Source organism: Paenibacillus sp. SZ31 (assembly GCF_012912005.1).
In the GTDB taxonomy this organism is placed as follows: Bacteria; Bacillota; Bacilli; order Paenibacillales; family Paenibacillaceae; genus Paenibacillus.
The window spans coordinates 115,344-173,014 of record NZ_JABBEA010000013.1 but is presented as its reverse complement, the minus strand read 5'-3'; the positions used below and the strand labels follow the sequence as shown (position 1 = coordinate 173,014).

At 43.9% G+C, this 57,671-nt stretch carries 50 protein-coding genes and 1 riboswitch (1 of these 51 only partly in view); of the genes, 3 read left to right on the top strand and 47 right to left on the bottom strand.

Annotation, left to right across the window (positions count from 1 at the left end; genetic code table 11):
* Positions 1–109: 109 nt before the first annotated feature.
* From HF638_RS22010 to HF638_RS21870, 29 genes are all read right to left on the bottom strand, one after another.
* Positions 110–676: a sigma-70 family RNA polymerase sigma factor gene (locus tag HF638_RS22010; RefSeq protein WP_169482073.1), complete on the bottom strand. Its 567-nt coding sequence runs from the start codon at positions 674–676 to the stop codon at positions 110–112.
* Positions 677–1,271: 595 nt separating this feature from the next.
* On the bottom strand, positions 1,272–1,688 hold the full coding sequence (locus HF638_RS22005; RefSeq protein WP_169482072.1) for a Na-translocating system protein MpsC family protein: 417 nt from the start codon (positions 1,686–1,688) through the stop codon (positions 1,272–1,274).
* A 239-nt stretch (positions 1,689–1,927) separates the two neighbouring features.
* Positions 1,928–2,125, bottom strand: a complete 198-nt coding sequence (locus HF638_RS22000) for a hypothetical protein (RefSeq protein ID WP_169482071.1) — start codon at positions 2,123–2,125, stop codon at positions 1,928–1,930.
* Positions 2,094–2,417 carry a hypothetical protein gene (locus HF638_RS21995; RefSeq protein WP_169482070.1) on the bottom strand — a complete coding sequence of 108 codons (324 nt, stop codon included), beginning with the start codon at positions 2,415–2,417 and terminating at the stop codon, positions 2,094–2,096. The genes HF638_RS22000 and HF638_RS21995 overlap by 32 nt, the downstream gene beginning before the upstream one ends.
* A gap of 172 nt (positions 2,418–2,589) precedes the next feature.
* Positions 2,590–3,387: a hypothetical protein gene (locus tag HF638_RS21990; protein WP_169482069.1), complete on the bottom strand. Its 798-nt coding sequence runs from the start codon at positions 3,385–3,387 to the stop codon at positions 2,590–2,592.
* A gap of 12 nt (positions 3,388–3,399) precedes the next feature.
* Complete coding sequence (locus tag HF638_RS21985; protein ID WP_169482068.1) at positions 3,400–3,801, bottom strand: hypothetical protein; 402 nt, start codon at positions 3,799–3,801, stop codon at positions 3,400–3,402.
* Positions 3,798–4,634 (bottom strand): hypothetical protein, encoded by an 837-nt coding sequence (locus HF638_RS21980; RefSeq protein ID WP_169482067.1) that lies wholly within the window; start codon positions 4,632–4,634, stop codon positions 3,798–3,800. The genes HF638_RS21985 and HF638_RS21980 overlap by 4 nt, the downstream gene beginning before the upstream one ends.
* Positions 4,635–4,646: 12 nt before the next feature.
* Entirely contained in the window at positions 4,647–5,438 is a 792-nt protein-coding gene (locus HF638_RS21975; RefSeq protein ID WP_169482066.1) for a hypothetical protein, read from the bottom strand.
* A gap of 15 nt (positions 5,439–5,453) precedes the next feature.
* Positions 5,454–6,395 (bottom strand): hypothetical protein, encoded by a 942-nt coding sequence (locus HF638_RS21970; RefSeq protein ID WP_169482065.1) that lies wholly within the window; start codon positions 6,393–6,395, stop codon positions 5,454–5,456.
* Positions 6,395–7,453 (bottom strand): hypothetical protein, encoded by a 1,059-nt coding sequence (locus tag HF638_RS21965; RefSeq protein WP_169482064.1) that lies wholly within the window; start codon positions 7,451–7,453, stop codon positions 6,395–6,397. The genes HF638_RS21970 and HF638_RS21965 overlap by 1 nt, the downstream gene beginning before the upstream one ends.
* A 12-nt stretch (positions 7,454–7,465) precedes the next feature.
* Complete coding sequence (locus HF638_RS21960; protein ID WP_169482063.1) at positions 7,466–7,795, bottom strand: hypothetical protein; 330 nt, start codon at positions 7,793–7,795, stop codon at positions 7,466–7,468.
* 22 nt (positions 7,796–7,817) lie between these two features.
* Positions 7,818–9,590 carry a hypothetical protein gene (locus tag HF638_RS21955; RefSeq protein ID WP_169482062.1) on the bottom strand — a complete coding sequence of 591 codons (1,773 nt, stop codon included), beginning with the start codon at positions 9,588–9,590 and terminating at the stop codon, positions 7,818–7,820.
* Between the two features lie 62 nt (positions 9,591–9,652).
* Complete coding sequence (locus HF638_RS21950; protein WP_169482061.1) at positions 9,653–10,798, bottom strand: DUF1349 domain-containing protein; 1,146 nt, start codon at positions 10,796–10,798, stop codon at positions 9,653–9,655.
* A gap of 16 nt (positions 10,799–10,814) precedes the next feature.
* Complete coding sequence (locus tag HF638_RS21945) at positions 10,815–15,449, bottom strand: hypothetical protein (protein ID WP_169482060.1); 4,635 nt, start codon at positions 15,447–15,449, stop codon at positions 10,815–10,817.
* A gap of 45 nt (positions 15,450–15,494) precedes the next feature.
* On the bottom strand, positions 15,495–21,080 hold the full coding sequence (locus tag HF638_RS21940; protein WP_169482059.1) for a hypothetical protein: 5,586 nt from the start codon (positions 21,078–21,080) through the stop codon (positions 15,495–15,497).
* 78 nt (positions 21,081–21,158) lie between these two features.
* Positions 21,159–22,304 carry a hypothetical protein gene (locus tag HF638_RS21935; protein WP_169482058.1) on the bottom strand — a complete coding sequence of 382 codons (1,146 nt, stop codon included), beginning with the start codon at positions 22,302–22,304 and terminating at the stop codon, positions 21,159–21,161.
* Between the two features lie 16 nt (positions 22,305–22,320).
* On the bottom strand, positions 22,321–24,204 hold the full coding sequence (locus HF638_RS21930; RefSeq protein ID WP_169482057.1) for a hypothetical protein: 1,884 nt from the start codon (positions 24,202–24,204) through the stop codon (positions 22,321–22,323).
* A gap of 11 nt (positions 24,205–24,215) precedes the next feature.
* Entirely contained in the window at positions 24,216–24,626 is a 411-nt protein-coding gene (locus HF638_RS21925; RefSeq protein WP_169482056.1) for a hypothetical protein, read from the bottom strand.
* A gap of 18 nt (positions 24,627–24,644) precedes the next feature.
* A complete protein-coding gene (locus HF638_RS21920; protein WP_169482055.1) occupies positions 24,645–25,061 on the bottom strand; it encodes a hypothetical protein in 417 nt (138 codons plus the stop codon).
* On the bottom strand, positions 25,061–28,201 hold the full coding sequence (locus HF638_RS21915; RefSeq protein ID WP_169482054.1) for a M23 family metallopeptidase: 3,141 nt from the start codon (positions 28,199–28,201) through the stop codon (positions 25,061–25,063). Before HF638_RS21915 ends, HF638_RS21920 begins: the two co-directional genes overlap by 1 nt.
* A gap of 15 nt (positions 28,202–28,216) precedes the next feature.
* Entirely contained in the window at positions 28,217–29,554 is a 1,338-nt protein-coding gene (locus HF638_RS21910; RefSeq protein ID WP_169482053.1) for a hypothetical protein, read from the bottom strand.
* A gap of 115 nt (positions 29,555–29,669) precedes the next feature.
* Entirely contained in the window at positions 29,670–30,320 is a 651-nt protein-coding gene (locus HF638_RS21905) for an S-layer homology domain-containing protein (RefSeq protein WP_169482052.1), read from the bottom strand.
* 23 nt (positions 30,321–30,343) lie between these two features.
* The gene (locus HF638_RS21900; protein WP_169482051.1) at positions 30,344–34,195 is read right to left on the bottom strand and encodes a coiled-coil domain-containing protein; all 3,852 of its coding nucleotides are present in this window, start codon (positions 34,193–34,195) and stop codon (positions 30,344–30,346) included.
* Positions 34,196–34,262: 67 nt separating this feature from the next.
* Positions 34,263–34,595 (bottom strand): hypothetical protein, encoded by a 333-nt coding sequence (locus HF638_RS21895; RefSeq protein ID WP_211175732.1) that lies wholly within the window; start codon positions 34,593–34,595, stop codon positions 34,263–34,265.
* A 20-nt stretch (positions 34,596–34,615) separates the two neighbouring features.
* Positions 34,616–35,095: a hypothetical protein gene (locus HF638_RS21890; RefSeq protein WP_076331342.1), complete on the bottom strand. Its 480-nt coding sequence runs from the start codon at positions 35,093–35,095 to the stop codon at positions 34,616–34,618.
* A gap of 128 nt (positions 35,096–35,223) precedes the next feature.
* Positions 35,224–36,045, bottom strand: coding sequence for a hypothetical protein (locus tag HF638_RS21885; protein ID WP_169482050.1), 822 nt, complete (start codon positions 36,043–36,045; stop codon positions 35,224–35,226).
* A gap of 249 nt (positions 36,046–36,294) precedes the next feature.
* Positions 36,295–36,933, bottom strand: a complete 639-nt coding sequence (locus tag HF638_RS21880) for a hypothetical protein (RefSeq protein ID WP_169482049.1) — start codon at positions 36,931–36,933, stop codon at positions 36,295–36,297.
* Positions 36,917–38,008: a glycosyltransferase gene (locus HF638_RS21875; protein ID WP_169482048.1), complete on the bottom strand. Its 1,092-nt coding sequence runs from the start codon at positions 38,006–38,008 to the stop codon at positions 36,917–36,919. Before HF638_RS21875 ends, HF638_RS21880 begins: the two co-directional genes overlap by 17 nt.
* A complete protein-coding gene (locus HF638_RS21870) occupies positions 37,986–38,645 on the bottom strand; it encodes a glycosyltransferase family 2 protein (RefSeq protein WP_169482047.1) in 660 nt (219 codons plus the stop codon). The genes HF638_RS21875 and HF638_RS21870 overlap by 23 nt, the downstream gene beginning before the upstream one ends.
* Positions 38,646–38,835: 190 nt before the next feature.
* Here HF638_RS21870 and HF638_RS21865 point away from each other — a divergent pair, with 190 nt between their 5' ends.
* From HF638_RS21865 to HF638_RS21855, 3 genes are all read left to right on the top strand, one after another.
* Complete coding sequence (locus HF638_RS21865) at positions 38,836–39,576, top strand: GT-D fold domain-containing protein (RefSeq protein WP_169482046.1); 741 nt, start codon at positions 38,836–38,838, stop codon at positions 39,574–39,576.
* Between the two features lie 183 nt (positions 39,577–39,759).
* Entirely contained in the window at positions 39,760–40,029 is a 270-nt protein-coding gene (locus HF638_RS21860) for a hypothetical protein (protein ID WP_036607821.1), read from the top strand.
* Between the two features lie 587 nt (positions 40,030–40,616).
* Positions 40,617–40,805 carry a hypothetical protein gene (locus HF638_RS21855; RefSeq protein WP_169482045.1) on the top strand — a complete coding sequence of 63 codons (189 nt, stop codon included), beginning with the start codon at positions 40,617–40,619 and terminating at the stop codon, positions 40,803–40,805.
* A gap of 19 nt (positions 40,806–40,824) precedes the next feature.
* Here HF638_RS21855 and HF638_RS21850 read toward each other — a convergent pair whose 3' ends face one another.
* The 18 genes from HF638_RS21850 to spoIIAB all read right to left on the bottom strand — a co-directional run.
* Positions 40,825–41,598 (bottom strand): peptidoglycan recognition protein family protein, encoded by a 774-nt coding sequence (locus HF638_RS21850; RefSeq protein ID WP_169482044.1) that lies wholly within the window; start codon positions 41,596–41,598, stop codon positions 40,825–40,827.
* Complete coding sequence (locus HF638_RS21845) at positions 41,595–42,020, bottom strand: phage holin family protein (protein ID WP_169482043.1); 426 nt, start codon at positions 42,018–42,020, stop codon at positions 41,595–41,597. Before HF638_RS21845 ends, HF638_RS21850 begins: the two co-directional genes overlap by 4 nt.
* A 162-nt stretch (positions 42,021–42,182) precedes the next feature.
* Positions 42,183–42,668 (bottom strand): GerW family sporulation protein, encoded by a 486-nt coding sequence (ytfJ, locus tag HF638_RS21840; RefSeq protein ID WP_169482042.1) that lies wholly within the window; start codon positions 42,666–42,668, stop codon positions 42,183–42,185.
* Positions 42,669–42,816: 148 nt separating this feature from the next.
* The gene (locus HF638_RS28920) at positions 42,817–43,560 is read right to left on the bottom strand and encodes a DUF2953 domain-containing protein (RefSeq protein WP_169482041.1); all 744 of its coding nucleotides are present in this window, start codon (positions 43,558–43,560) and stop codon (positions 42,817–42,819) included.
* Between the two features lie 372 nt (positions 43,561–43,932).
* Entirely contained in the window at positions 43,933–44,589 is a 657-nt protein-coding gene (gene scpB / locus HF638_RS21830; protein WP_169482040.1) for an SMC-Scp complex subunit ScpB, read from the bottom strand.
* On the bottom strand, positions 44,558–45,358 hold the full coding sequence (locus HF638_RS21825; protein ID WP_017687652.1) for a segregation and condensation protein A: 801 nt from the start codon (positions 45,356–45,358) through the stop codon (positions 44,558–44,560). The genes scpB and HF638_RS21825 overlap by 32 nt, the downstream gene beginning before the upstream one ends.
* A gap of 104 nt (positions 45,359–45,462) precedes the next feature.
* Positions 45,463–45,930, bottom strand: coding sequence for a 6,7-dimethyl-8-ribityllumazine synthase (gene ribH, locus HF638_RS21820; protein ID WP_017687651.1), 468 nt, complete (start codon positions 45,928–45,930; stop codon positions 45,463–45,465).
* 103 nt (positions 45,931–46,033) lie between these two features.
* Complete coding sequence (locus HF638_RS21815; RefSeq protein WP_169482039.1) at positions 46,034–47,266, bottom strand: bifunctional 3,4-dihydroxy-2-butanone-4-phosphate synthase/GTP cyclohydrolase II; 1,233 nt, start codon at positions 47,264–47,266, stop codon at positions 46,034–46,036.
* A gap of 37 nt (positions 47,267–47,303) precedes the next feature.
* Positions 47,304–47,972 carry a riboflavin synthase gene (gene ribE / locus HF638_RS21810; RefSeq protein WP_076331330.1) on the bottom strand — a complete coding sequence of 223 codons (669 nt, stop codon included), beginning with the start codon at positions 47,970–47,972 and terminating at the stop codon, positions 47,304–47,306.
* A 60-nt stretch (positions 47,973–48,032) separates the two neighbouring features.
* The gene (gene ribD, locus HF638_RS21805) at positions 48,033–49,136 is read right to left on the bottom strand and encodes a bifunctional diaminohydroxyphosphoribosylaminopyrimidine deaminase/5-amino-6-(5-phosphoribosylamino)uracil reductase RibD (RefSeq protein WP_169482038.1); all 1,104 of its coding nucleotides are present in this window, start codon (positions 49,134–49,136) and stop codon (positions 48,033–48,035) included.
* Positions 49,137–49,463: 327 nt separating this feature from the next.
* Positions 49,464–49,630, bottom strand: a riboswitch (FMN riboswitch).
* Positions 49,631–49,800: 170 nt separating this feature from the next.
* Positions 49,801–51,114: a hypothetical protein gene (locus tag HF638_RS21800; protein ID WP_169482037.1), complete on the bottom strand. Its 1,314-nt coding sequence runs from the start codon at positions 51,112–51,114 to the stop codon at positions 49,801–49,803.
* A gap of 112 nt (positions 51,115–51,226) precedes the next feature.
* Positions 51,227–51,658 carry a peptidylprolyl isomerase gene (locus tag HF638_RS21795; RefSeq protein ID WP_017687646.1) on the bottom strand — a complete coding sequence of 144 codons (432 nt, stop codon included), beginning with the start codon at positions 51,656–51,658 and terminating at the stop codon, positions 51,227–51,229.
* A 248-nt stretch (positions 51,659–51,906) separates the two neighbouring features.
* The gene (lysA, locus tag HF638_RS21790) at positions 51,907–53,238 is read right to left on the bottom strand and encodes a diaminopimelate decarboxylase (RefSeq protein WP_145148860.1); all 1,332 of its coding nucleotides are present in this window, start codon (positions 53,236–53,238) and stop codon (positions 51,907–51,909) included.
* A 103-nt stretch (positions 53,239–53,341) separates the two neighbouring features.
* The gene (locus HF638_RS21785) at positions 53,342–55,009 is read right to left on the bottom strand and encodes a spore germination protein (protein WP_169482036.1); all 1,668 of its coding nucleotides are present in this window, start codon (positions 55,007–55,009) and stop codon (positions 53,342–53,344) included.
* 24 nt (positions 55,010–55,033) lie between these two features.
* Positions 55,034–55,462 (bottom strand): stage V sporulation protein AB, encoded by a 429-nt coding sequence (locus HF638_RS21780; RefSeq protein ID WP_169482035.1) that lies wholly within the window; start codon positions 55,460–55,462, stop codon positions 55,034–55,036.
* Complete coding sequence (locus HF638_RS21775; protein WP_169482034.1) at positions 55,443–56,099, bottom strand: stage V sporulation protein AA; 657 nt, start codon at positions 56,097–56,099, stop codon at positions 55,443–55,445. Before HF638_RS21775 ends, HF638_RS21780 begins: the two co-directional genes overlap by 20 nt.
* A gap of 691 nt (positions 56,100–56,790) precedes the next feature.
* The gene (gene sigF / locus HF638_RS21770) at positions 56,791–57,546 is read right to left on the bottom strand and encodes an RNA polymerase sporulation sigma factor SigF (RefSeq protein WP_036607856.1); all 756 of its coding nucleotides are present in this window, start codon (positions 57,544–57,546) and stop codon (positions 56,791–56,793) included.
* Positions 57,547–57,560: 14 nt separating this feature from the next.
* On the bottom strand, positions 57,561–57,671 hold the final stretch of the coding sequence (spoIIAB, locus tag HF638_RS21765; RefSeq protein ID WP_036672324.1) for an anti-sigma F factor. 345 nt of this gene lie beyond the right edge of the window; 111 of the gene's 456 nt are visible here — the last part of the coding sequence; its start codon lies beyond the right edge, outside the window; the stop codon is at positions 57,561–57,563.

Genomic DNA, 57,671 nt, shown 5'->3' with positions numbered 1-57,671 from the left:
ATCTCTCTATACGACATAAAAAAGCACCCAGTTAAGGGTGCGCTCTCTGTTCTATGTAGGTTACTGAATCTATCTTCATCAAACTTAGGCTATTAATTGCCATTTATGACTACAATGCTTCGTATTTCTCACGAATCGCTTTCCATAACTGGGATATACGTGCCTTGGATACACCTAACATTCCTGCAATCTCTACAAACTCATACCCCGAAGTTCGAAGTTTAAAGATTTGCTTCTCTCGTTCATTCAACTTCATATTCTCCATAATATCTGTTACAAACTCAAAATTCTCATACGCAAACCCAGCATGACCAAGCGCTAATGCGATATCTGAGCCTTCCGATTCATCGCCGCCTCCCTGATCCGTGCACATGATCTGTACAGCGTTAACCACACTGAGATTTTTCTCAGACATGCACTTGCGGTACATATCCTTGATTTTATTTTCGATAAGATGATCAACAAACGTCGACATTTTCGCTTTTTCTGCATCATACTTGTCCAGAGAGTTAACCAATTTGATCATAATCTCCTGGGTCACATCTTCTTTTTCCATCCCGGCAAACGTTTTACCCCTAAGCTTGTAACGACACTTCTCCTGAGCTTTATTCAGGAACATGTCTATATCCCCAATCTCAAATAAATCATCAAAACCCATAGCAGTTGTAGCAGACATTATACATTTCCCCCATTAACGATTTAATATCAGTAGTTCGTATACTTTCTTCACAATCTAGTAGCTATCCAGCATGATCTTACTCTACATTCTCGCTATTGCTCACAAATCTCATATTCCATATGTAGTCTTGTCACACAGAATTGAAGCTAAATAAGCCTTTTAGATACAACCGATCAGGAAACCTCGCCTTTGATCCGCCTCCTCATTCCCATCCTATTACATTCAGAATAACAAATGAGAACTAATGTTCGCAACATTTATTTATTTTGTTCGCTTATATGCCTTTTACTGACTATATACGAAGTATACGGTGAAAGGTAAAGAAGCATTTTTTACAAACAAAAAGACCAACACAGAGCACACCACTGGAAAATACCAAAATGGTGGAATGTGTCGGTCTTGGTCTGACATCTATTTCGTCCCAATTACCGAAGATATGGCCTTCAAGTTCTTTAATAAGTTATAGGCTTCGTCAAGATTATTAATCTATTCAATCGCCATAAGGGTAGTATAAGGAAATATGTAGGATATTGTCAACAACAAAATTAGTTCCTAAGAACCTGTCCAGTATTCAAACGTTATTTCATAGGTCTTAAGGCATGTTTATCTCATCATTTTTCAGCAGCACTTCAACATCCTTGTTCATCTTGAAGACTGTAATCTGTTCCGCAAAATCATGGCCGAAAAACGTTGTTTCGATGTCTTCAATCTTCAGACCCATGTTGATATAGGAGAAAACGGGATTGAAATCTTCTCTCATCATAAGTGCAAGCTTCAACTTGTATTCGGCGAAAATTTGACTTGAGTGTGATTGCATATGTTCCAGCATGAATGCTTCAGGCTTCGTAAATTTTGCTGTAAATTTTAAGATGATAAAATGATTCATGATGGAGACTCTGGTATCTACTGGCCCGCGTTCAGTAAAATCTTTTCTTATTCTGGATGCCAGCTTTGCGAGCTCTCTTTCCAAGTCCTTTATCTCAATGTCCCATCCCTCCTTGCCAATCATCCTGACCCTTTCTACTGCCCTTGAATATATGAATTCAACCTAGTTTAATCAAAACTGCTTATACAAGACAAGTTTCAATGCATGCATTGAATCAAGTCACTATCATCTTTTCATGAAAAAGGAATAGACCCCAGAACTAGGCTTGGGGTATATCACTTTATTAACTATAGTTTACAATTATTAAAATAAATTCGCACTTGGTGTCGAAAAGCTAACACAAGTTAGCGTAAACGCTTTATTTAATTTATCGTTTCATTGTTAAGTTCTATTTTGAGCAGGCTAAATGCAACCAGGTTCAATGCGACATTGGCACCGTAATCCCTTTCGATCAAATCGAACGCTTCTTCCGTTGCTCCAACCAGATCCTCCTTATCCGAGGTCATCTCGGTAGTGACAATTTCCTCATCATTCAGTGCAAAGGTCAGCCTGTACAGCATCTGTATTCCCCTCCTTAGAGGTCAATTCAATATTTCGCACATCAGTAAGATCAATGATATGAACCACATCATCTGTATCTTCCAGCGTAATCGATTTCCCTTCGTTCTTGTGTTTGGTGAAAAGTCGGCGATATTCTTGCTTAACCTCATCAGCAGTTAATGGGATTTCGCGTACGACCTTATCCGAATCTTTCTCTTTCTGTTGCAATCTAGGATTATCTTCCATCCAGTTTACCGTTTTCTTCTTCCCACTTCCCTTGAAATAGAAATGAGCAGTAAGTTCAATATTCATCGTTTAATACCTCCCGGAATAATTACGTTCTCATACTACTTTCTCTATACGTTTTGATCATCAAATTGTTAATGTTAATCTTCATATGTAGATACGCGATTCACAAACTATTTCGTTGTTAAAAGAAAAATGGGCTGTCCCTAGCCATTATGACTTATGGAACAGCCCCTTCCTATTCATATTTCTTAACCGCTATGCGATTACCGAATGAGTCATATATATATTGGAAATTGGTTTGAACAGGTGTTGTTCCCAACCTGGTGATGGACTTGGCCACCAATCTTCCCTCTTCATCATACTGATAGATGACATCAACCAAAGTAGGAAGCTGCACGAAGTCCAGACCGTCATATCGATATATCTCACCAATCGAAATGACCAAGAAGGAATCATCCTGTGCATAACCTTCTGGAGAAGCCGGCATGGTAAGTACAGGTTCTCTAACCAGCTGCTCAGTGTAGTTGTCTGTAACCACTTGTCGAATAACTCTTCCTTGCATGTCAAAAGCAAAATATGTAACCACATCTGTATAATCCACCAAGTCGCTGATCGATTCCCACGGATCAATGACATTCAGGCGTTTTCGTTCACCCCAAGTCATGCTCACATGTGTTTCTCCATCACTGATCATATCGGCACTGTGGGTGTCAGGATGCTCGTACACCATGACTTCCAATCCGTTAATTGTAAGGATGCCATTAGATTTATAGCTAACATTAGATCCTATAATACGCGTATATTCTTCACCATACATATATAATGTTGGCAGACTTTGATTACTTTCATCCGCAAGTACAGCATAAATAGCTTCCGGTATCCCCTGTGGGGGAAGGTCTTTTTTTGCATTTACTGTTGTAATCGTACCTAATGCAATCTTGTCCAATCGAGCATCTAGAGTCCCGCTATCTTCCCTGGCTTCCTTGATCTCGTTTGAAAGCTTGACCACTTTACCATAAGTAATGATATCCATGATCGTTGTCTCCTATCTGACCGTCAAACCCGTTACTTCAATGGTAAAACCTGAAGGCACGGAACCTGGATTAATGATTTCAAAATGGAAATGGGATGTACCATCCTTATCGTCATACGGTAAATCCACATTGTCATATATCCCGTCTATGAAGTTGCCTGTACTGAATTCTGCTGTATTAAAGTATAAAATTTGGGCTTTCAATTTGTCAGCACTATCAAGTATGTGAAGCTCTACATTCGTTTCTTCGGTTGGGATAACACGTACAGTCTTAATCAGAAAACGCGGGCTTTCCATGGGGAGCGAAACGATTAATGTTTCTCCCCCACCGTTTAGTGCTTCAACTACATGAGACAATTCTACCTGTTTATACACATCTTTCAGCTCCTGCATAATTCGCCATGTTTTGTTCATTTCTCACTCCTCCTGCGATTTGGAATATAGGTAGCAGGGTACCTTCGTGGCAATATCGTTGTTGGTACAGTTGGATCTATATTGCCTCCTTGACCAGAAAGATAGCCTTGAAACATGTTCATTTCATTTCCATGAAGGTGTCTTACAATATATTGGATGGTTGTACCATCTGATGAGGCCAAAGTTCTTTTACCTGCAATGAGTGATCGAGTAACTCCCTTATATGAAGCACTTGAAGGTAATACTCTTTTGGTGACATACATCCAGCCACCATTCGCTTGCTTAATCAAAGAACCATGAAGACCTTTGATGGCGATTCTTCCCATGAACCTGGTTTCTGGCGTGTTGTGTAATGGAAGAGATCCCGTATTACCATACACATTTAACTCTTTGCTGTGGCTTATTATTACACCTTGCGTGTCAGTCAACATGAAACGGCCTGTATAATACTGCGGCAGATTCTCCTGATCATACCCCCAAATGGAATACACATTTTGCTCCGATGGGTTGTGTGAAGCAAGATGGTGGAGCTCTCCAATTTGGAATTGGTACTGGACTCCCTCCAGCTTTAACTGACCCACTTTCCCAGAGCTTTTGCTCGTATAAAGTGATAAAGCTTGCGTCGTTCTGGAACGATATGGACCCTGAGCGTACGTGTAAAGTACGCCTAAATTATGTTGTTGGCCTGCCCTCTCAGGTTCATAGTACGAGCTCGCTTTGGTTCTATTGGAATAATAAGTACTGCTTAGATATGTATAAAGTACTCCTGAATTACGCTTTATCACTGCTCGTGAAGGCGTGTAAATGGATTTCTCAGTTCCTGCTACAGCCATATTCTACCTCCTCTACTGCATCAATACAGCTACGGTGTTACCCGGTAGGAAGCTTGAACCTCCTGTGGTCAGAGAATATACTTTGTATGTCTTATTGGCCACTGTAATCTCATCTCCGTGGCTTACACCTGCTGCAGGTGCAAAATAAATATCATGCAGTTCTCCTCGCGGACCTTCTGCATTATTGGCCATAATACACGGTGAGAGATGATAGAGTGCGCCCCAACCCGGGTTGGTTGGAACCATTGCTGAATATGACTTGTACACATTATTGGTCTGAATGTTATCCAGATCCTTGACTGTACGTATACCGTTGAACCCTTGGTAGCTCACTCCGATCCCTTGAGCACCCGAGTGATTTTCTTGGGAATAGCGATACATCAGACCGAAATACCCCAAATTGGATATCCCTGTTACCGAGTTCACATCCCCCGCCAACCACATAATTACACGATCTGCTGTAACCGATACTTGGTAGTCTGTTAAGAGGTTGGAATCTACAACAGATGTATGGCAGTAGAAATTCCTTGTGCTAAACATCTTCCCTTCAGGGATGCTACCGTCTGCCAGAGTGATATCCTCTGCCACAGTGACCGTAATGTAGTTGCCATTTGTATCTTTGCTATTGCCCTTTTCGAATTTAATAAATAGTTTATCTTTGCCGGTTGAACCTGCGGATTTAATGACGAAGGCATCCGAGGTCTCAAAATAAATAGACCAGGGCGAGGATGCAACTCCTTTGAAGCCATTAATTAATGCTTGAAACAACAAATTCATTTTGACTTTACCACTGAAAAATGACATGTATAGGTAACCTCCTTATATTTTAAATAGAATGACTCGTTGCCCACCCATAACGTTGTTGCTACCGAAGAAGCATGGAACGCAGTAGCGTAAGTTGTTTAAAGAGGTGTACCAATAATTGTAATTTCCATTATAGGGCATGGGTTGGTCTACCACATGAAAAACATAGTACTTGTTTTCTCCAAGATCCAAAATAGACCCGTCTGGATGCTGTAATGCATCTTTAAAACATGCAGTATACACATCTGCAAACTGTCCTCTTACTCCTTCGGATGGGTTAAACACCATAAATGGATTCACATAATATCTTCCACCAACCCCCGGGGATGTAAGTTGAGCATCAGTTGTAAAATTATAATATTCATATTTGGTACCATTGCGAGATTTTCTGACAATGCCTCGACCCACGTTGTAATCTCCATAAATGGCAGAGTTATTGTTACTGATATTTGAAGGCATATGTGTGAATATCCCTACAAAATCGTTAGCAATAGCTGGATCCTCTGGCTCTAAAGGGCTTAATCTACCCATATACATTCTTACAGGATAAGCATATGTATTATTATTTTGATACTCACCATGAATAAAGATCCCTTTCATCGTTGTAAATAATGTCCACTTATATGTAGTATTCGTTGTGTTACCACCCGACGTAAATGGAGTATCCGTCATTTGCTTATCAGGAGAATCCAAGTGGACATCCACCCTTGGCGATGAATTACTATTGATACCCCATCGAATGCTAGCCCCATTACTAGTTTGAATAGCCATCGTGAATTCGAGGCTTCGATCACTCAAATTCGCAAAAACTGCATTTCCATAATTACCTCCACCATTTACTGCAGCAGCGGCATATTTTTTTACTTCCCACCAAGAGTCTCCTGCCATCTGTAACTCGGCGTTGTTTGAAAACTCGGATATCGTACTCACCCAAGAGTATCGTTTAGGTACTGCCATTATTTGGACACCTCCGTTTGTAATTCGAATAAAATTGCTCTCTGTCCATCCCCAAGTAACGTGTTGCTGTCAAAGAAGTAAGGTTGAATATGTCGGGTCTGACCAGAAACATCTATCCAGTATTTATAGTTTGATGGTTGTTGCTGATCGTTGACATGAAATACATGATATCTCTTACCTTCCAGATCAATCATTGCTCCATCTGGATACTGGTTAGCGTCTTTGAATACGATAGACCTCATCTGTTGAAACTCTCCCCGAACCCCTTCTTTGGGCTGAAATACATACCAGGGGGAAATAAAATACCTATTCCCTGAACCAGGCGATGTCGCTTGGGCACTTGTGCAGAAATTATACAGTTCATACTTTTTGTTATTTCTAGAGGTTCTGACTACACCTCTACCAACATTGTATAAATTGTTATTGGCCCATTCGCTGTTACTTTCAATAGGCGCATGGGAAAAGATACCCACAAATCCTCCTTCAACAGCAGGATCTTCCTTCTCGTAGGAAGACAATTTCCCTAAGTAAAGTCTGAAAGGATATGCATATCCTATATTATTTAAAGCTTCTCCAAAAATAAAAATTGCTTCTTTCATCGGAAATATAGTCCATTTATAAATGATATTTAATGTAACTCCTGTAGCAGTTTTCGTAGAGGTATGAAAAGGAATATTAGTTTCCTCTCCTACATTTAGAGCGATGTCCGGATAAGGTTCTATCCCACTAGCTGGTTTATTCATTCCACATCTCAACTGGTATCCTTGTGCATAACTAGTGCTACCATACTGATAGGGGTAGTTCAAACACAAAGTGAAAAATAACGAAGATTCATTCAAATTCTCAAGTGTTAGCGAACCTTGCGGGCCAGAACTTGTTTGAGCCTGGTTGTTATACGCTTTAGACTGGGAGTAGGGATCCTTAGGATAGTAAGTTACCTTCCAGTTAACATCCTCATATGGATAGGTACTCATTTCTGTTGCCAAAGTACTCAGAAAATTGGTCACATTGCTCGTAAACTCGTACCTCCTAAATCCCTGTACCACTGTAGCTGCCATGCACTCACCTCCTTAAATGCCATATCGAACTTTCAATTCCTGAAGCATCGACTCTTTCATTGCTGTCAGAAATACGGTGCGGATCTGCATCTGTCTATCTTGCTCTTGACGTTGTGTATCCTGATCCACTAGCTCCTGACTAATTTCGTCTGTTGACTCAAGAGGGACTGCCTGTTCCAAAGCCTCCAGCATCGGAAGGTACTGCTGCCCTGTCCCATCGAAGATAATATCGCTCCGCAACATAAACATCAGAAGTTCCACCTCTTCCTCTGTAATTGGCGTAAGGTTAGTACCTACCATTTTGTCGAACAAAGGACGAAATCCGGTTTTAATTTTGGTCATTGAGAAATGTGATTCCACTCTATCAGCCTACCTTTCTTTTTTGGACGCCAAGGATATTCCCATCCGAATCGTACTTATATTTTTTCACTATTTTCGAACCATTATAGTCGACCATCTCGGTATCCACACTACCATCAGAGTTATAATTGTATTCAATAATCTTTATAACTAATGGTTTTATATCGTTGTTATATGTAATCTCTTTGATAATCAGGCCGCTTTGATGATCATACTCAAAATAGACGTCCTGTTCTTCCATATCTTCAAGCACAGACACACGTTGCTTAATAGGGCGGTCATCATAGGCTGAACTACCCTGTAAGTAAAAGTACATTGCCCCATTGTTCAACTTGCGTCTAATTCTTCCTTCTTCCCGTTCATAGGTTATCGTCTTAACTTGCCCATCACTCTCCGTAATGAGTTCCGCTATAAGATTCCCCTCAAGATCGTACTCATAATCAATAACGCGGTTAATACCTCCAGTAATAATCTCACGCTTCATTCTGCCTTTGGGGTCATACTCATACTCTGATGTTGAAGACGTATTGATGATCGACCCTCGACTAAGTAGTGTCACACGTGAATCTACCGGAATATCATAGAGAAAACGAATTTCCGTATCCGTATATTCGATATAATCTTCCCCAGGAGTTACCCTAATGCCATCCAGAAGTACCTCTACACTGTCAGAACCAATACTATACTTTGGACAATAGAAGCTCTTTAGTTCTGAAAGCCTTATATCAGGTGGGTACTCAATACGAAAAATCGATTGATTTTCCATCGTCCCCCTGGATGCAGCAAGCTCAAGCTTGGATTGCATATGGTTTAAACGATCCGGCAGCATATCAAATTCAAAGCCATCTTTGTCTACTCTAGCGTTTGACACTTCAGCCTTAATTTCACCAAAACCTTCAACTTGTTTGGACAAATCTTCGGTATGATCAATCCACCTGACCACTTCTTCGTCCAATTCATTGATTTGGGATTGAGCATCTGTGATTCTTTCCTGGAGATCTTGAAAATCACCTGTAGACACCGTTTTGGTCAGATAATAGCGTTGGTCTTTAAGATATACCGCATCAGAGGTGGCACCTGTTGTGACAGATCCCAAAATCATGCCGTTATCGGGTTCATCGGGAACCACCTGATGTACGAAGGTTCCATCATTCTTTAGAAATATATAATATCTTGTATCTTGCTCAGCAATAAAGGAATAGAGGGACTCCTCTTTTTGAACAAGTGTACTGTTAATGCTTGCATAGCCACCGTTGATCTGAAGCTTAAGCAGACCATTAAAATCGATAGCTGCCGCTCTTATTGCTAAATCAGACAAAGGGATCGTTTTTAGTTCATCAATGGAATGCTCTATATCCGATATAACATCTGCAAGTGATTCACGACTCCCCCGAGTATCTCCTAATTCATTTTCCAAACTCTCCAACCGTTCATTTTGTTCATGAACATCCATGCTCATATCCGTTACGTTTTTCTCAACTTCACCCAACTTGGACTTCTGGTCTTCCAACAATATTCCCTGATTCAATACCCGAGGTTCCAGATCAGCAATACGCAACTCATGACCAGTTATCTCTGTTTCATTCTGTTTGCCTACAAGTTCCATCTGATCCAGACGCTCAGGGAGGCTGACATAAACGCTTCTGGCTTCCTCCATCTCTGAAAGATGCTCATCAATTTCTTGGTGGGATCGAGTCCCTTTGTTTAACAAACCATTGTGGTCAAGCAACTTGCCATTGTTCGTTCCTGAACTTGTCCCGCTAAAGCGGACAGACATATTCTCACCTCCAACTCAACCCTTACTGAATCTATACGTGGTCGAGCACTAAAAGTTTAGAGCTATATATACGTTGAAGAAATTCTGATCCCGAACGTGACCTGGGCTTCATAATTGGTGCTGGTATCCAGCCTCTCTACTCTCACCCAGAATTGATAAGGGCTTTCTGGAGTTATCTCGGTTGCGTTCACTTGCATACTCCAGGCTCCTGGTTCTCCCTCAACATCGGGCGCTACCCGAACTACGTTTTGGTACTGATCTCCCCGATAAGAGGCAAGCTCGAAGTTAACATTTTGAAAAACACCTTGGTTCAATGAATTTTTGGCAATAAACAATACATTCTCCGTTACGGATTGACCAGAGGACATATAACCGAGGAAACGTTCCTGGTTGTCTTGTAACCGCATGTCAAGGAATTCTCCATTGTCGCTATACTCACGGTAGTAAAGATCCACTCTAGGTTCAAAGTAATATGTATCGCCACCGTATATACTTAATATGTCTGAAGACTCAAATCTATTGCCGTCAGGCAAAGTCACAGCAAAGCTGCCTGTAAACGGATAACCATATCGTTGAAAGTCAAACATGATGGAGGTATTCTCATATTTACATATTTTCTTTTCAAGAGTTTTTCCTGCCTGATCCCGGAGTTCAACCTGATAACCTTGTTTCAGATTATCTACCTTCACTCTGGCACTTCTTTGAATTCGAATATGATTAATGAGTAGTGGTTCACCTTGTGTTCCTGATTCTAAGAAAAGCCCGATCTTAGGTACAGAAGAGATGACTTCCTGATTACCAATAAACCGCCATATCTTCCCGTCCTCTGACCAGTATGCGGAATATACATTAAAACTTCGTACCAAACGGATCCAAGGATAACTTCTCGCTATCCCTTTTTCCGCATCAAAATACTCTTCCAGTTTCACCACATTCTCATCGTCTGCATATACAATAAGTCCCCCGGAGTCTCCCTCAACAGTTGGATTATACTCATTCTTGACATCCAACACGAACTCTTCAATTCCCGTTAACTCCGTGAAAAACATATATATTGGAGACTCTCCATGTCTTAGTTCAAGTACCCCATAATCAGCATTGTACCTTCCAGGATCGTCAGTCAATACTTCCCACCCAGAGTCAAGTTCGGATTTATTGAATTCATCAAAATAGATTAGCCCTTTTTCCTGACGTTTCACAATTCCCATCCAGATCCTCCTTTCTTTACGTGAATAACCAGATGCGTTTACCGATTACACACATCTTAGGCCTTGCTTTCCAAACTTCCAGCAAACATTTAATAAGCGCTTCAACACACTTATCTCCACCACCACCTTCGCAGTAAGGAATGACATAGACGTCATCACAGATCCAGTTGGTCAGTTCCATCCAGTCCAGATTAGCATATTCGTAACTGCGCGTACCCACTTCCTGAAGCGAGGTGAACACCCATTTGAATTCATGTTTGCCTTTGGGCACTGGATGTGAAAATGTATAGTATCCACCCTCTTGGGTGAATGTTTTGATCAGCTCATCGTCAATGAAGAAATTCAGTTGACAATCGAACGGCTTAGGTATCCACACCCATCTTTCGTAGGCTTTGAAGTCATGCAGCCGGAATGTGGTCAGATATCGTTTTCCTGTCCAATCGCTGATTTGCCCCTTCTGATCTGTTGTAATCTCCACCTTATACTTGCTATATGGCTTGGGAGCCAGATCATTCAGTTCGAAGCCACGATACCCATCCCCGTAATACTTTTCATCCCATAACACTTTTCCGTCCTCACGTGTAATTTTTACGCGCATATTACTGTTATCGCAGCCGCCCATCCATATTGGTTTGTTATCCCATACTTCGAAGTGAGTCACCTCAGCCCAGGATGGATCCACCTTAATAATGTCATCAATATTAAGTTTCCCTCCCCAGATCATGGCGCCATCTCCCGGGCAGTCCTGCTCGAATCGAACTTGAACTTCATACTTACGCTTCTCATCTGAGGTATTTTCCACTTCAATTGTAACCAATGTGTCTTCTTGATTCGTCACATCTCGGGAGTGAAGCAATTGCCCTTCTTCGAAGGTATCAATAACGATTTTCGTCCCTGAACACGCTCTGCTGTTATTCTGGTATAGACGAATAACATCTAGCCAAGCATGACTTCCACCATCTGGTGTTGTGGTGTCTGGTGGATTCGATGGCTCTTGGCCTGGGTGAGGAGAATTGCCTTCAGGGAACATGTTTCCACTTGCATCAATACAGTAGTTAGGCCACCTCTCGGAAAAACTACCTTCACTTAATGTAAATCCACCTGCATCAAGACCTGTCGCGTTGGTTGAGGTTTTATCTTTAATAAGTGTGTAAACCACTTTATATTTGTGCCCGGGTATTAATGAGTAAGGGCTGTTAATGTAATCGCTAACTTTTTGACCATTTTCAACGGATACTTTAATCGGATTAAATTTGTTTTTTACGTCTGTTAAATCAAACCACTGCACATCCACATAAGTTGTTCGATCCACTAAGACTGGATTTAGCAGTTTATTTTGATTCACACCATCAGGATCGTCAGTACGAACCACAAGATCTTTGATGGCTGCGTAATAGTAATTACCTTCTTTTCCTCTTTCACGCCCGTTATAAGTATCAGTAAGACCTATAATTAATGTATATATTCCAGGTTTCTCTACAGTAATCGGAACAGAAAATTTTTCTGCATTTTTCCACTTTGTTCCATCAATACTTTTGCTATTATAACCTTTTTTATCTCCATAATTATCGTTACAATCAAGAATCGTTACCGCTTGACTTGCTTTGTCTTTAGGATAATAAGCAACCCTAAGTCGCCCGGCTTGAATTGAGTCTTGCAACAGGTAACACATATATTTGAAATTAATATCAAATGATTCAACACAATAGAATTCAAAAGTTATCTTCTTGGTATCTGAACCAAATAAACTATATTCAGGACTTTGAGGGTTGTTACCAGAAACATCCAATGAGTAATAATCCACTGTACCATTTGATTTGTAAATAGTTTCAGCACGATCATATTTAGCACTTTTATTATTTAGTGCTCTCTTTACAAAGACTCTTTTTTTGGTTACTGGATAGACTGTCAATAATTCAGAGTAATTGAAATTTCCAATCTTAGGGGCAGTAAACGTACGAACGATTGTTGAGTTTTGCTTAGTAACACCCAATGCGTACGCTTGACCAGAGGATGAGTAAACTTCACCGCTATTGATTGCATCAAACTTAGCAGCACGTGGCGAATGCCCTCCATATGATTTTTGAGCGTATTGGATTTTATCCTCTTTTGAATCTCCTGTATAACACTTCACTCCATATGGATCTTTCTTTGCACCACCCTGCTGATCAGTTCCCGTACCTGTTCCAGTGGAACTTTCCGAACCACCTTCTCCGTTACCTGGCGTATATTTTTTACCGTCACGGTATCTCCATCGGAATTGATGATTCCCCGAAGGTAGAGGATACATACAATTGGTCCCTTCTCTGTCATTCGACTGACTTCCTGTCCATACAGAGATACCATCAATTTGTAGTTCCAATTTTTCTCCCGGATCAAACTGCCCTCCATATTGCCAACAGATGTAACCAGAATTATCTAAATGAGCTTCAAAATCACATATAAAATCCTGATCATGCCCCTGTGCCCACATGACCCCATCACCGTTCACGATTTTTTTCCACACCCAATTTCCAGAGAACCTCAATGCTTCATGGTACTTGCCTTCCTCATTAAACAATTCTTCGAAAACGTTAAAATCTCTTGTAACTCCAGTTTCTGGATTGTATGACGAATCCATAGCTGGATAGATACGCATATGCTCTTGAATGCTAAACTTAGCTCCAGGATTTAGCTCTGCATTATATCTAATGGTATCACCATTTTTTTCAGTTCTAGCACCTGCATCTGTTACATCCCATCCACGTGTCACATCAACGTACGAACCTAAATCAGTTACAGTTCGATATGTATTGCCAGTATTGTTCCCGTACGTGAATAATTTTTCTATGTTATCGATGAAAGGCTGCTCAGTGTAATAATCTCGAATATAGAATTGGATAATATTTAAACCTTCCTCTAGCAGAATTCGTATCTGCTCCCCCCGGCTATGCATCGTTGAATAGTATTCAAGCATGCCATTTACAGTCACCTCGAACGATTCCGTAGCTCGTAATTGATGAGAATAACTAAACAAAAACCAACCCTCATCTTGCAAGTTCACTTCGGTTTGAGCAATCATATCCCCTTCTATAGGTTCATCCAGTCTTAATACATTCCCTGATCTTACCCATGGTGGGCTGCCCGACATCTGCCACTGATAATTTCTAATGCCTTGGCTATGGAGCGATGGTTCCCAATGATCAATCTCATACGTTGGACATATAACTTCAACTACACCTCTTAAATCTACAGTAGCCTCAGGGCCTGTTATAATTTCGTATTCAATCTTGGCTTGATTAGCTGTTGTTTCGGAATATTCCTCATTGAGATTCCACTCTACACCGTGTACAGATTGAGCATGACTACCATGCCTGCTTTCTCCATGCTGAGTTCTGGATTCAAAAATGTCATCAAAAAACAATTCATAATCTTTAGTTGGATAAGATTCTTTGTCTACTCCCATGTAGTAAGCAAAAGAAACTGTACCGTCACATTCATTATCCAAATCCATTTTCATCGTCTTACTTCGCTCTTCATCTGTAATGAACTGAGCTTGAAAGTGGGCTTGTGCAATGCTTTTTGAAGACTTTACATACCAATCACTATCACTTTCTTCCCCATCCAGATCAATATCTATAGGAGCAGGCGGCTTACGTGTATCCACAATCTCAACGACTTCAACATCCTTAATATAGATGCCATTGTTCTGCCATACTTCAGGTCTCATTTTGCGAATTAACCAGTCGAACTTGTACATCTGTCCTGGCTGCAACGTAAATGCAGCTTCCTGCCATCCGCTATTCTCGCTCCATTCACCTCCGACTTGCTGCCCATTAATATAGAACAGCATGCCATTACCGCGCTTGGCACTAGCCAGGTACTTGAACCTGATCTGTCCATAACGCTTCACACGCCAGTTAAACGTGATTTTGGATGAGTTTCCAATCTCCAGAAGCCCTAAATCCAGTTTTAAGATCATCTCGGAGCCAGATTGTTCATTTCGGCCTACGGAGTGAACAGCTACCCATTCCTGATCCTCCGTTGATGATACATATCTGAAGAAATCAGGAAATTTATTCGAGAACGGGACGTCCTTTTTCATTGAAAAGAGCGGGATCTCATATACGGTTGCATCAAAATGATTAAAGTAATTCCCGCTAAAATGATGGTAGTAGGGTGCCGGACAGACGGGCAATGACACACCATGATGACTACCTCCAGGCTTCTGGGCGTTTTCAAGAATCTTGTGAATACAGTCTTTCACCATTTGCAGTACTCGCTGATATTGTGTTTTATCTGGAGGCTGCTGTTGTTCTACCCACCATTCAATCCTGCGATACATATTCCATAAAGCTTCACGGCATCGTACACTCGCATACCAAGACTTATCTCTCAGATATTGCTCAATGATTTGATCAATACTGTTTTCCAGGGCATCCAATTGAACCGTCTGCCATCGTCCTATCTGACCGTAACCAGGATCACCTAGAATAGGATTATTTTCTTCGCCATGCCGGTCCGTTTCACTTCTCGGTGCATTGGGACTCTCCGGGAGATGCTCTGGATGGTTAGGATTGGCATAATCGTCTTTATCAGCTATCTTAGCTCTCATATTGGCGAACAACACGCCTTTTTGAAACATTGTAAATAATCCAAATGTATGACCCATAAAAATCACCTCGTACTCGCTCTATACGAAAAAAAGAACACTGAGTTAATCAGTGCCCGTTAAATCGTATTGTAGTTTGGAATCGGTATAGATTTGCAGTTTACCTTTCATGATGGATACTGAGATTGTGTACCATCGATCCCTCTCCCATTTAAAAGGTTGCATCGGAGAACCTACAGACTCTTTTCTACCCGCGACGACATGATACAGCTGCATCGGTGTCCTCATATCTAGAGCATTTGTAGAATCACCACCATTGACCATGAACATCCAATAGTTATTGGTATCTCGCATTTTAAAAATAATACCAACGCCATCGTCACCCTTCTCGTTCTCATCTACCTTGAAATCAACGGAGAATTTATACTGATCGCCCAGAAAATTATTCCGGTACCATCCGTTGATTTGAGAAGTTTCATTTTCACTGTAAAACTTGCCGAGGAGCTCATCCCGTTTCCAATCGCCGCCTCCGAATTGAACCCAATCATCCGCCTGAACAAGTTCAAGTGCATCCATCTCTTTGGAGTATGGGAAATAAACGTTAAACGGGTCATGAGGATCATACTCTTCGGGCACGCCAAAACCACCCTCCCAGTCTTCGGGATTCATTCCGTGGTCCAACAGATTATCGGTATAATCGAAAACAAGTCCCTGCGCGGTAGTATCCATAAGAGGCAGATATCCCTCAGTAATCCGATCCCGATAAGCCAACACCGAATCGACTTCAACATCAGAAGCCCGTCCTTCCACTTTGGCTTCGTGATAGATCTTCATAAGATGCGCTGTTCGTTCAGGCAAAAATGCAAAAAGCTGTTCCAAATACTCTGCACGCATCTCAGGTCGTTCAGCGAAAATAAAGCCCGTGATCACCTGCGTACATCGTTCCTCAAAGGTTGCGAATGTATCCTCCGGGTTCTGCAATTCAGACAAACGAGCATTCGCAAATGTTGCCTCTCGTGTCTGGTTCTCCAGATGAGATATTCGTTCATCCTCTCGTTCTGCAGTGATGACATCCTGTTGAACAAGCGCCACTCTGCCCTCAAAATCTGCATATGAAAAATCATCCACTTCTTGTCCAGATCCACTTAACTTGATTGACATGTTAGTATCTTCTGTATTTAATTCACCATTAAGAATATTCTTAAATGCAGTCGTTATTTCGTATTGCCCTGTAGAATCAAGTGGTCCGGTTTCACCGGATAATTCTGCCCCAACATTAGCGTGTTGCGCTAAGTTCGTGCCTGTCCATGTATAATCGATTAATTCACCATTCACATGTCCTTTCTTTCCTTCTGAACCATCTAGAAGAGAAGCATCTTGTTCCAACTTGCTAGCATTCAATTGCTCTCCCACTTGCCCATGCTGTTGAATTTTTAATGCTTCAGATATAGTAACAATTGAAGAATAATTTCTCGCCTTGTCACTCACTAAAGATTGCTCCCAATCAGCCTGGGAATTACCTTTTGTGCTTAACAAACTGGATTCAACTGTAGCCCGAAGAGGATTTAGAATTCCCGTTATATCTTCCTCAAGACTTGTCCTTCGCTCGCTCTTAGATCCGTTCCGTTGTTCCTCAACATACGAATCTCTTGCACGTTTATCTCCGTTGTTGGTAAAGTGATATTCGGAACTTTTACCACCCTTAGTCGCGAGAAGATTTTCTTCCAAATTGCCATATTGAGGCTTGGTAGAAAACAGCATTTCTTCAATTCGTCCATACTGAGGTTTAATTCCGAGTAGCTGCTCTTCTAAGTTCCCATACCGGTATTTAGTTGCCTGCAACTCCTCTTCAATCTGCCCATATTTGAGCGGCAAACCTCCAATGGATTCTACTGGCACGTCTGCGTACTTAGGTTTATCTCCGCTGTCAAGATACTGATCCATCAAACCATATTGATATTTAGTAGCAACCCACTGGCTCTCCAGATTTCCCTGTTGCGGCTTATCAGCTATCCACTGCTGTTCCAGGTTACCAAATTTGTATACCTGACCCAGAAAATCTTCATTCACCCATGAATCTTTCAATTGAGTAGCATGTTCAAATCGACCTGATTGCTCTGAAAATCGTTCTGAGTTCATGGCCAATTGCATTCCGTCCTTCATGTTTGCCTGTTTTAATTCCATATAACTGTAAAATGATCCTTCTGCTGTTACACCCAGTCGATGATTCGTTTCCCCCATATAACCATCATCCCATTGCATTTCACGCAAATCCTGATATCCAAGGCCATAGCCTTCACTAGATAGACCTTGGCGTAAAAGTGGATCTCCTAATTCATATCCCTCACTTGTATTTGCTTGACGAATTCCAGAAGTACTGGAGGTATACAACTGAATGACCTGTGCTTTTCTCATTTGTGAAGAAGCTCCTGAGACTATCTCTCCAGTCTGTTGAAGCTCACGACTAACAGGACTGCCTAAGTTATATTCCTTACTCACATGCGCTTGTTGACTGAAACGGGAACCAATGGAGTACTCTTCGCTAATATGCAGTTCTCGCAGATCTGTCGAACCCGCAACGTATGTATTAGAGTGCTCGCCTGACCGAAGGATAGATTCTCCTGTAGCATAATCTTGCTCGTTAAATAATCCAGCTCGATCGTGATTAGAGCCATCAACTGTTTCATTCACCATGCCGAACTTTTCCTGTGAGTGAGCAGCGTTCATTTCTGATAGATCCTCATCAAAAACTCCTGGAGATGAATCAACAAAACCAAGTGGAGTATCAAAATTAAAAGTAATCGGTTTGGCATCCCAATCCGCATAAGTCACCTCGATGGTTTCTCCGCGCCGATCAAACTTTGAACCCGTATTTTGCTCATTCAGCAACCCTTCTTGATTATACTCACTGTCCTTTTCCTTGAAGGACTCGGACATTTTATCATCTACATTCCCCTGACGGGGTAGGTGATCTGCATCTAGATATGGTGTGTCTGTCCATGCATCATCGGGCTCTTGATATGCTTCTGGCATGTCCATGTCGATGATAACTTGTTTCAATTCTCTAATACCCTCTGAACTGAATGTAACGAGTCCATTATCACTTTGTTTATTTGAACACAAGATACCCACTTCAATTAATGCATCGATTCTCTCTCGAATTCCAGTAAGAAGGTTTTCATCCATAAAGGCGACATCATCGGTCTGATACACCGCATCAATCATCATCTCCAATACAAGCGCAGGGCGTTCTAATAATTCAGCTGCCAGCAATGAATCTTCCAGATGACCCGGATATAATTTGTTTCCAATCGTTCCACCATCACTGATAAACTTTTTTAGTAAGTCATCCAAGTAAACCATATGCTTCTGCGTCATATTTTTTAGGGATTGCCACAATTTCTCTATATTGAGCTCTTTGCTGCCTTTAAGTGCTACATACATCTCATCGTCAAGAAAAAGGTTTTTACTATCCCTACTCTTCAGCGCCTCGTAGACCGTATCTTCAATCGTCAATGTCTTATCTTCACGTTCTCCACTCAAAGCTTGGGGTAACCAGATTCCTTGCTCAGTAATGCGGTTACCCGCACTTGAGGATTTCAATTCTATCTCATATGTATCCGTTCGCTCGGCAGCCAATTCTGTTTTGGGAATATACATAGCTCGCGGACCAACATGACCCGTATCGAATTGGGAAGATACAAATGATTCAAATTTGTCGACCCTGCGTCCTTCTGAATATTCTCGAAGGAGATGTGCAGCTTCTTTATCTACCCGAGTGCCCTCAGGTTTATCCCTCTCAACATTAGCGAATTCTACTGTATCTCGATGTGCTTCGGGTTTATTTCGCAAGAGATTTCCGAACTCCGTAGCATCCCTTGATGCAAGAATTTGCTTATTCGTGTCCTCAACTGCTCCAAGTACAACAATAAGTCGGTGAGTCTTGATTTGCGTATTCACATCTTCAATATAAGCAGGATTATGATCTATGATTCTTTTGCCCCATGGAAACTCCTGATCTATTGTTGCGGAATTATGACCTATAATACGTTGTCCTCTTGGAAAAGCATTTTGGATCACCCAGGGATCACTACGAATATCTCTTAACGCAGATGCAGGATGATACCTATTGGCTGAAGATCTGTCCATATAGGTTTGCACACCTTTAGCCATGCTTCCCCATAGACCTTCCTTATTAATCAAGGTAGGTGCTGTCAGTCGGCTCCGTTCCAAATTCATGATCTCGTTTAGAGAAATAATATCATGCTCTGCGCTTCGTCTATATAACTGTGTTTCCGCTAAAAGCAGTTCTTCATTCGTATCTCTTTCCATTCGTAGAGACTGATGTACCACACTTGGGAATTGGCGTGTTTTCAGTTTAGCCAGAACAGGTGGACGCATGATTAACCCGTTTTCGAAATCTTTGCGTTGCCCCCATTGTTGTACATACTGCATCTGCGTTTCAAAATCAATATTCCGCAAGGCTTGATTGAACTGAGCCAGTTGACCTTCGACCTGAAGATTTCTTTCACCCTGATCTAGCTTATGAACACTGATTTCTCTCGTATGATCTATTGAAGAGAGAATTTGCTCATGTACAATTTTCATATATTCTTCTTGTAGGGAACGTGAAGAATGCCCTATTCGTATGTCATGATCTATGCTTGAATCCCGTTTATAGGAACGCTGGGAGTTACTTATAAGCTCCTTGGAGGTGTTCCGATGATGGGCTATTACAGCTTTTAGCATGTTTCCATATGAAACATCGAGTTCACGCCGAGTCATGGATGAAGCCAAGTCCAGCTTGGATATCGCAGTATCTTTCAGTCTCTCTTTAACACTGTCAATTACTCTAACTATGATGCTGCGTCGCTCAGTTTCTTTCAAAGCACCATCCATCACCATTTGCTCCGTGAGCATCGAAACTGTCCGATTGGCTATCGCTAATATCTCAAGCCGGCTATGCTTCTGATGATCTCTGGCTGACGCCATGATTCGTTCAACCACGGTTTCAACTGCATCATCTCGCTCGTAATCTCCAAGATAATCCAGAATGACATCCTGATCCGTGAAACGAACACCCCATTGGGAGGGATGAATTTTGTCCAGATTTTTCAGCAAGTTGCGTGTCACTGTAACATTTTTGAATATTCTTAACTCTTTATTATTATCAACACGCCATGCTTCATCTTCCGTATGTAACTGTCCCGGTTGCAGCCACTGCATTCGATCAGCAGCCTTTTGCTCAGAGCTATCCAGAAGATTGCTATCTCGAAGAGGTGTTCGAATTCCTTCCATCGGTTCTAAGGGCTCAACGGCACCTAATCGATTACGCATAGCCTTAATGCCTTCTTCGATCTCGCTTTGTACCGTATTTCGTTTGTCTCCAATAGGTATCTCGTTTATCGCTACATGATTCCTTGTTCTCCCATCAGACAGAACGATAAATTGTTCTTCTCCTTCCAAATCTCTTTTGATGGAGTCAATCAATTCGTCTTTTATCGTATCATCAGCAGCGTTCCTTGCCATGTAGAAATCCAGCATCAATATGCTGGCATAACGACTATAAGGAATATATACAAACATATAGTCCAAAGGCCTGCTTCCTGTACTGCCTATCCTGAGCAAATATCCCTGTGATGTCTGAACAATGTCCCGGATGCTGAAATAGTATTCGTTTGTTGTGAGCACTGCATCACCCCCTCCAAATAAAAAGGGAACTCCTGAGCGGAGTCAGGGTTCCCTCTACTGAATCTATACGATTCAGGTCTATGCTTGTTTACTTGAGTAACGTACCTCTTTCAGAATCGCTACGCCCATACGCTGATTAGCTGATAAGTTCATGAAGTTCTGCTGTGTATCTGTATCGAAATAACGATAAACCTCTTGATGCCAAGGCTTTCCTTCCACGTCAATAATCAACTCATCCAGGTGAAGGATATTATGTTTCGTTACCGCAATGCAGTTGTCAAACTGACCACGATATCCCTCATAGGGGTGGACAACATAAATTGGAGACAAGTGATATTTAGACGTCCATTTGGATGCCTGGAAACCCTGTGGTTCTAGTTCAAGTCCCGTATCCCCAAGTTCAGGATCAATAAAGGCTTTGCCTACTGGTGGTGCTTGAGTAATGAAAGAAGGATAGTGGCTTTGGAATTCAATACCTGATTTAGTTTTGAGCATCTGCAACGTGTTGTTACCTGCAGAAGTATACTGTCCATAATAGTATGTACCGTCTTTAGCAATTGTTGCGATATCCGGTTCATCAATAACTGCACCTGCCGTCAGCATAACGTTTCCGTCTACATCATTGAGGTTATATTTGAATGGCTTCAGCGCACCTACATAGAGGAATGATTTTTTATAATCCAGGAAATTTACAGCCGGATCTGCAACCAGAACCATAGCCAGACGATTATTCATCACATTGATATACATGTAAACCGGCTTTTCTTTGTTTCGATCCGTTGGCGTATGACTCTCCAGTGCCCACTGGTACAGTACAGGGTGACCTGTTAATTTGAATGTTGGCAGTGTCTTCACTGGCAAAGCAGCAGGCTCTTCTCCTTCCAGTCCTTCAAGCAATTGGACAGTCAATGTACTATGCTCTACATATTTAGGTGTTGGTGTGATCACTCGTGGAACGATGGCGTGATTCGTGAACTGTACATAATATTTTTTGGTGATTGGTTTTTCTGTTGTTCCGATAGTCATGGTGCCTTGAAGAATCAACAGACTGATACGATTTTCAGCATCCTTTTCCTCATAAAACACCTTCCACGAGTTATTCTCAGCTGTTTCACCCGCTGTTGATTCGAAGGGAAATTTCTCGAAAGCCGTAATCTCCTCCTTCAACTTGTTCAGAAGATCCTGGGATGTCGTAATAGTTTCTACATATTTGAAATTTGCCATGTAATGTTAATCCTCCTTATTTAATTTCCTTAAGTATTGCAATCGTTACCAGGTCAGGAGCAGGCGACTGCTTGAAAAAATTCATCGGTGATTTGATACTGAAAAATTTGTACACTTCCGTCCAATTACCAGCTGCAGGGTTATTATTATCTTTGGGAATCTCCGTATCTACAATCAGTTCATCCAGATTAACGAGATTCTGATCATATATCGCGACAACCCCATCCATATAACCCCGATAACCTTCTGCTTGGTGCACCAGATAGACTGGACTTGCATGGTATTTCCCAGTCCATAGTGACTTTTGGAAACCGTCCTTGTCTAACACTAGTTTAGACAGTTCTTTTGGGATACTTCCAACATCGGGATAATTCGGCAGCTGGGTAATAAATGCTGGATAATGAGCTTGATACAATACGTTACCTCGAGTTCGAAGAAGAGATACCGAGTCCATCCCGTTCGAAGTATACTCTCCGTATTGCGCATACTTGTCCGGATTCAAATCCGTTCGGATTTCATTTTTTGTGTATCCTGTTAGATCTTGTTTTAAGTCTCCCATACCTACGGTTAAACCAAAGTTGCCAATATGATCATGGTCATTGAAAGGTACGATTTTTCCAAAATAACCGAAACTTCGGTAATATCCATGAATATTTGGAGAAGGATCTCCTTCAATGACAACCGCAGCTCGGTCGTTATTGACTGAAATATGGTAGGCTACCAGATAATCCGGTCTCCGTTTTTTGTTTGGCAACCATTTTACGGTAGAGTTACGACCATAAAAGAAATGGGAAGCCGGACTGATCAGTTCAGTAACACCATCGAAATCCTTGTCCCATGTGATGGTTGGCGGCGTGTACAATTTAGTTGCTTCAGGATCATTCCACTGCTCGTACATCGCTTCTGCTGCTGTCTGATCCACCACCACGGGTGTTGACCCAGGTGATACGGTTGAAGGACTGCAGATGCCTTTGTATGTAGCTGACGGATCACCCTTGCTTAATTCGCCTACAAATCCTACACCATGCTGGCAGTCAAAGTAATTATAATCTCCGCCCGCAAAATTCTGAGGCTGAGTGAACATGATGAAGTAATCCCGAGAGGAAATCCCCTCTGGTACATCAGGTGTAGCTTTTAATACAACCTTTGGTGTAGTGAAACTGGTTTTTTCGGCAACATAGTATCGTTCTGTGAAAGTGTATTTCTCCGCTAGAATGGGCTGTTGATCCGAATAATTATAATAACCATTAACTATATATCTATTTTTCTCAACTCTGAACTTATATCCCGACTGTGTTAGTGCATAATCCCAATCTTTCGGGAGTTCCGTAAGCAATTCAAATTCATTCCAGTCAAGTTTATCAACCTTCATACCATTCTTCTTTACATGAACTTGCTTTACAAGATAAACCTTTGATCCCCACTGAGAATTTGCTTCAGGAAGTATTACTACAAGGCTTCCTGGCACTATTACAGACTGAGTTATCCCTACGCTATCAATGTACTCAAATGAAACAACTTGAATCTTCTTTCCCGTTAAATTGTTACCATAATTTGAACTTACCTCATAAAGGAACCCTTCTTCATCTACTAAAGAAGCATCGTCTTGAGTCTTAGTCAGACTCGGTAAGTTCGTAGCTATCTTTAATACATCATACAACTTACCGTCGGTGTGCTTGTATCTTCCTTGCACGCCCGTACGGGTCATCTCTTTGTAAGTCACCCACACATCTGACATGGACTCGTAGACTTTTTTCCATTTATTTCCTACATCCGAACCATCTGCAGATGGAATCTTCGCGCCTACAATGGCATCGGCCAGATTGAAAATAATATCCTCTGCTTTACTTTCACCTGACACGAATCCACTGAATTTCGTTAATGGTACTGTCTGTGCCATCGTCACCCTCCTTATCTCAAAAATTTGATGTTGTACCAGACCGACTTGGCTTCAGCCACCGCGTTGAAGAAGTCAAACTTGATGGTCGTTCCCGCCGGAATCGGGTAGACAATTCCGAAACTGTTACCCATGGAAACCGACTCGGGAAGTTCCTTCGTATAGATGGTATGACATACCTTCTCCGTCCCGATCATCAGCTCCCAGTAATCGCCGACACAATAGTGGCTCGCAGCAAACGCAATGCTCAGAAACTCTGTGTCATACGCCAAGGTGAACGTATCAGACTTGGTGGTCTTCGCCGCCGGAATGTCCAACATCTGTCCCCGAATGAACGGGATCGTCTTTTTACTGAAGTGTGGGTACGGCAGCTCGCGCACTTTGTCGATGACGCCACCCGCGATGTAAGATACATTAAATGCCATGGAACCACCTCCTACATGTTATATACGACTTACGCTCGTTCCAGTTAAGCGTCCTTCGTCATCATAATTTAGACCAATATTGTAAGTGAACATCGACTCTCCACTCGGATCATATGTACGGGCCGTCACCTGCGTTAGCCTGAAATACTTGTAATACTCATAATCCGGGTGGGAATAGCCCACTCCGGAAGGAAAGTCTTCCTCATCCTCTGAGCCGAACTTCATCCAGATCGAAACCTTCCATGCCGATTCATACAAGAGGTCTGCTCCAGTCACCCTGTCCGGGTCCTGCATGTGCTCCCGATATAATGTAACAGAAGGCTCACCTTCAAGAGGAGAAACATTCGAATTGCAGATACTGCTATATTTGCGAAGCTCCCGGTGGATTAGATCCAGCACGGGAAATACAATATTTTCATTCACAATGCCGGCCATTACACCATCACTCCCTTTCTTGCCCACATCATATCAATGACCTGTAACATGCCACGGTCAACCGAATAACTGGTTTTAATACTTTTAATCGTATATACAGCTCGTGTGGTGGTCGTTTTATCCGTCACAATGACGTTGTCGAGCAGATCAAGCGCAGGATTCGCAGGTATGGATACCTGTAGCGTACGGCACATCCGTTTCATATCAAAAAAAGCTCGCTCTGCCACCTGTCTTTTGGCTTCAACCGTCTTCGCCCAAGGAACGGCCAGCACCATGGTTCGGATCTCTCCTTTGAGTTCGAGCAAAATCTCCTTGTCTACGAAACTGCTCTGACTATCATTCGAGTCGATAACAACAATGTGGCTTCTTCCTCTGGACCAATCCGTGGATTTGGTAATGGAGATCAGATTGTCATTCTCGGAAAACTCTGCCACGACCGATTTGTCATAATTCAGGCGCTCCAATCGGTATGTACCATAACGGTCACAGTAGCTTCGATACGGAATCTCCGAGATCACCTCCTGTACGGCCTCCGTAACTTTGGCTGACCATTGCTCAAACGTCCTGCCATACTCCTCAATAAATGGATTAAGCCATCCGTTCGGTGTCAGCACTGTACTTGCATCCTTAACTTCAAACTCACCTTCTTGACCTGGTACCGGGACAATGACCCTACCCGTCTTCTGGTTCACCTCAATCAGATAGGTCTCGTCAATCACGTAGTCAGGATAAGAGCGATCCTCACTGGTTGCCCTCCAACCCACCATACCTGCATGTTTAACCAGATCTAGTACAACCGTTGATTTGACCCAGGCCGGCTTTTCAAATTCTACAGGCTGAGCTGGTGTTGGTGTAACTGCGGGAGTGGAGGTTGCTGTAATGGTCCAGCTTGCTGGGTCTGCAAGCATCTCCTGATAATTGGTCCATACCTTGTCCACCCAATTCTCCCGATCCTGACTCCAGGTCATCGGAGCAATGTCTCCTCCATTGTGGAAATAAAGTACATCGGCTTTTGAAGTCACTTTTTTCCCTCTGGAAGCCAGTGCTCTGGACATCCGTTCTGCTCCGCGCTTCATCTGCTCCTGAATTCCCTTGTAAAGAGGATTGCAAGCACTTGTACTAGGGCAACCATATCCAAGAATAAAGCTGCCGTTCTCATCTTTGCCCTTACCTTGTGTTCCGAGAACGGTCTCATGCCTGCATATCGCAAGCAAAAACTTATGATCAGGTACACCATACGTCGCAGCTTGGGCCTGTGCAGCCTGAATAATGGATGATGTCCGGTCCGTGCCAACTGCTGCAGACGGCAATGGATCTGGCACATTATCAATCTCATCTACCTCTGGATAGGCTTTTTTCTCAGAAATGACTTTCTCGATAATACGCTTGTACATATCTCGAGCCGTGATCTCTAGCGTGGAGCCTTCGCCATTGATATCCACCTTGTCAATCAGTCCCGTAAATACCCGCATCATGTGCTGACCATATCCCATATATATGCGTATCGGTGTGTTTTCACTCAGAACCCCGATATGGAATCCGTTTGCGAAATAAGACCATGGAGACGGTACGCCCCCAAGCTCAGGAAAGTGAGCAGGATTATAATCGGGGGAGAAGAATCCTCTCGGATTCGAGATGGTCAGCCGTGCCTCCCGGGCTTCAGAATCAAACTGATCATCGATTTCGGCACTAATGATATTATGAAGAACCTGCGTGTCCATATAGACAAAAGACCCGACCTGAATAACATCCGTCTCTGTCCTTCTATTATTGATAAAATCTCCGTAGCTGTTCGTTTGATAATATCCTTTAGACGGATCGAGCCCTTCTTCACTCTTTTGATTCTTCAACGGAGCAGGCAACAACTCTTGTATGCGAATATAATCGATGGCGAACTTTTTATACTTCTTACTCGAAGCAGGAACAGACCCGGTTGGGATAGTGGGGTTTTGTTTGCCCCCATACGTCACCTTAATTTTGATACTCTTGGCTTTTGCAGGAACCACGATATTATTTAATTCCGTGAGTTTGGTAAGATCATATGCCCCGTTAAACTTATTGACATAGGCATACGTTTTACCATCAATCACCACAGCGAAAGAATCCCCTTCCGCTTCACTAAAATTAGTCCCCATTCCAATACTAAGCAGCCCTTGCGTCGGCATACTCAGTTTCGTTACGTTAATCTCGAATTCAGCTACAGCAGCTTTGCCTTCAAACGTATACAGCAACTTGCCTCCTGAATCAAACATAGTCCAGCCCGATTCAATCTTGGCATAATCCAAAAATTTCAATCCGGTTGTATAAACGTTTTTCTCATGCCAGTTTCGTTTGTCGAACTTCTCATTCAGTTTAATCTCTCCGGGATAACCTTCGACTTGAACCGGCTTTACATCAGTAAATGTTGTTTTCGCATTTCCGTGCAACTTGCGCTGTCCCTTGAAATACAATTCAGGATTAACTGCCTTACCACCTTCTCCAGTTCTCGTTGTTGGATTGACTCCTTCCCAAATTTCAAAATGTAGATGTCTTCCCTTGCCCGCTGCACGTTCAGCCGCGGAAACCTTATGCCCACCGGTATATACACCGCCCGTATTGCCTAGTGTTCCAATGACAGCACCTTGAGCTACTTCATCATCCACCGAACAGAGAATTTCTTTCAGATGAAAATACTTGGTGATTACACCATTGGCATGTCTTATATTTACGGCATTACCAGCACCTTCTGTTTTATTCTGGGATATTCGAACTACCTTTCCTGACCAAGCAGCCAGAATTGGCGTTCCAATCTCATCAAACAAATCGATGCCTCGATGACTTCGAGAACCGCCATCTCTGGCTGCACCAAAATTATCTGTAACTTTAATCGTGAAAAATGTTTTACCCTTAACCGGAAAAAAAATCTCCTGGGTATTCGCTTGAGTCGAACCGTTATATATACCATTACTCGACTCATCCACCCACACGGATTCTGTACTGATGATGGGTACCTGCTCGGTTACAATATGCCTGAACTCTTCCGTCCGTCCAGGGATAAATGCTAACCGATCTACTTCGACACGGATATTGGGAAGCGCCCCTTCCCCCAGCTTCAGACGCTGGGATAGCACATTCATAACCTCATCCGAAATTGGAATCATATTGTAATCTCCCCCTTACTTGAATCGCTCAATGGTCCATTTCATGAATCGGTCCAGGAAAGCTGCGGCTTCAGCCCGAGTCATAGCAGAATTTCCAAGGAACCATACCTCTGCCTGTTCTGTGCCATTTGTAGGTCTCCCCATATCTGTTACTATTGCTGCACCATCCAGCTTGTTATTGATAGGAATTCCATTAATTAGTGGATCATTGTTCGCAAATGTTTCGTCTTCCATTTCCGAGACAGCTATTTTCCAGAAGGCATCCTTGTTCTGTACGACTCTTTCCTCTTTGTCACGATAAAAAATGGCTGAATCTTTGCCGACGTCTGCGAACCTCTCGCTCACACCTTTGAGATAATAGAACGTCACTTCGTCGCCCTCTGACAAAGGTTGATTAAAAACAACCGTATGGTTGTCAATTTCCGAATAACCCGGTGTTTCTTGGACTTTATCTTTTTTTGGTTCTTTGAATTTCACTGTAACTTTAAGTTTCTTTTTACCTGCCGGATAATTGCCGTTAAGTCTAAACACCCGTTGCCCTTGAAAAGCAGAAATGGTTTGATTAAGCTCCGTCGTTGGTGCTTCCTTGTCCGTAAATCTGGCATAGAACACCTTGCGTAACTTGTTAATCAGATGAAATGCTTCTCCACGCTGTATAATGGCATTAGGAAAAAAACAATTGTTGTATGCTGGTTTGAGGGTTGTGGCTTTGATATTTTCACTCATGAACTTGTTATTCTTCGTCCAATAATTGAACTTGCAGGTAACACCGTTCAGATTAAAAGGAAGAAACACCGAGCCCCCCGGGCTGATACAATATACATCCGTTCGGTAACCAATTGCCTTTGTTGCAATTTTGGTTACCGCCTCTGCATCTCCCATGGTGTCTGCCCATACCTCGGAAGGAATACTGAGTCTGCGAAGCGGCTGGCCTGCTGCATACAGATATTCCTGATGATTACGACTAAATGGATCGTAGAAATAGGTTGTCGCTGCACTAAGTACAGCTCTGGGCAGATCTCCAGTCCAGGACACAGGTGGCCTTTTCCAAGCACTGTCCAGCAACGGTTCTCCATAACTACAAAAGGACACCACCTGACCTGCTTTCACACCGGTATACAACTCCACATCGGTTAATCCCTTACTATTGGTTTCAGCCGTTTGATAGATCGTTTGAACACCATCAATAAACACATACAGTGGATTGTCATCTGTCGGTTTAATCAGCACAGGCAGACTAAATGAGGTTTGCCCCGCTTTCCCTTTGACTTCCTCATATACAAAAGGCTTGCCTTCCTCAAACTTGTTATAGTTGATCCCGGCCACAAAGACTTCACCATCTTCCAAAACCATATTCGTGGCTTCCATAACATCGTTATAGAACCAGTCCCCTTCGTTTACATCAACCCATTTTCGTATGATAAACACCTCCTATCTTTAGAATAGACAGAAAAGAGAGTAGGTCACCCTACTCTCGAATTGTTCGTTCCAGCAGACGCTTGGTGCGCATCAGGAAAGTAACAAACTCTGCTCTGGTTATATAGTTTTCCGGTCTGAAATATAGAATTGGGGTGCCATCCAATTGTGTTACAACCGTCAGCCCCAAATCAGCCATGCGTTCAATGGAATCTCTTGCCCAGTGATCCTTCCCTTCGGTCGTCTGTAAATCCTGAAACTGTATTGCACTCTTACGGTCATATCCATCTTTTTTGATCAGGGTCATGGTCAATTCGACCTTGTACCCCTTCTGATCTTTATCCATCGTATCCTGATGGTAGAAAATAGGGTCCACTTTGATGGATTCTACTACACCAACATAGATATTGCCCTTCTCATCATAAAATTTGTGTGTCCAGCCTACGTACATGGCGTAGTCGTGATAGGATTGCTTATCTTTAAACAGGATGTTAATGATCGCCTTGTACGAAGATACGCCCATCTGATGAAAATGCGAGGGAGCATTAATCATTTTAATTTCCCTCACTTGCGGATTGGGCGAAGGTGAAGAGTACGGATCAATAATTCTTCCGTTCACTGGCTCGAACTTCATGCCTGTATCTACTAACAGCTTTCTTTTATACCGGTCATTAACTAAGCCAAACGGGTCTTGCTGAGTCATATCAGATGCCCTCCTTAACTATTTTATCTGAAGATATGATTACTTCCCATTCTCGCACCAACATTGCTTGACATTCGATTTGCAATTCCAGGACTGTTCTGCCGTAGTGTCTTGTCCAACGTAGATGTCAGTCTCTCCACATCTTTTGTGCTGCCTGTCATATTGTCGATGTTCACGTGAACCGTGACATCACCCGAGCCAACCATCACACTTTTATGTGTATTGTTCGTCGTTATGTAGTCAAAGTAATCCATAACCTTAAGACCTGCCGGAATATTGAATGTGGATACCGGTTTCTCCATTTTTTTACTGATTTCGGCCAAATTCTTAGACTGTTCCACTCCAATGGAGCTAATCTCTTTAAGCACCGTCATATACTCATCCGAGTTAACGTTGAACCCCCCGTTGTTCAGAAGGTTTTTCCATTGCAGCTTGTAATCGTTCATCTTGATATTCATCTCTTGGGCACGAGCCCTGTTCAATGCTACAACTTCCGGTGCATCTTCCTTACCACCATTGGCGGCCAGGAGATCATACATTCGTTTGTCATAGTCCATCTGTGTTAACTCCAGTTGGTCACTCATCTTGCGTTTCAACTCATCAATTTGGCTATTTTTAACACCATTCAGTTCAAGTTCTGATTGAGCCTTTTGCTGTTTCTTCTCATTAATCTCCAAGCCCAGTTCGTCTTTCTCCTTGCCTTCAGCCATCTTATCGTACGTCTTCTGTAAACTTGCGATGGCCTTATCGAAGAACTTGATATTCTCTTGCAAATATTTCTCCATTAGCGCGCGCATCTGACCAGAATCTTCGCGAACACCACTAATCAACAGACGGGATCGAGTGACTTGGTAATTGGTTTCGTTATCACTTGTCGATTTATTAAGCTGCCGATTAATCTTGGCGATCATTTCATCAATGCCATTACTCTGTGGCTGAGGCGTATAACCGTTGGCAATAGTGCCTATTCCGCCCGCAGCAGGTATGTACTGCATTTGAGGTTGAATGTATTGTATCTGCGGTTGTTGTTGTGTTTTATCCCCAGGCGGCTTCCCAGACTCTTTATCCATTTGAATCTGGGCCTCTTTTTTCTCCTGCTCATAGTTGTACACTTTAGCCAGTTTCTTCTCGACTGCATCGCCGCCATCTTCCGACCATAAAGCCTTGAATCCTTCTTTGTAATCCCCAAATTTGTTATTGGTAGCATTGTTACCAAATAGGCTGCTGATTCCTCCCTTAACAACTGCGTCCATCCCAAGGTTAAGACCTTTCCACACTTTGCCTACAAATGAAGACTGCTCCATATCTTTAAAATCCTTGGCCAGTTCCTCTTTATTCGCTGCACGAATACTCTGCTTCTCCGCTTCCGACTTCCCCATATTACTCAGTGGATCAACTAAACCGGATACCACATCTACAGCAGTCATAGCCATGCCAAGATAAGGAACGGCTTTTAGCGGTTTCAGTATGGACTTACCTAACTTACCTAGCTTCGCCAGTTTACCGGGTATTTTCTCACCCCGTGCCACTCTTTCAGCATTAATCTCACGCTGAGTGATAATCTGATTACCGGTTCCACTGCTATTCTGCTGAGTTCTAAGTACATTACCGTTTGAGTCACGAATAGGTGCATCGTTGTTAAAAAAGGCTTTGCGATTACCGGTTTCCTTCATATCCCTGAATCTTTGAATTAATCCTCTCCTCTTAGGTTTGTCCTTCTTTTTATCCGAACCGAAATCCATAACTTCCTCGATCTTTGATGTCGCCATATCCTTGATTACATCATTGATAAGATCTTGATGTCTCTCTATAAAAGGTTTGTTTGCTGAATCTTTCTTCTCGTCCTCTGTGCCAGCTCCAACGCTTCCCGCAATACCAGGAGTAACTAGCAATCCACCTGAGCCATTCATCATACTCGCGAGCTGAACCTGTTCGAGTTCTCTCAGTTTGGATATGTATGCTGTAGCATCAATCATGCCCTGTCTAAAAGAAGCATTTAACTCATTGACTTCGGTTCTCAGTGTGGAGAGAACATCATTCAATAGAGCTGACTGCTTACGTAGCTTCTGGATCTCGGATTCGTACCGTTGAACATCGGTTGAACCGTATTGAAACTCAGCGTTTAGAAAATACAACTTATTTCGTAGTTCAACCGCATCGAGGTCCATGTCATCCATCGCCATCATCAAAACTCTAGATTGGTGTTCAAGTTGCATCATTGCTCTACTCGTGTCATCCAGTTCTTGTCCTAGAAACTCAAGACTTCGCTTCGTCTTTGCGATCTGAATATCGAGAGAATGCATCTCTTCTCGCAACAGAAGAAGTTCTCGACTATACGTTTTGACTCGCTTCTCAGCTTCGTCACGTTCTTCCGCATGAACGGAAGAAGCCGTTGTATTCCCATCTTGTATAGCCTGATTGTACATTTCATGTTGATGATCTCGGTTAGTCCGAGCCTGAAGTACATCATTTTGCTTGGCTGCGGCCCTGCTTTGAATTTCTGTTTTGCGATGATCCAGAGTCTGTAAACGACTCTGCTGTCTGCTCATTTCCTGCGTTACACCAGCACGCTGCACATCCGTGACTCCAAGTCGCTCGGGAACATCGCTTCCCGTATTTCCGACTTTCCCCGGCTCTGATTTTGTAGTAGCATACTGTTTCTGATCGCCTTCATTCATCACTTCACCGAACTTGTCCCACGCAACCTGAACACCGACTTCATCCATAATTCGGTTAAGCAGTTCCATATGATCAACAATGCCACCCGTACGATCTCCAATTAACCGCATGACTGCGATAAGATAATCGCCCAGCTCGGCAAATTCCTCTTTCAACCCTTGCATCGCCTCATGTGTTGCAATCTGAAATGCGATTTCGATCTCTCGTTGTCGGAATTGAAGGTTGTCTCTACTACCGGTGCGCTGATGAATCGACGCTTCTGCATCCGCAGTCTTCAATTGTTCAGCAAGAAGATCGAACATGACTCGATTTGAAGCAAAAGCTTGCTGCGGAGCCATATCTCCGGTTGCCTGAACCGACATAGCTGCCTTACTAATCCAGTTGGCTAATGCATCCTCTTGTGCAAGCGTTCCATCAATGTTACCAGCCATCGGAAGGGTCTGACGCATCATATCCATCAAGTCCTGAATGCCGACATCCAACATCGTTGAAGCCCTGATCATCATGTCTGTGACTTGGGACAGATCAAAGCCACTGCTTCCCCGTACCGAAGTAACAGCTTCCAGACCTGTTGCCATCTGTTCTACATCTGTATTGCCCGCTGAATGCAGCTTGGCTACTTCTTCAGCAAACGCGACAGCTTCAGATGCATGATCATAATTACGAGAACCAATGCGATAGGCAAGACCTACATCTTCCTGGTCCATACCATGTTGCAGTGCAATTCGTTGCAGGTTTTTAACTGTTCCCGTTTGTGTGTATTGCCTACTATCATCCGATGTTCCAGACCATCTAAGCTCGAAATTCTGGTTGGCCCGGGTCATCTGTTGATCCATCTGTTGCGACGAGTCAAGGGATTTCTTGAGTAGTGTTGATGAATACCCCTTGGTTTCACCTGATGAAATATATTTCATCATATTCATAACGGAGTCTAACAACTCCTGTGATCCAGCTGCCGACACATCCTTCATTTCACTGAAAGCTTCACGATAAAAGTGCTCCAAATCAGTAGTCAGCGTTTCAATCATTTGCGACTGCATATCACTTCTGATTGTTTCCACACGTCTAACCAACGTGCTAACACCTGAAGGGGATCTCCCTTTCAGCGCTGCGTTTTGTCCAGTTAATTGATCCATATCCGTTAATATTTCTTGTGTTAAGGAATGTTTATCTCCTTGTCCTTCTGTTTCAGTCAAAAGAATCACCGCCTTTATGCATAAATCCCGTTCTACCTGCATTTAGGCAAAACGGGATGTCTCTCTCTTATCCTCCGAGCGCTTGTGCAAGCATACCGATATCATCTTCTGATATCTCAGTGTAATCCTCATCATTGAAGGTTCTTTTACGTCTGACGGTGCCATCTTCTTCGACTTCCTCGCCTCCACCGCCACCGAACATGCGGAAAGGTGCTGTCATAAGTTCAATTTCAAATTGAATATATTTCTCGGCTGACTTGCACAGCTCCGCAACCTGAGGGAGTGTGTACTCCCAAATCTCCCACTTGTTCAGCCCACAGTGTTTATGGAGGGTGAAGAAGATTTCTCCCCAGTGAACGGGTTCCTGTGTTTCCGTATCACGGATTTCGGTTCCCTCCAAAGACTCCCCCTCAGTGCGTTCTACTTTTTTAAACCATTGAGCCCTATGAGCATATCAATGACTTTGCGAGCTGTGTTCAGATCAAGATACTCATCCAGATATTCTCGATTGATGATATACTCACCGTGCTCGTCTTTGGTCACGATATGAGGATAATTTTTGAACGCCATTGCCAATACATCAAATAAATCCTGCTGCCGCTTTTCGTCCAGTTCATCATTCTCAGTCGGAATGAAGTTAAGAATAATGGCATCAATATTCACCGTCTTCAGTAACTTCATCAGACGACGGGCATCCTTCAGGTTACATGGCGGAATACGATATTTCCGTCGATCCCGCAGCGTAATAATTTCATCATCTTCAAAGAATGCACGCTCAGCAGCTTCCACTTCCTCCGGAGTAACCCGTTTGTTTTCCGGATCATCTTTGATTCGTTTCGCCGCTTCCTCATTCAGCTTTTCCGCAAGTTCACGCTCGGCTTTTTCTTGTTCTGTTTCCATGAATTTAAAGACCTCCCCAGGACATTCTCCCCCATATAATAAAGAACCTGGCAAGGCAAGGCTCTGTGAAGGGGAGGACACAGATGCCATTTGATACCTTGCCAGGAGCAATCAACCTTATTTAGATATTAGATCTTGCTTGGTGCACTAAAACGTTTAATACTGCCGATTTTTCCGTCAGCACGTTCAGGATCAAGAATCTGCAAGGAGATTGCAGATGCAGAAGCGGCAGCGCGCTGCGCATTGATGCTGAATGTTCCTTTTGCACGGCACATGTACAGCTCGGTTTCAACACCTGCATACGAACCATCTTTTTGCTGGAACGTACCGTGATGAATGACAGAGATCGGGAATGGTACTTCGTCAACCAACAGATCAACCATGTCTACAATTTCTTCACGTTTGTAGTTCAGTACAATCTCCTTGTCGATATGGGCAGCATTCAGAATGACTACACCTTCCGCTTCATCGTAGAAGAACGCATTAGGTGCCACCGCCATTCCTTTGGTGCTGAGTTGTTTCAGCAACGTGTTGGAATCTTTGAGACGAACTGTAATACCGCCGTTCTTGTCATAGATTGTACTTGCGTATTTCGGCTTGGCTTCAGCAAATCCAGAATTGGATACACCTGCAGCCACTGTAGACTGCTCATTCAGCACCCATACATAAGACTTCACTTGTTCTTGTACCGTTGAACCCATCATCAGCTGGATCGCATCCAGATCGAATTTGGCGTCTGTTGCCGATACTTCGATCGATTTGGACTTCACCAGTACATCAATGGCGAACAGACCGTCGCCACCAAAGATGTCCTCAAGCTCCACGTTAAGGTCAATTTTCAGATCTTGCAGGGTACCCAGGGTAACTACCTCAATTTCGCCCATCGGATCTTTGGGAAGGCGTTTAGCCATAAAAGTACCTACACCTTTGATAATCATTTTTTTAGCCATTGAACAGTCCACTCCTTAGGATATTATGTATTTTTAGCTACGGAGACTTGCTTAAGTCTGTACCAGGTTAAAAGACTTCATGATCGGGAGATCCTTCTTTAACCCGTCTGGCTGTTCGCTGTCTCTGCTTTTTATAGTGTAGAACGCTATCTTCATTCCCTAACGATAATGCAAACGAAATATATTGAAGCACGAATATGCCTGTCATTGCAAAAGGAAAAGGCCTATATACGATCAAAGAAAAGACCCCTACATTAGAGGGGCCATTCTGTTTGGCAAAGCATCTATAATTTGGGCTACCTGTTCTGCTCGTTCTTTGATCTCATATTCATCGGCAGTAACCAGATGAACATGTGAGCAGTATTTGCCATGCTCATAGATTCTCTCAGGTGTAATGAAGACAACGTCAGCAACTGCTTCCATCTTGTGTTTGTGCTTCTCATATTGATCGGGATCGGTCAACGAATCGAATACGACCAGATCAGGATATGCTGTCTCGACAGAACTTGCCAGCCGACTATCGTTCACCCAGTAGATCACGCGATCACCTTGAAACAGCGTACGGACATTCTGTCCTACACGGGCCACGACAAAGTTTGGAAGCGCCGGATGAGGATACTCCAAGGCATCTACCTGATAGAATTCATCACTGGAATTGATATATATTACATTGTAGCCTACTTCCGCGAGTGCCTTTAACAGCCGCTGTGGTCGACGCCCAAATCTTTCACTATGAAAATCGATCGCAGGCAGATATACAATCGTTGTATCCGTGTTTGGGATGTATGTCGTAACATTGAACTCCGTCGTGTCAATCTTTATTTCTTCAAGTTCAATTGGCGGTGGTGTAGATTGGCTACCAAACATTCGCTTAAATATCTTTTTCATTTTTTCTGCCTCCCATGACCTGATTAATCATCTTCACTGCATCCAGTGCCCTGCCATCCCAGCTATTAGACTTTGCCACTCTTACTCGTGCTGCAATTTTGGAAGCACTATTCTCACGAATCGCTTTCTCCAACATCAATCCACAATTATGCTGATCCATAAAGTAAGTTACATCGCTGTATTTATGAACAATTTCCTCCATACGAGTCGTCAACACAGGCTTGCCCGCAGACAAGTATTCGTAATATTTGATTGGATCGCAGCCACGGATCATCTCTGTCAGCTTGAATGGAACGATACAGACATCAAATTGGGCAATGTAGGCGGGAAGCACTTTGTAATCTTTGTGCGGAAGACAAGTCACATTGGGATGCACAATATTTTTTTGATAGAGGGCATTGTTTCCAATTAGAACGACACGATAACCTTTATCTGCAATAGCGGTAATCAGTGAATAATCCACCCACGATGCCATTGCCCCATGGAAACCCACGATCTTTTGCCCATCATGAACATCGGGAAAGTCCGCCGGTTTGGGCAGAATTGCCCGTGCTTTCTCAAAATGATGAACATCTGCCCCATTCGGGCACATAAAAATCGGTTTGCCGTCATGTTTGTGGGCTTCATACATCACCTTGGCAGTCGTAGCAATAAGATCCGCACGGTCAAAACATTTCGGGATGTAGGATTTCCACACAGCAAACTCGTCAGCCGAATTATCAAGGTAATCAAATACGGTAAAATCAAACTTCCTTCCATCCGAATAATTGTACTGACCTGGATTCGAGAACCAGAGTACCTTCTTTCCTTTGACCAGGTGATCGTAGTTCACACCTTTTTGCACAAGGAACAGATCCTCATTTAACCTTTCAATCGGGCGGCTCTGCTTTCTGTACGTTTCTTCATTGATAAAGATAGCCCGTACACCTGGAATTTTGGAGAAGGCGGTCATCAATTGCTGAGGACGTTGGAACAAGAGGTTCCAGTCAAGGGCGGGCGGGTAGACAATGGTCATTTCTAAACTTTCAAAAACCGGATTTTCTCGTTTCTTTCTACGAAGCAGCCAATTGAGCAATCAACTCCACCCCTTCCGCATAGGCATGAACGGGACGCAACCGAGTATCTACAAACAGTTCAAACCCCAATCTTCGAGCTTGCTCACAGAATGGTGCATCTTCACCTGTTGGATGAGAACCATATCGAACGCCTGCTTCGATCACTTCACGCTTAATTAAATACACGGCACCTGTCAGTTCTACCGGGAACAAACCCGCTTTGAATTCAGGCATATGTTTTCCGCCGATCATGGCATTATGAGCCTTCAACTTTGGATGATTCCGTATAAGCATGGCGCATACATCCTTGTCATTATCCATTAACTGCTGCAAGCTGTACTCCGGAATGATGATATCCGTATCAATCGAGAACAGATAATCACAGTCCGATTTCAGAAACTCATCCAGCAGCATATTTCTCAACAACGCCAGATTGTGATAGGAATATTGCCCACGCATATGACCGTATGTTCTCCCCAAATTGTGAGTCAGATAAGGAATCTGATAATGATCAAGGATGTGCTCCGTCTGATCTTCACTATCATTCAGGATGTACATATAATGCTTCTGCACAGCTTGTTGCTCAAGTGATTGCAAGTGCCGTTCCATAATCCAAGCCCGGTTTCGCACAGGACTACCTATAAATACGTTTTTCACAGTCCATCCCCTCTCCCTTTTTACCTAGTCTAGACTGTTCCTCAATAACCTTCGCACGTTGAACAAAAAAGGAATGATTCCTCAAAAGAAGAGAGAGAACGAAGCATTTTTCCTATCCTAGTACAGAAGGAGTTGATGAATATGTATACCGAAGAAACTATTATTCACACATGGGAAGAAGGTGACATGCATGCTCGGAAGTGTCGAATTAATCCGTAACTGGTTCCAAATGGCCTCTGATGGAGAAGCCCATGCTTCTGTTCGATTTGGAGATGCTTCCAATACCATTCTGGCTCACGATACCGTTCTAACTATGGATTTCATTAAGTCTCATTACGGCTGGTTGAACGATCCCACCTACTGTGGCATAACCTTACCCAATGCAAGTGCGAGAGAAATTATCGTACACTGCCTGCGAAAAGCGGATTACGTCGGACATCTGATTCAGACAGATCACTGGTATTTCAAGCCGTTGTTCGATATGTGTCTTGCATATTACAAGGTTGAACCCAAGGAAACCTTCTATGCTTTTGAGAATAATTACATCGCCCGATTCAAGTTATTCTATGAAACATTCAAGAATATGCCTATTCTAATCTGCGGAGCCAAGGCCGAGCAATATCGAGAAGTTCTGGAGCGGAGATACGGGTGGACAAGCATCGTGGGAACGGTGGACTGCCCCTCGTGGTCTCATGTGAGCACGGCATCCAAACAAATGGAACATATATACCAACAGACACCGTGGAAGCTCGCTCTGGTGTGCGCAGGTGCACCCGGTAAAGTACTCGCTATTAAGGCGAAAAAACTGCAAACCGTGGGTGTGGATTTCGGCTCTGGAGCAGATGTTGCCATTCAAGCTGACATCGAAAATCTGAATGCCTGGGATTACAACGGATTTCCCGACTATTGGGAAGGCAGACCCAAAAAATGACCCTCTCCGGGTCTTTTTTACTGGGTAAAACTGTGATTCTATTCCGATTTCATCGCCTTAGTGGCTGTTGATAATTTAAACTATCTGCCTTATTATTGTTAAGATAACTCCTAATCTAACCTGGTTTAAACTTGCATGAAGAGGAGCTCTGCTAAGATATTCAAACCGTTGGAGGGAAATGTAATGGCGTACTCGCAGTCAAAGACCGAAATAGTAGCAACTCATTTACGAACAAGATTTATGGAAGGTAACGTAGAGGGACATGAGATCGTTGTTGCCTTGATCAGTATGGTCAAAGCTGAGAAGATTAATTTAGATGAGGTTGCCCCTATTCTCTCTACAGTCTTTTTTGAACAACCGCAAGGTATTCTGTTGGCACTCGAAAAAGCTAGCACTCTGATTGATGATGAATTAATTGATTCCATTCTCCACGAAGTAAACGAAAAGGCTTAATCTTACATACAAGGGGAGAGCTTATCATCTGATTTTAATTTACATCAATCAATTATTCTCTCCACACTTTTAGATTGAATAGATTCATCACTGAGAAATTGGACTTTCTCCGTTATTTTCCGTCCTTCTCCGCTTATTCTAGTAGTATTACGAAGGAGGGGACACCGATCGAGACAGTGAATAAAGCCATTTTATTTCTAGCAGTTATTGAAACCATGCTTGAAGCGCTCCACCATACTGAAGTAGATCAGACCGAACTTGTGGATTCGCTTGTCATGTTAGGCTTTGATCCTATTGAGATGTTGTACGAGACAAATACGATTAGATCTTTCCAAAAGATATGCAGGGCTTTCGCAGAACTTCATCTTACAGATGAGGCCCTGAACACGTTCTCAAAAGAGTAGTTACATAGGCAGAACCCCACATCACAATGACGTGGGGTTCTGCTTTTCTATATTTTTATTTTCAACCCGGTTTGACCAGTTCAGCTTAACCTTCTCCATCCTGCCTCGTATAGGTCATCTAGGGACCATGGACATCTCCATCGCCCCTGTTGACTCTGACTTAATTAACGAAAGGATGATTGTATGAGCCCGGCCAAACCAACACATGTGATCGAAACGAATCAACTCGCTGTTATTGGAGTCGTCGATGCATCCTCGATTCAGACCCAATATGAACTTGAGTATCCTGATCATATCGTGATTATACAACATTATTATTTTTTAAAAGACCCAGCTCACTTTAACTCATGGTTAACAAGCAGGCAAGCATAGCCCCTTTTCAAGATGCACTTTAGGTCAGGCTTTTTTTGCGTCTGCGCTCATCAATTAAGACCTTCAGCAACAATAACTCTCCATAAGTCAACTTCTTCTTACGTACCTTCTCTACCCATGCCCAATCGTCAATTACTTTGTCGTTGTAGGCATCTCCGATGTACTGATCAAGTTCATTCCAGGCCCATTGTGCATAATCCAGAACCGTATTCATATCATCATCCTCCGTGACTGCTACTTCTTGCAGCGGGTTTAATTTTGTATGTACTGCTTGCTTAAATCTTTCATATTCACTTGGTTGTTTAATCCATGGGAGTGGGCATTCCTTCCATCCAACCACTTCTTTATGTGTGAAGAAAACGGGTGGGAAGCCCCGTTCCCTGATGAGGTATACCGCGAGGTCTACAACGTTATTGAATGTATCTTCATGGATACTGCCATCCTTTTCAATGCACATCTCAATGCCCACTGTACTATTGTTTGGATATGTCCCAAGCTTGGCTAGCGCTTCCTTCGTGTATGTTGCGCTCCCGCAGTGGTAGGCCAGTTCATCATCCGGTAGACTGTTATATATCGAAGTTCGATCTACCGAAAAATGTGCACTTGCATAACGGCCTTGCACTGCTTTATTGGAATCTTGCTCTGCCAAACTTGCAAAGTATTTGCTAATGTTCTTCGCGGGCGCTCCGGGAGAAGCCGTATAATGCATCACAATTCCACGTTTCGCTTTTAATTTCAGTCCGGCTCGACTGTATTTATTAACAGGTATGTAATCCTTGGTGATCTGTATCATGACATCTTCTCCTTGTCTTCAACTTGATCTTCATTACCTCGAAGCTTAAAGAGAGCTGAAGTGATAAACTTCGGTACAGGCAGGCCCAGTTTGCCCAGGTTTTCCAAAATACTGATTCCTTCGGTACCAATGATGAACATTAACATCGCATCTCTCATAAAATCATTTGAATTGCCTGCAACCATATCCAGTTGATGTGCAATAATGACAAAGACAAATGTCAATGACTTACGAGCAAGCCCCCACCATCCAACCCTGCTGGATAACTCTTTCCTATACCATGCAGACAGCACCCCTGTGATGTAATCCAGCCCCACAAAGATGGTCACTGCAATAAACAGGTGATCAATTCCTCCTACCAAATACACGACTGCCGATAGCAGCCAGCCAAACAAAACCATAAAAACGGTGTCTCTGTGCATTCACGTTCCCCCTTCAATAACCTATTTCATGTCTAGGTTAGGCGGATTACAGATATAAGTCTCATACGATACGGAAACCTCCGAAAAAACACTCACTATTCGCTAAACAAACAGCAAAAAATCCCTCACGCTGGGAGGCGAGAGGGATCATGAGGAGATGATTCAGCTATAGGTTGATGGATCTGGTGTAACAGGTACACCTGTTGTATTCGTTGGCGTTGTTGTATTACGTTGGAACATACCCTGAATTCTGTCGAGAACATAAGGGGTGGAGTCAATGAGTTTCTCAAATAGATGTGTTGAATTATCGAGTGGTACGATGTGCACGCCCTGTTTGCCTACGACCAGGAACGCGATAGGACGAATGGATACACCACCACCACTACCGCCTCCAAACGGAGAAGCAACTTTAGCTGAACTAGCATGTTCAGTTGATGTACCTGTAGCACCACTTTTGCCACTACTTCCTTCATTGACGTTAAAATCACTGCCACCAGCAGCGAACCCGAATCCTACCTTACTGATCGGCAGAATCACGGTACCATCTGGTGTTTCGACTGCATCGCCAACAATTGTATTGACATCCACCATGGCCTTGATATTTTCCATAGCAGTTTCCATTAAGCCTTGAATTGGATGATCTGACATTTAAATTCCCTCCAGTTTCAATGTAAGCTAGGTTTGATCTAACCATATCATCCCCAAACTTGAAGGGACTTATGTAAATAAGCAATCGAAGTATACGCTGTGTACTCCAACCTCACATTTTCAAAAACAGACCTGATATGATGGGAATTTATCGTGTTGTCCCACTAAGCTTTTGCTTTTGCTTCTCCTTCTCCTTCTCCTTACGCTTGCGGCGTTGTTCTTGAAGAAGCTTAAGCCACATCCGCCATCCGCCTTCGACTTGGAGCACACGGGTGAGTAGCGTAACTCCAGCGATCAAAAGAGCTGTAATCCGAATTTTCACTCTGCAGTCGAGCTCTGTTCTAAACTCCATTTCGTCTGACCATACCGGCATAACTTGAAGCACAGGTGTATCATCGAAACGGATCTGATAGGTGAGAAAACCAATGATAATGGACTTGATACTCCACACCCAGCCCGTCAGCACCGCTGTGTATGCTGCATCGCCAACCCCGATGTGGGTAGACCAGGATAGCTCAGTCATATGTACATGCGTGAGTGTTTGCTTGAGCCATAGCTTGAGCGCATCGGTCGCCCTTAGCATAACCTTTACATCTTTGGCCCACTTCTTGACTTTACGTTTGTTAACTCGCTCACTTCCCTGGGCTTCTCCTCTGGAGTGATTCATGGATTGTTCGGTCTTGACCAGGAAACCTTCCTTCATATTGCGAAAAACAATACTGGGGATTTCATAGTTAATCCGCACGATTCCATAGAGAAGACGAACATTAATATTGGCGTAATCATCACTTTTATGTTTACTGAATGTAAAATGTACATGAACATTTGAGATGAGGACTGCGGCAATCAGCAATGCGAACAACAAACCGATTCCTCCAAGCCAAATCCACACAGGCCTTACCTCCAAGCCCTCAATTCTTTTCTCGTCTAGTATGGCACTCTGGATAGGAAAAAATTCACGCCTGACCTAAAAATCCCATTTCATATTTGTTTGGAAACGGTCCTTAACCTTTTATATAAACAAATTGGACTAAAGATTAGTTACACTGGTCACTCCGATGACAGAATAACCTTCCGATCGCTGTTATCCCCAGATTTTTTTGATTCCCTTTTCTAAAGGGTAAATCCGAGGATAAAGGCGAACACTCCGTTTCTTCAGATTATTTCTGTCCTCTCCGTTATGTGTAATGTTTAGTTCAATTTATAAAAAAAGGCACAAAAAAACCGACCCCACTTTGGGTGTCGGTTAATATGAACTTGCAGATTAAAGTGAAGAATCCGTATTATCGTCTTCGTTGTCAAATTGACTTAGAACATCCGCCCGATCAGCACTTTCCGGTTCCAGTTGTTGCAAATCCAGTTTGTTGAATAACAGTTGTGTCTCTTCCTCCAGGTTTTCCGAATCTTCGAACAAGCCTAGTTCCGGAAGGTCTTTAATTGAAGCCAGTCCGAAATAATCCAGGAATGACTTGGTCGTTCCGTACAGAATTGGTCGTCCGATCGCCTCGGCCCGTCCCACTTCAATAATCAGATCCTTATTCACAAGTGTATGAATAGCCCGCTCAGATTTTACACCGCGGATTTCCTCAATCTCAACCCGTGTAATCGGCTGCCGATACGCCACGATGGCCAGCGTCTCCAGAGCCGCCTGGGATAAGGAAGTTCGTGCTGGAGAATACGCAAGTTTCTCGAAATACACAGCGTGCTCAGGCAAGGTACCCAACTGCACTACGCCGGCGATTTTGAGAATCTGTACACCTCGTCCCTGCTGTAAAAATTCACCAATCATCTCCTCAATCGCGTCCGTTACAAGCTCCACTCGCTGGTCGACGATCTCGGCAATTTGTTTGATACTCAGACCTTCTTCTCCGGACAAAAACAGCAGGCCTTCAATAATCGATTTCAATTTCCGAAAATCCATGATTCTTTGTTTCCCCTCTCCACTCCATAACGATATCCTCAAACATCCGCTCCTGATAACAGACAATCTGCTTCATCTTCATCAGTTCCAGCACCGCCAAGAAAGTCACGACAATCTCATGGCGATAGATATGCTCATCCATCAACTTGGAGAACAAAAGTCTGCCTCCCGGCCCCATACTTTCCAAAGCGCCGATGACATCCCGTATCCGGTCCTTAACCGATATTTCATCCCGTTTGATCCGGGTTACGGTTGTACGCTTCTCAGCCTTGCGTAGCGCCTTCTGAAATGCAGCAATCAGGTCAGAGGTGTGTAATCCCTCAACTGGGTTCGAAGGGGCTTCTACAGGCATATAAGGGCGCAGATCCTCGGGCTCTTTGGAAAAAATAAGGCTGCGTTCCCACTCCCGTTCATGAAGATGACGCGCAATCCCCTTGTACTTGCGATATTCTATCAGACGTGCGATCAACTCTGCACGTGGATCATAATCTTCTTCTTCCATATAATCATAATCCTCGAAATCCTCAATTACCGGTGGTTTTGGCAATAAAAGTTTGCTCTTGATCGACAGCAGTGTTGCTGCCATGACCAGAAATTCACTCGTAATATCCAGTTCCAGTTCCTGCATCGAATGCAGATACGCCATGTATTGATCGGTAATATCGCTGATGGGAATATCCTGGATATGAATTTCAGCCTTATCAATCAGATGAAGCAGCAGATCCAAAGGCCCTTCAAAAGTCTCCAGTTTGTATGTAACTACCGTCACTAGACGAATCCTCCCGCCAGAAAAATACAAAACCCTGCTAAGCCGTCCGAATCCGGTTTCCCGTTTTCGTCTGCGCAAAGCAGGGCACTACTATTAAATAAGCACTATTTTAGCTGTTTCGTCAAGTTTGCCATCTCAATTGCCGCCGTAGCTGCATCCCAACCTTTGTTACCCGCCTTGGTTCCGGCACGTTCAATTGCTTGTTCAATATTTTCAGTTGTAACCAGACCGAAGATCGTAGGCACGCCTGTTTTCAGGTTAATTGCTGCTACCCCTTTAGCCATCTCGTTGCACACATAATCGTAATGAGTAGTTGATCCACGAATAACAGTTCCCAGGGTAATCACTGCATCATACTTGCCGCTCTCTGCCATTTTCTGCGCAATCAAAGGGATTTCGAACGCACCTGGAACCCAGGCTACATCCACTTCATCATCTTGCACGCCGTGACGTTTGAATGCATCAAGTGCTGCGCTAAGCAATTTGCTCGTGATGAATTCGTTAAAACGTCCAACAACAACTCCATATCTTGATCCTTCTGATACTAAATGTCCTTCAAAAAATTGTGGCATTCAAGTCATCTCCCTAACGGTATAATATAATGTAAGCAACGGAAATTCCGAAGTAATCACTTCCATAAATTACATGGTAAAAGTGTGTTCATCTACAACGCATTTACTCTTCGTTCTGCTCGATATCATCGAACTTCAGCATATGTCCCAGCTTGGCTTGCTTGGTATGAAGATAAACGGTATTATCCTCATTCTCCTCCATCTGGATGGCGACACGCTCTACCACTTCAAGTCCATATCCTTCAAGGCCTTTGATCTTGCGAGGATTGTTTGTTAGCAATCTGATCTGACGAACCCCAAGGTCTTTCAGAATTTGAGCGCCAATCCCGTAATCACGCAAGTCGGCAGCAAAGCCCAGCTTCAGGTTTGCATCCACCGTGTCCAGACCTTCTTCTTGGAGCTTGTAAGCTTTGAGTTTGTTGATCAGCCCAATGCCCCGACCTTCCTGTCTCATATAGAGCAGTACGCCATTGCCTTCCTCATGGATCTGTTTGAGTGCCGCATCAAACTGCGGACCACAGTCACAACGATGAGAATGGAATACATCGCCTGTCAAACATTCAGAGTGTACACGCACCAGTACGGGTTTGGAACCATCAATCTCACCTTTGACCAGAGCCACATGCTCCTTGTTGTCCACAGCGTTTGTATAGGCCACCGCTTGGAACTCACCAAAGTCTGTAGGCATACGTACAGCCACTTCACGTTGAACCAGTTGCTCTTTTTCGTTACGGTAACGAATCATATCCTGAATGCTGATCAACTTCAGATCATGCTTGCGAGCAATCTCCTGCAGATCCGGAAGTCTGGCCATCGTGCCATCTTCCTTAATCACTTCACAGATCACGCCTGCGGGATACGAACCGCACATGATAGCAAGATCTACAGCCGCTTCCGTATGTCCGGCACGCCGAAGCACACCGCCGTCTTTTGCAATCAACGGGAACATGTGACCAGGCTTACGGAAGTCCCCGGCTTTCGCTTCAGGATCGATCAGACCTTTCACAGTAATAGAACGTTCATGTGCCGAGATGCCTGTTGTAGTATCTTTGTGATCCACAGAGACGGTGAAGGCCGTTCCATGGAAATCCGTATTTTGTTGAACCATGGGTTTCAGGTTAAGTTCGTCCGCACGTTGTTGTGTAATCGGAACACAGACCAGACCTCTACCTTCAGTAATCATGAAATTGATGACTTCAGGTGTCGCCTTTTCGGCCAAAGCGATAAAATCGCCTTCATTCTCCCGATCTTCATCATCCACAACAATGACGGGTTTACCACGCATGAGATCATATATGGCTTCTTCTACCGTGTCCAGAATGGATTGTTCTGACATTGGTCCACCTCCAGTTTATTTCTGTTCTCTACTTTCATTATGCAAATCCGTGATTGGCGAGAAAATCTTCACTGATACTGCGCGGCTTGCCAGCACCCGTCTCCTGATGTCCTCTCCCATACTGCAGCAAATGATCCACATATTTCCCCAAAATATCGCATTCGATATTGATGGTATCCCCTGTCTTTTTGACATTTAGTACAGTCTCACCAATCGTATGAGGGATAATGGAAACTGTGAATGCGGTCTGTGAAGTATGGACAACGGTCAAGCTAATGCCATCCAGTGTAACTGACCCTTTGGGGATCAGATATTTGAACAACTGGTGATCATCCGGCTTGATCTCAAACACAATTGCGTTCTGATCACGAGTGATACTGCCGATCACTCCAGTACCATCGACATGGCCCTGAACGATATGTCCGCCAAAACGGCCGCCTGATTGCATGGCTCGCTCCAGATTAACTTTACTGCCAGATTGCAACTGACTGAGATTGGTATGACGATACGTTTCAGGCATTACATCGGCGGTAAAACCTCCACCTTCCAGCGTTGTCGCTGTCAAGCATACTCCGTTCACTGCCACACTATCGCCAATCTTTAGATCGTCCATGATGGCGGAAGCCCCGATATTCAGGACCATCGCTTCGCCCTTCCGACCAATACGCCGAATCTGACCAACTTCTTCCACCAAACCGGTAAACATGCTGCCGCCTCCCTCGATCATTTCTAAGGATCCTTACTTATTACTTTATGATCCATTTATTTATTCAGGCCACACCGGAATACCGCCAATGCTGATATTATCTCCAACTTGTTCGATTTCCAGCTGATTCAACTGAATCGCCTGATTCATACGTTCCACACCCTCGAAGCGGAAGCTTCCAGGTGTATCATAACCGCCTACAATCTTAGGAGCGATAAACATCAGCAAGCGATCGACCAACCGTGCCTCCAACATGGCTCCATTCAGAGTGCCTCCACCTTCAAGCAAAATTGAACCGATCTCACGCTCACCCAGCTTGCTAAGTCCGCTTAACAGATCAACACGTGGTCCAGGACCACAGCGTATAATTTCGATGCCGTAGGCTTCCAAACGCTCAGCAGCTTCAGGACTGGCTTCGTCTGTTGTCAGTACCCATGTTGGGGCTAGACCATCTTTAACCATCTTGGCACCTAAAGGAAGACGCAGCTTGGAATCCACCACAATGCGTACCGGACTAATGCCTTCTACTTGCAAACGGGTTGTAAGCTCCGGATTATCGGCAATAACTGTGTCCACGCCAACCATAATTCCCTGGTGACGATGACGAAGCGCATGAACAATCTCACGAGCGGGCTCGTTGGAGATCCACTTGCTGTCTCCGCTGCGAGTAGCAATCTTTCCATCCAAAGTCGTAGCCGTCTTCAGCGTCACGAAAGGTAGACCCGTTGTAATAAATTTAATGAATTTTTCATTCATGCGTCTTCCACGCTCACGCAATACACCAACTTCAACTTCAATGCCTTGTTGACGGAGCATGCTTATGCCCTTGCCGGATACTTGCGGATTTGGATCTTCACAACATACCACGACACGTTTCACCTTTTCATGAATCAGGCGTTCACTGCAAGGTGGCGTCTTGCCATAATGACTACAGGGCTCGAGTGTAACGTATACCGTACTGCCCTCTGCGTCGCTTCCTGCCATGTTAAGTGCATGCACTTCCGCATGACCAGTTCCACGTTTCAGATGGCTTCCCAAGCCTACAATACGCCCTTCTTTTACAACTACACATCCAACGACCGGATTAATTCCCGTCTGTCCCTGTGCTCGTTCCGCCATATCAAGTGCCAGTGCCATATAAAATTCATCATTGATCATTTCCAAATCCGTTCACCCCGCGGTTTAAAGTCTTAGTCTTAATTATAAAAAATCCCCGTCGAACAATCAGTTCGATGGGGATGATGAGAGACAAATGTCAACAGCAGGAGTGAAATGGATACAGCACGCCAACACTTTGCCCAAAACTTCATTTCGGGCAAGTGAAAATAGACACATACCTTAATGAAAATCAATTACAGGTAAAGAGCTTCTATAGTGTGGCATATGTATGGAACTGTCCGGCGTATCCGGATCTTCCCTGCACAGTGCATACATCACAAATAGTGACTGTGCAGCAATACTCCTGCTGAATGCAAACCCGTTAGGTCTGCACCTCTCCTTCTCCCATCCAGACTATACTGTCGGTTCTGGAATTACACCAGATCAGCCATCTGCCATAGGCAGACAGGTCACGGACTTTGCATCAAGTGCTGGACTTGTGTCCTTACACTTCCTGCATCACCGCCGGTAGGGAATCGCACCCTGCCCTGAAGGATTGCTTTCGTTATTAATTGGATGTTAGCACTTTAATGCCAAAAAATCAATTGTTTTTTGTTCCTTTTTGTCACATACTAACTTTTAATAAGCTAAGAAACAACAAAAAACCGCTTCCTCCCAAGGAGGCACGGTTTTTACTTGGAGGCATTTCACATCCATCCATCGCATCATTCTACATATCAGGAAAACACCAGCTCGCCATATGCTTCAATTCTTTGGCATTATAAAATGGAATGCGGTCAGGTTCTTGCAGGGGCGAAGCGGGAAGCGGAAACTCTCTTGCCACTCTTCTGACCCAACTTGTCGAGTCGATCGCGATAGCAGAGCATTTCCAGCGTCCATTCGTTCTCGGTCGAAACGTCCCATGCAAATCTGCTTTTGCCGGCATCTCTGGAAAGACACCATCCAGATATTCGACGATGACACGCTTGTCTCTCACTTCATGACAGTATACCGTCACCCATACCCCTTCCCGGACCCGAACAGCATATACATCTCCAGACTGTACCTCCCCGGTACCTGCATCAGGAGATGCCTTTGGTACTTTTCCGCGAACACTTCTCTTCTTCTCCAATGCACCTAAGATCGTGTCCTTTACTGCTGGACTCACCTCAGGCTTATCCGAAAGAGATATGTTACTCAGATCAAAATCATGGAATATCTTGTTTAGGTTGTTCTCATTGATTCCGACAGATGAGTCCCACCACGCCAGAGGCGCCTGCACTTCAACCCGAACATTGGGGCGCTCGTCACGCTGTATGTAAGTCGTAAATTGAGTTATCATTCCGGGACGTTCCGGCGTATCCAGTATGCCAATCAGGGCTAACGTCTCAAGCAAGTCACGATAGGCATATTCCTTTTGTGTAGGCAAAAGACGTTCCTTCTTGAGCGCAACTGCTGCCTTACTATAGCGTGTTTTGGGAGGTAATTCGCGTAGCACCGTTAATGCTGCACGGAATGTCCAGCGGTCGTATTCATTGGGTATTGGAAGCTCCTGTGCGGCAGCCAGCTCTCGAAGTGCCAGCATTTGTCCAAAGGGATCACCGTCCAACGGGGTTCCATTGGTCATGCGCCAATACCATTGCAACGTCGTGTCGGTGGCTTGATCTACACTTAATCCGCAGATCTTACAAGTGCTCGAAGATGGATACGGCGTGTGTTCATGGTCTGGCATACTACTTGCAATAAGCTTGCCCGTAAGAAGCGAGCGCCAGATCATGGGTGCTGACCACAAAGAAGAGACAAAGGCCTGCGCTGCATTCTCTATCGTCCATTGATTCGCAAGTTTTTTCAGCTCAGTAATCGTTTCATCATGTTGCGGACGCACAAATCGATTCGGTTCATGCCCGGCTGCCTCAAGAGCTTCTCTATCCTGTGCGGGTACACTATCCGGAACGACATGTCGCGATGCCTGCAGTTCTTCATCCCACAACGAACGATCACTATAAATTTGCTTTAACAAGCTTAGCTGAGAAACGATATCCAAGGTTCATTCATCCTTTCCAATTATCGATTTCGAATACGTGACATGTAAAAAATAAAAAAAGTGCTTCTATAAAAGAAGCACTTCATGTTTGGATCCAGTTAAGCTGAAGGTATTAAGCTTCTACGACTTCAACAGTTTCCATTTTGTCTTTACCTTCTAAAGCGTCTACGAACTCCATACCTTTAGTTACTTTACCAAATACAGTATGTTGTCCATCCAAATGTGGTTGCGGTTGGTAGCAGATGTAGAACTGGCTTCCACCTGTGTTACGGCCAGCATGTGCCATAGCGAGTGTTCCGCGCTCATGTTTGTTCGGGTTGATTTCACAGTTGATTGTGTAACCTGGGCCACCTGCACCGCTACCGTTAGGGCATCCGCCTTGAGCTACGAAGCCCGGGATAACGCGGTGGAATGTAAGACCATTGTAGAAACCGGAGTTAGCCAGTTTCTCAAAGTTTGCTACTGTGTTTGGAGCTTCTTGATCGAACAGGTCGATCAGAACTTCTCCGCCGTTTGCCAATTTAATTTTCGCTTGTTTCGCCATATGTAAATGACTCCTTTCGTATTGACCATCGTTAATGGTACCAAAACGCATGACCCTGGGCCAAGCATTACAGCACTTTTCTTAGTGTACACCGAAAATGTCTGGATCGCAAAAAAAACGGCAACTTTTTTCATGAATTAGCTCAAATACACAAAAAGCAGACGAAAAAGGAAGTTCCCTTTTCATCTGCTTCAACTGTAAAACTCATATATCCTCAATAATGTAGAGACACATTATCTTTTGACGAATTAGCGAGTTACTGGCTGTTTGCCAATACGTGCAGGTACCAGGTCATTCTGGATGATATCCTGATACGTCTCACGGCGTACAACGACATCCCCTTGACCGTCTTTGACAAATACAACGGCAGGACGACGAATCCGATTGTAGTTGCTTGCCATGGAGTAGTTATACGCGCCTGTGCAAGCTACAGCGAGCAGATCGCCACTTTCCACTTTTGGCAAGTCCAGATCCCAGATCAGCATATCGCCACTCTCGCAGCATTTACCCGCAACGGATACGGTTTCCTGAGCAGCCTCATTCGCACGGTTGGCAAGCACAGCTTCATACTTGGATTCATACAAAGCAGGACGTGGGTTATCGGTCATACCACCATCAACGGCAACATATTTACGCACGCCTGGAATGTCTTTGCTTGTTCCAACGGTATACAGCGTTGTTCCCGCTTCACCCACGATGCTGCGGCCTGGTTCAACCCAGATCTCAGGGACGGCATAGCCGATTTGAGCAAAATGATTTTTAACTGCATCTGTAATAGCCTTCACGTATTGCGCAACTTCAAGCGGCGTATCTCCATCGATATAACGGATTCCGAATCCACCACCAAGGTTAACCACTTTGAAAGCAACGTTAAGACGCTCATATACGCTTGCTGCAAATTCAGCAACACGTTGAACAGCCATCTGGAAGCCTTCAACTTCGAAGATCTGGGAACCGATGTGGGAATGCACACCGAGCAATACCAGGTTAGACTGCTTGGAAGCCAGTTCAATCGCTTCAAATGCTGTACCATTGCCGATATCAAATCCAAATTTCGAATCCGTCTGACCAGTGGAGATATATTCATGCGTATGTGCCTCAACCCCAGGCGTCACACGAAGCAAAATGTTTACTTTACGATTTTTGTCCGCTGCTACAGCCTGCAACAGATGCAATTCATTGAAGTTATCAACAACAAAGCATCCGATCTCTGCATCAAGAGCCATTTCGATCTCTTCCAGCGTTTTGTTGTTACCATGGAAATGAATGCGCTCAGCCGGGAATCCTGCTTGCAGTGCAGTAAACAGTTCACCGTCAGATACGACATCCAGGGAAAGTCCTTCTTCAGCGGCAAGGGCACACATCGCCATTACACAAAATGCTTTACTTGCGTAAGCAACCTGGAAGCCCAGCCCGGAAGCACGGAAAGCTTCCATATACTCTCTGCAACGCTCGCGAACCAATTGCTCGTCCACAACGTACAGGGGAGTTCCAAATTGTTCTTTCAGATCTGTTGCATCGACTCCGCCAATCTCCAGATGTCCTTGCGCATTTATTTTACTTGTACCATGTAAATACATAATCTGCATTCCTCACTTTTTATATACTGGAACAATTGATATTCCAATGATTTTACACCAGTATATCAAATTAGGCAGCGAGATGAATGGATTTTTCGGAAGATCATTTGTGTTTTTTACTTTTTCGCAGTTCCCCGTCCGGATCATCGGACATTTTGGTGTTGTCACGGGTTTTATTGAATGATGGACGTTTTTTATTTTCCAGCAACGGAAGCCGGAATAAAAAGTTGCCCAGGGCCTTTGCATTAAACGGTATAAAAGGCCAGAGATACGAAGAATTGTACGACCGGTGAACGGTAAGCGCCAATATAAGCAATGTACAGCCCACGACCAATCCCGGAACCTTGAATATCGCTACGGCAATGAGCAGAACTAACCTGACCAGCCTATTGGCGAGACCCAGCTCGTAACTTGGCGTGGCAAACATGCCGATGGCTGCGATGGCCATATAGAGTACAACTTCATTGACAAAATATCCCGTTTTCACGGCGATATCCCCGACCAGAATGGCCGCGATCAAGCCCATGGCCGATGCCAGAGGTGTAGGCGTATGAACCGCTGCCATCCGTAATAAGTCGACGCCAAGTTCGATCAGGAGAAACTGTAGAATTAACGGAAGCTTTACATTTTCCTGTGGACCAATGAAGTCGAGTCCCATGGGTTTAATCGAAGGGTCGATAACCATGAGAAGCCATAGTGGTAGCAAAAACAACGATATAAGAATCCCTGCAAAACGCACCCATCGTAAATAGGTTCCCATCAAGGCCGTCTGTCTGTTCTCTTCCGCATGCTCACACAGGTCGAAGAAGGTCGTAGGCAGAATCATCACACTGGGGGAAGTGTCTACGAAAATGACGACTCGTCCTTCCAGCAAATGAGAAGCTGTAACATCTGGTCGTTCTGAATAACGAACGAGTGGGAACGGATTCCATCCCTTGTTGATAATCGCTTCCTCCAGCTGCTTATCGGCGGCGGGAATACCATCGATATCCACTCGCTGAATTTTTTCCCGGACTGAATCCACCTGCACTTTATCCACAATATCATCAATGTACACCACGCAGACGTCCGTTTGTGTTCTCCGCCCCACCTGCATGATCTCAAACTTCAATCCAGGGTCGCGTATTCTGCGACGCACTAATGTTACGTTGGTCAGGAGCGTCTCGGTAAAGCCGTCTCTGGAACCTCGGACTACCCTTTCCAATGAAGGTTCTTCCGGTGAACGTACCGGGTAACTGCGGGTATCCATAATTAGGACCGAGCGATCCCCTTCAACGAACATTGCGCTCATACCGGTAAGAACCTTGTTGATGACAGCACTCATCTTATCGACTTTTTCTACCTGAATATGGGGAATATAACATTCAAAATAGGATTTGAGTGCGTGTCCGGACACGTCATCCGGTGTGAGATAGGTCAATCTTTTTAACACTTCAAGCAATATCTCATCCTTCGCGAAGCCGGTGATCATCAGCAATCCAACGTGCTTGCCACCCAGAACCATTTCCCTCATGTTCACGTCGAAGGATTCTCCAAGCCCCAGCACCTGTTGCAGGGTATATCTGTTCTCACTCATGCGTGGTGAAATATCATCATTTTCTTGCCAATACTGCACTGATTCCTCAATACTATCGGACATCTCATTCTGTTTTTTCTTATCGTACGCTTTCTCCTCTTCCTCCTTTTGAATCTCATAAGCCGACTTGTGTAACATCTCTTCCGTTATACCTTCACTATTTTCCTGGCCTGTATGTTCCGTTCGTTCATCCATTTTCCATCCTCCTATGGCCCCGAGCTACCGCTGATATATAAAAAAATCAAACAGGGAACCTGTCATTTTGCCCAAAATCATGGCGAGCAGTAATCCAAACAAATAAGGTTTCATGCCCAGCCTTTTGGCTAGCACGGGCAGTACATTGAGTACCTCAGTGAGCGCCGCGGCCAGCAGGCCGATGAACACACCACAGAACAGACCAATGATCGGGCTGAGCAATAGCACCCCCTGCATTTTCCAGTGCCAAAAATCCGCCACAGTACCGAGCAGCGAACCACCAATTAGCGCCCCTTCGTACCAATGGGTCTTGTCATACGATTGCGTAATTTGAGCCAATCTGGGGATCATATCGAGCACCAGAATAAGCGCAATTACGCCGCTTCCTACGGCAATCCCCCCTGCGATGCCCAGTACAATGCTGATCGCTCCATTAAGAACGCTCATCCGCATTCATCTCCCCGCGTTCCTGCTCATGCATCCGTTCGCTTTCTTCAATCACCACATATTTATCTACATTTTGTTGGTACAGAAACATCTCCACTTCGAGCGGGGTAGGCTCCTCATTCCACTTCTTCTTGAACAAATGGTTAAAGAATACCGCCATCCCGAATCCAATGCCGATGGAATACGCCACTTGGAACAGATACGGATGTTCATCCCGATGCCCTGTAAGCATCTCCACAATACGAATCTGTACTTCCTGCATGTTCACATCGGCATGAAAATTCATAATGGTTAAGGCCGATCCGAAGAACAGCAGCAGCCAAACCAATATGAACAGAGACTTGGAAGGTTGACCATTTCCCGCAATGACTTCAACAAGTGTATGGCCGGATCCAATCAGTTCCACGCTTACCTCAGGCAAGATGTGCCGAATGCTGGGAATAATCTGCAATATATCAATGAGGATCAGATTGCCGTCCTCCGGTCCAGGGTGCAGCAGTTCAAGCTCCAGTAACCTGTCCTCCTGATCTTCAGAAGAAGTCAGCACATGGGCAATGTCTCCAAGCTTGACTGCTCTGCCCCTCTGGATGCGAATACGGCTGCGTAGACGAACGTAGACCATTGGAGTGGGTGTCTGGGACATCCATAGCACTCCTTTACTGCGTAATTTAGGTTAGTATTTGAAGAATGTGCAAATTTATTACAAACGGGTTGGAAAAAGATCGGGAGGTTGTACTAGTGCTGCGGGATGGATCGGTCATTGGTCGCTGTTATCCCCGGATTTCTTGAACTCTCCTTTTCAAGGAGGAAATCCGGTGCTAAAGGCGAACGCTTCGCTCCTTTTGACCGATTCCATCCCTCCGCTGCCCATCGTCCTCCCGTTTCCAAACGTTTGAAATAAATATGCTGGGATGGGTGGGCAGGAGGGAATTGAAAGAAAAGCTTTTTGGGGTTATTTTGCTCAAAATTCTATGACTTTGGAGTTGTCTTCTGGGACCGTCTAGACTACAGTTGTGTAGAAATTTGGAGACAAAGGCGAACGCTTCGCTTCTTCAGGTCTAATCTGCCGCCTGTGTTGCTTATGTATCCCCTTAGATGAACCCTCATGCTTCGCTCCTTTTGACCGATTCCATCCCTTCGCTACCAGTCATCCTCCCGTTTCCAAACGTTTGTAGTAAATATACTGGGAGGTGGCAGGGAGGGATTTAAAAGAGAGGGGAGGTTATTTGTTTCACTAACAACAAATAACCTCCCTCGCCATAATGCGCGATAGAAGGTTGTTAGTTGTCGTATATTGGTATATAAACGCCAATATTGTTGTTTACAATCCCGAATCACTGCGCGATCTGGTCGCGGATGGATTGCAATATTTTTTTCTCCAGACGTGATACCTGCACCTGAGATATTCCCAGTCTGCTGGCAACCTCGGACTGCGTCTGATCCCGGTAATACCGAAGATAAACGATTAACCGCTCCCGCTCGCTGAGACCACCAATGGCTTCGTTCAGCGCCAGCTTGTCAAACCAACGTTCCTGAGACTCATCGGCAATCTGGTCCATTAACGTAATGGGATCGCCGTCATTCTCGAATACCGTCTCATGGATAGAAGTCGGTGGTTTGTTCGCTTCCTGGGCAAATACAACTTCCTCCGGGGTTACCCCCAGCTCCGCGGCAACTTCCTTGATCGTTGGCAAACGATCCAAATGCTTGGACAGTTCGTCCCTTTTCTTTCGGACTTTATTCGCCATCTCTTTCAGTGAACGACTGACCTTCAGCGTACCATCATCCCGCAGGAATCGCTGGATTTCTCCGATGATCATCGGCACCGCGTAGGTTGAGAACTTCACGTCATAACTGAGATCGAATTTGTCCACTGACTTGAGCAGACCGATACAACCAATCTGGAACAGATCCTCCGGGTCATATCCCCTGTTCATAAAACGCTGTACGACGGACCAGACGAGTCTGATGTTGCAGTTCACCAGCGTATCCCGTGAGACATGGTCACCCGACTGACTGAGCGCAATCAGCCGTTTGACCTCGGCATCGTCCAAATAGGTCTGTGAAGATGGTTTCACTTCAGCATCCATAAGAACACCAACCCCTAATTATACAATGCTTTCTTGGATTCAATCCTTTTCTTCATCTTGATGGAGGTGCCTCTGCCGGGCTCACTGCTGACTTCGAATTCATCCATAAAGTTTTCCATAATGGT

Bases quoted from the DNA above. Each gene is read 5' to 3' on its own strand.
- HF638_RS22010 (WP_169482073.1), bottom strand. From the start codon at position 676: ATGTCTGCTACAACTGCTATGGGTTTTGATGATTTATTTGAGATTGGG.
- HF638_RS22005 (WP_169482072.1), bottom strand. From the start codon at position 1,688: ATGATTGGCAAGGAGGGATGGGACATTGAGATAAAGGACTTGGAAAGA.
- HF638_RS22000 (WP_169482071.1), bottom strand. From the start codon at position 2,125: ATGCTGTACAGGCTGACCTTTGCACTGAATGATGAGGAAATTGTCACT.
- HF638_RS21995 (WP_169482070.1), bottom strand. From the start codon at position 2,417: ATGAATATTGAACTTACTGCTCATTTCTATTTCAAGGGAAGTGGGAAG.
- HF638_RS21990 (WP_169482069.1), bottom strand. From the start codon at position 3,387: ATGGATATCATTACTTATGGTAAAGTGGTCAAGCTTTCAAACGAGATC.
- HF638_RS21985 (WP_169482068.1), bottom strand. From the start codon at position 3,801: ATGAACAAAACATGGCGAATTATGCAGGAGCTGAAAGATGTGTATAAA.
- HF638_RS21980 (WP_169482067.1), bottom strand. From the start codon at position 4,634: ATGGCTGTAGCAGGAACTGAGAAATCCATTTACACGCCTTCACGAGCA.
- HF638_RS21975 (WP_169482066.1), bottom strand. From the start codon at position 5,438: ATGTCATTTTTCAGTGGTAAAGTCAAAATGAATTTGTTGTTTCAAGCA.
- HF638_RS21970 (WP_169482065.1), bottom strand. From the start codon at position 6,395: ATGGCAGTACCTAAACGATACTCTTGGGTGAGTACGATATCCGAGTTT.
- HF638_RS21965 (WP_169482064.1), bottom strand. From the start codon at position 7,453: ATGGCAGCTACAGTGGTACAGGGATTTAGGAGGTACGAGTTTACGAGC.
- HF638_RS21960 (WP_169482063.1), bottom strand. From the start codon at position 7,795: ATGACCAAAATTAAAACCGGATTTCGTCCTTTGTTCGACAAAATGGTA.
- HF638_RS21955 (WP_169482062.1), bottom strand. From the start codon at position 9,590: ATGTCTGTCCGCTTTAGCGGGACAAGTTCAGGAACGAACAATGGCAAG.
- HF638_RS21950 (WP_169482061.1), bottom strand. From the start codon at position 10,798: ATGGGAATTGTGAAACGTCAGGAAAAAGGGCTAATCTATTTTGATGAA.
- HF638_RS21945 (WP_169482060.1), bottom strand. From the start codon at position 15,449: ATGGGTCATACATTTGGATTATTTACAATGTTTCAAAAAGGCGTGTTG.
- HF638_RS21935 (WP_169482058.1), bottom strand. From the start codon at position 22,304: ATGGCAAATTTCAAATATGTAGAAACTATTACGACATCCCAGGATCTT.
- HF638_RS21930 (WP_169482057.1), bottom strand. From the start codon at position 24,204: ATGGCACAGACAGTACCATTAACGAAATTCAGTGGATTCGTGTCAGGT.
- HF638_RS21925 (WP_169482056.1), bottom strand. From the start codon at position 24,626: ATGGCATTTAATGTATCTTACATCGCGGGTGGCGTCATCGACAAAGTG.
- HF638_RS21920 (WP_169482055.1), bottom strand. From the start codon at position 25,061: ATGGCCGGCATTGTGAATGAAAATATTGTATTTCCCGTGCTGGATCTA.
- HF638_RS21915 (WP_169482054.1), bottom strand. From the start codon at position 28,201: ATGATTCCAATTTCGGATGAGGTTATGAATGTGCTATCCCAGCGTCTG.
- HF638_RS21910 (WP_169482053.1), bottom strand. From the start codon at position 29,554: ATGGTTTTGGAAGATGGTGAAGTCTTTGTGGCCGGGATCAACTATAAC.
- HF638_RS21905 (WP_169482052.1), bottom strand. From the start codon at position 30,320: ATGACTCAGCAAGACCCGTTTGGCTTAGTTAATGACCGGTATAAAAGA.
- HF638_RS21890 (WP_076331342.1), bottom strand. From the start codon at position 35,095: ATGGAAACAGAACAAGAAAAAGCCGAGCGTGAACTTGCGGAAAAGCTG.
- HF638_RS21885 (WP_169482050.1), bottom strand. From the start codon at position 36,045: ATGGCTAAAAAAATGATTATCAAAGGTGTAGGTACTTTTATGGCTAAA.
- HF638_RS21880 (WP_169482049.1), bottom strand. From the start codon at position 36,933: ATGAAAAAGATATTTAAGCGAATGTTTGGTAGCCAATCTACACCACCG.
- HF638_RS21865 (WP_169482046.1), top strand. From the start codon at position 38,836: ATGCTCGGAAGTGTCGAATTAATCCGTAACTGGTTCCAAATGGCCTCT.
- HF638_RS21860 (WP_036607821.1), top strand. From the start codon at position 39,760: ATGGCGTACTCGCAGTCAAAGACCGAAATAGTAGCAACTCATTTACGA.
- HF638_RS21855 (WP_169482045.1), top strand. From the start codon at position 40,617: ATGAGCCCGGCCAAACCAACACATGTGATCGAAACGAATCAACTCGCT.
- HF638_RS21850 (WP_169482044.1), bottom strand. From the start codon at position 41,598: ATGATACAGATCACCAAGGATTACATACCTGTTAATAAATACAGTCGA.
- HF638_RS21845 (WP_169482043.1), bottom strand. From the start codon at position 42,020: ATGCACAGAGACACCGTTTTTATGGTTTTGTTTGGCTGGCTGCTATCG.
- ytfJ (WP_169482042.1), bottom strand. From the start codon at position 42,668: ATGTCAGATCATCCAATTCAAGGCTTAATGGAAACTGCTATGGAAAAT.
- scpB (WP_169482040.1), bottom strand. From the start codon at position 44,589: ATGGATTTTCGGAAATTGAAATCGATTATTGAAGGCCTGCTGTTTTTG.
- ribH (WP_017687651.1), bottom strand. From the start codon at position 45,930: ATGCCACAATTTTTTGAAGGACATTTAGTATCAGAAGGATCAAGATAT.
- HF638_RS21815 (WP_169482039.1), bottom strand. From the start codon at position 47,266: ATGTCAGAACAATCCATTCTGGACACGGTAGAAGAAGCCATATATGAT.
- ribE (WP_076331330.1), bottom strand. From the start codon at position 47,972: ATGTTTACCGGTTTGGTGGAAGAAGTTGGTCAGATTCGGCGTATTGGT.
- HF638_RS21795 (WP_017687646.1), bottom strand. From the start codon at position 51,658: ATGGCGAAACAAGCGAAAATTAAATTGGCAAACGGCGGAGAAGTTCTG.
- lysA (WP_145148860.1), bottom strand. From the start codon at position 53,238: ATGTATTTACATGGTACAAGTAAAATAAATGCGCAAGGACATCTGGAG.
- HF638_RS21785 (WP_169482036.1), bottom strand. From the start codon at position 55,009: ATGGATGAACGAACGGAACATACAGGCCAGGAAAATAGTGAAGGTATA.
- HF638_RS21780 (WP_169482035.1), bottom strand. From the start codon at position 55,462: ATGCGGATGAGCGTTCTTAATGGAGCGATCAGCATTGTACTGGGCATC.
- HF638_RS21775 (WP_169482034.1), bottom strand. From the start codon at position 56,099: ATGTCCCAGACACCCACTCCAATGGTCTACGTTCGTCTACGCAGCCGT.
- sigF (WP_036607856.1), bottom strand. From the start codon at position 57,546: ATGGATGCTGAAGTGAAACCATCTTCACAGACCTATTTGGACGATGCC.